At 68.1% G+C, this 54,580-nt stretch carries 56 protein-coding genes (1 of these 56 running past the window's edge); 20 read left to right on the forward strand and 36 right to left on the reverse strand.

From position 1 onward, the window contains the following. Window positions 1–14: 14 nt before the first annotated feature. The 9 genes from AC1DSC_RS21570 to AC1DSC_RS21610 form a co-directional block, all read right to left on the reverse strand. The gene (locus AC1DSC_RS21570) at window positions 15–779 is read right to left on the reverse strand and encodes an alpha/beta fold hydrolase (RefSeq protein WP_012748419.1); all 765 of its coding nucleotides are present in this window, start codon (window positions 777–779) and stop codon (window positions 15–17) included. Next, a complete protein-coding gene (locus AC1DSC_RS21575; protein WP_012748420.1) occupies window positions 776–1,996 on the reverse strand; it encodes a multidrug effflux MFS transporter in 1,221 nt (406 codons plus the stop codon). The genes AC1DSC_RS21570 and AC1DSC_RS21575 overlap by 4 nt, the downstream gene beginning before the upstream one ends. Next, window positions 1,993–2,421, reverse strand: coding sequence for a carboxymuconolactone decarboxylase family protein (locus AC1DSC_RS21580; protein WP_012748421.1), 429 nt, complete (start codon window positions 2,419–2,421; stop codon window positions 1,993–1,995). Before AC1DSC_RS21580 ends, AC1DSC_RS21575 begins: the two co-directional genes overlap by 4 nt. Further along, complete coding sequence (gene pcaB, locus AC1DSC_RS21585; RefSeq protein WP_012748422.1) at window positions 2,421–3,629, reverse strand: 3-carboxy-cis,cis-muconate cycloisomerase; 1,209 nt, start codon at window positions 3,627–3,629, stop codon at window positions 2,421–2,423. Before pcaB ends, AC1DSC_RS21580 begins: the two co-directional genes overlap by 1 nt. A gap of 99 nt (window positions 3,630–3,728) precedes the next feature. Next, a complete protein-coding gene (locus AC1DSC_RS21590) occupies window positions 3,729–4,562 on the reverse strand; it encodes a shikimate dehydrogenase family protein (protein WP_012748423.1) in 834 nt (277 codons plus the stop codon). Window positions 4,563–4,578: 16 nt separating this feature from the next. Further along, window positions 4,579–5,589, reverse strand: a complete 1,011-nt coding sequence (locus AC1DSC_RS21595) for a TRAP transporter substrate-binding protein (protein ID WP_012748424.1) — start codon at window positions 5,587–5,589, stop codon at window positions 4,579–4,581. A 50-nt stretch (window positions 5,590–5,639) separates the two neighbouring features. Further along, window positions 5,640–6,920 carry a TRAP transporter large permease subunit gene (locus tag AC1DSC_RS21600; protein ID WP_012748425.1) on the reverse strand — a complete coding sequence of 427 codons (1,281 nt, stop codon included), beginning with the start codon at window positions 6,918–6,920 and terminating at the stop codon, window positions 5,640–5,642. Between the two features lie 15 nt (window positions 6,921–6,935). After that, window positions 6,936–7,487, reverse strand: a complete 552-nt coding sequence (locus AC1DSC_RS21605) for a TRAP transporter small permease (protein ID WP_012748426.1) — start codon at window positions 7,485–7,487, stop codon at window positions 6,936–6,938. A gap of 32 nt (window positions 7,488–7,519) precedes the next feature. Next, on the reverse strand, window positions 7,520–8,443 hold the full coding sequence (locus tag AC1DSC_RS21610) for a shikimate dehydrogenase family protein (protein WP_012748427.1): 924 nt from the start codon (window positions 8,441–8,443) through the stop codon (window positions 7,520–7,522). Between the two features lie 200 nt (window positions 8,444–8,643). Between AC1DSC_RS21610 and AC1DSC_RS21615 the strand changes: the two genes are divergently transcribed. The 6 genes from AC1DSC_RS21615 to AC1DSC_RS21640 all read left to right on the forward strand — a co-directional run bounded on the left by AC1DSC_RS21615 (window position 8,644) and on the right by AC1DSC_RS21640 (window position 14,325). After that, window positions 8,644–9,438, forward strand: a complete 795-nt coding sequence (locus tag AC1DSC_RS21615) for an IclR family transcriptional regulator domain-containing protein (protein WP_012748428.1) — start codon at window positions 8,644–8,646, stop codon at window positions 9,436–9,438. 73 nt (window positions 9,439–9,511) lie between these two features. Continuing rightward, window positions 9,512–10,522, forward strand: a complete 1,011-nt coding sequence (locus AC1DSC_RS21620; RefSeq protein ID WP_012748429.1) for a Bug family tripartite tricarboxylate transporter substrate binding protein — start codon at window positions 9,512–9,514, stop codon at window positions 10,520–10,522. A 24-nt stretch (window positions 10,523–10,546) separates the two neighbouring features. Then, window positions 10,547–11,212, forward strand: a complete 666-nt coding sequence (locus AC1DSC_RS21625; protein ID WP_012748430.1) for a response regulator — start codon at window positions 10,547–10,549, stop codon at window positions 11,210–11,212. After that, window positions 11,209–12,615 carry a sensor histidine kinase gene (locus tag AC1DSC_RS21630; RefSeq protein ID WP_012748431.1) on the forward strand — a complete coding sequence of 469 codons (1,407 nt, stop codon included), beginning with the start codon at window positions 11,209–11,211 and terminating at the stop codon, window positions 12,613–12,615. The genes AC1DSC_RS21625 and AC1DSC_RS21630 overlap by 4 nt, the downstream gene beginning before the upstream one ends. Window positions 12,616–12,632: 17 nt before the next feature. Then, the gene (locus tag AC1DSC_RS21635) at window positions 12,633–13,652 is read left to right on the forward strand and encodes a tripartite tricarboxylate transporter substrate-binding protein (protein WP_012748432.1); all 1,020 of its coding nucleotides are present in this window, start codon (window positions 12,633–12,635) and stop codon (window positions 13,650–13,652) included. Between the two features lie 196 nt (window positions 13,653–13,848). Beyond that, window positions 13,849–14,325, forward strand: coding sequence for a hypothetical protein (locus AC1DSC_RS21640; protein ID WP_012748433.1), 477 nt, complete (start codon window positions 13,849–13,851; stop codon window positions 14,323–14,325). A 6-nt stretch (window positions 14,326–14,331) separates the two neighbouring features. On the opposite strand, the gene AC1DSC_RS21645 is transcribed toward AC1DSC_RS21640, so the two are convergent. Genes AC1DSC_RS21645 through AC1DSC_RS21655 form a run of 3 tightly spaced genes read right to left on the reverse strand, consistent with a single transcriptional unit; the run spans window position 14,332 to window position 16,378 of the window. After that, window positions 14,332–14,670: a putative antibiotic biosynthesis monooxygenase gene (locus AC1DSC_RS21645; RefSeq protein WP_012748434.1), complete on the reverse strand. Its 339-nt coding sequence runs from the start codon at window positions 14,668–14,670 to the stop codon at window positions 14,332–14,334. 50 nt (window positions 14,671–14,720) lie between these two features. Beyond that, the gene (locus AC1DSC_RS21650; protein WP_012748435.1) at window positions 14,721–15,614 is read right to left on the reverse strand and encodes an NAD(P)-dependent oxidoreductase; all 894 of its coding nucleotides are present in this window, start codon (window positions 15,612–15,614) and stop codon (window positions 14,721–14,723) included. 2 nt (window positions 15,615–15,616) lie between these two features. After that, the gene (locus tag AC1DSC_RS21655; RefSeq protein WP_012748436.1) at window positions 15,617–16,378 is read right to left on the reverse strand and encodes a glucose 1-dehydrogenase; all 762 of its coding nucleotides are present in this window, start codon (window positions 16,376–16,378) and stop codon (window positions 15,617–15,619) included. Between the two features lie 166 nt (window positions 16,379–16,544). On the opposite strand from AC1DSC_RS21655, the gene AC1DSC_RS21660 reads away from it, so the two are divergent. Further along, window positions 16,545–17,498, forward strand: coding sequence for a 2-hydroxyacid dehydrogenase (locus tag AC1DSC_RS21660; protein WP_012748437.1), 954 nt, complete (start codon window positions 16,545–16,547; stop codon window positions 17,496–17,498). A gap of 12 nt (window positions 17,499–17,510) precedes the next feature. Beyond that, complete coding sequence (locus AC1DSC_RS21665) at window positions 17,511–18,581, forward strand: L-idonate 5-dehydrogenase (protein ID WP_012748438.1); 1,071 nt, start codon at window positions 17,511–17,513, stop codon at window positions 18,579–18,581. Between the two features lie 18 nt (window positions 18,582–18,599). On the opposite strand, the gene AC1DSC_RS21670 is transcribed toward AC1DSC_RS21665, so the two are convergent. Then, on the reverse strand, window positions 18,600–19,610 hold the full coding sequence (locus AC1DSC_RS21670; protein WP_012748439.1) for a LacI family DNA-binding transcriptional regulator: 1,011 nt from the start codon (window positions 19,608–19,610) through the stop codon (window positions 18,600–18,602). A gap of 231 nt (window positions 19,611–19,841) precedes the next feature. On the opposite strand from AC1DSC_RS21670, the gene AC1DSC_RS21675 reads away from it, so the two are divergent. From AC1DSC_RS21675 to AC1DSC_RS21715, 9 genes are all read left to right on the forward strand, one after another. Further along, entirely contained in the window at window positions 19,842–20,774 is a 933-nt protein-coding gene (locus tag AC1DSC_RS21675) for an SMP-30/gluconolactonase/LRE family protein (protein ID WP_012748440.1), read from the forward strand. Then, window positions 20,771–22,288, forward strand: a complete 1,518-nt coding sequence (locus AC1DSC_RS21680; RefSeq protein ID WP_012748441.1) for a sugar ABC transporter ATP-binding protein — start codon at window positions 20,771–20,773, stop codon at window positions 22,286–22,288. The genes AC1DSC_RS21675 and AC1DSC_RS21680 overlap by 4 nt, the downstream gene beginning before the upstream one ends. Then, a complete protein-coding gene (locus tag AC1DSC_RS21685; RefSeq protein WP_012748442.1) occupies window positions 22,285–23,376 on the forward strand; it encodes an ABC transporter permease in 1,092 nt (363 codons plus the stop codon). The genes AC1DSC_RS21680 and AC1DSC_RS21685 overlap by 4 nt, the downstream gene beginning before the upstream one ends. 28 nt (window positions 23,377–23,404) lie before the next feature. Further along, window positions 23,405–24,526, forward strand: a complete 1,122-nt coding sequence (locus tag AC1DSC_RS21690; protein ID WP_012748443.1) for an ABC transporter substrate-binding protein — start codon at window positions 23,405–23,407, stop codon at window positions 24,524–24,526. 111 nt (window positions 24,527–24,637) lie between these two features. Continuing rightward, window positions 24,638–25,240 (forward strand): cytochrome b561 domain-containing protein, encoded by a 603-nt coding sequence (locus AC1DSC_RS21695; RefSeq protein WP_436287860.1) that lies wholly within the window; start codon window positions 24,638–24,640, stop codon window positions 25,238–25,240. 26 nt (window positions 25,241–25,266) lie between these two features. After that, window positions 25,267–26,298, forward strand: a complete 1,032-nt coding sequence (locus AC1DSC_RS21700; protein ID WP_012748445.1) for an ABC transporter ATP-binding protein — start codon at window positions 25,267–25,269, stop codon at window positions 26,296–26,298. A gap of 94 nt (window positions 26,299–26,392) precedes the next feature. Then, window positions 26,393–27,724: an extracellular solute-binding protein gene (locus tag AC1DSC_RS21705; RefSeq protein ID WP_012748446.1), complete on the forward strand. Its 1,332-nt coding sequence runs from the start codon at window positions 26,393–26,395 to the stop codon at window positions 27,722–27,724. A 19-nt stretch (window positions 27,725–27,743) separates the two neighbouring features. After that, on the forward strand, window positions 27,744–28,619 hold the full coding sequence (locus AC1DSC_RS21710) for a carbohydrate ABC transporter permease (RefSeq protein ID WP_012748447.1): 876 nt from the start codon (window positions 27,744–27,746) through the stop codon (window positions 28,617–28,619). Then, window positions 28,616–29,440 carry a carbohydrate ABC transporter permease gene (locus tag AC1DSC_RS21715; protein WP_478131922.1) on the forward strand — a complete coding sequence of 275 codons (825 nt, stop codon included), beginning with the start codon at window positions 28,616–28,618 and terminating at the stop codon, window positions 29,438–29,440. Before AC1DSC_RS21710 ends, AC1DSC_RS21715 begins: the two co-directional genes overlap by 4 nt. A 71-nt stretch (window positions 29,441–29,511) precedes the next feature. Here AC1DSC_RS21715 and AC1DSC_RS21720 read toward each other — a convergent pair whose 3' ends face one another. The 6 genes from AC1DSC_RS21720 to AC1DSC_RS21745 all read right to left on the reverse strand — a co-directional run bounded on the left by AC1DSC_RS21720 (window position 29,512) and on the right by AC1DSC_RS21745 (window position 34,342). Further along, window positions 29,512–30,735, reverse strand: coding sequence for an ROK family transcriptional regulator (locus tag AC1DSC_RS21720; protein ID WP_012748449.1), 1,224 nt, complete (start codon window positions 30,733–30,735; stop codon window positions 29,512–29,514). Next, the gene (locus AC1DSC_RS21725) at window positions 30,728–31,525 is read right to left on the reverse strand and encodes an ATP-binding cassette domain-containing protein (protein ID WP_012748450.1); all 798 of its coding nucleotides are present in this window, start codon (window positions 31,523–31,525) and stop codon (window positions 30,728–30,730) included. Before AC1DSC_RS21725 ends, AC1DSC_RS21720 begins: the two co-directional genes overlap by 8 nt. Beyond that, on the reverse strand, window positions 31,525–32,484 hold the full coding sequence (locus AC1DSC_RS21730; RefSeq protein WP_012748451.1) for an ABC transporter permease: 960 nt from the start codon (window positions 32,482–32,484) through the stop codon (window positions 31,525–31,527). The genes AC1DSC_RS21725 and AC1DSC_RS21730 overlap by 1 nt, the downstream gene beginning before the upstream one ends. Window positions 32,485–32,500: 16 nt before the next feature. Beyond that, the gene (locus AC1DSC_RS21735; protein WP_012748452.1) at window positions 32,501–33,505 is read right to left on the reverse strand and encodes a sugar ABC transporter substrate-binding protein; all 1,005 of its coding nucleotides are present in this window, start codon (window positions 33,503–33,505) and stop codon (window positions 32,501–32,503) included. Between the two features lie 195 nt (window positions 33,506–33,700). Continuing rightward, the gene (locus tag AC1DSC_RS21740; protein ID WP_369663093.1) at window positions 33,701–34,204 is read right to left on the reverse strand and encodes a pentapeptide repeat-containing protein; all 504 of its coding nucleotides are present in this window, start codon (window positions 34,202–34,204) and stop codon (window positions 33,701–33,703) included. A 6-nt stretch (window positions 34,205–34,210) separates the two neighbouring features. After that, entirely contained in the window at window positions 34,211–34,342 is a 132-nt protein-coding gene (locus AC1DSC_RS21745) for a hypothetical protein (protein ID WP_369663094.1), read from the reverse strand. Window positions 34,343–34,586: 244 nt separating this feature from the next. On the opposite strand from AC1DSC_RS21745, the gene AC1DSC_RS21750 reads away from it, so the two are divergent. Then, window positions 34,587–35,945: a hypothetical protein gene (locus AC1DSC_RS21750; RefSeq protein ID WP_012748454.1), complete on the forward strand. Its 1,359-nt coding sequence runs from the start codon at window positions 34,587–34,589 to the stop codon at window positions 35,943–35,945. 95 nt (window positions 35,946–36,040) lie between these two features. Here the strand turns inward: AC1DSC_RS21750 and AC1DSC_RS21755 are convergent, their stop codons facing one another. The 5 genes from AC1DSC_RS21755 to AC1DSC_RS21775 all read right to left on the reverse strand — a co-directional run bounded on the left by AC1DSC_RS21755 (window position 36,041) and on the right by AC1DSC_RS21775 (window position 39,446). Continuing rightward, window positions 36,041–37,231: an MFS transporter gene (locus tag AC1DSC_RS21755; protein ID WP_012748455.1), complete on the reverse strand. Its 1,191-nt coding sequence runs from the start codon at window positions 37,229–37,231 to the stop codon at window positions 36,041–36,043. Further along, a complete protein-coding gene (aroC, locus tag AC1DSC_RS21760; protein ID WP_012748456.1) occupies window positions 37,231–38,343 on the reverse strand; it encodes a chorismate synthase in 1,113 nt (370 codons plus the stop codon). Before aroC ends, AC1DSC_RS21755 begins: the two co-directional genes overlap by 1 nt. Window positions 38,344–38,375: 32 nt before the next feature. Further along, on the reverse strand, window positions 38,376–38,561 hold the full coding sequence (locus AC1DSC_RS21765) for a hypothetical protein (protein ID WP_012748457.1): 186 nt from the start codon (window positions 38,559–38,561) through the stop codon (window positions 38,376–38,378). A gap of 79 nt (window positions 38,562–38,640) precedes the next feature. Continuing rightward, complete coding sequence (locus tag AC1DSC_RS21770) at window positions 38,641–39,111, reverse strand: SRPBCC family protein (RefSeq protein WP_012748458.1); 471 nt, start codon at window positions 39,109–39,111, stop codon at window positions 38,641–38,643. Further along, window positions 39,000–39,446 carry an ArsR/SmtB family transcription factor gene (locus tag AC1DSC_RS21775; protein WP_018905554.1) on the reverse strand — a complete coding sequence of 149 codons (447 nt, stop codon included), beginning with the start codon at window positions 39,444–39,446 and terminating at the stop codon, window positions 39,000–39,002. The genes AC1DSC_RS21770 and AC1DSC_RS21775 overlap by 112 nt, the downstream gene beginning before the upstream one ends. Before the next feature lie 128 nt (window positions 39,447–39,574). Here AC1DSC_RS21775 and AC1DSC_RS21780 point away from each other — a divergent pair, with 128 nt between their 5' ends. Together AC1DSC_RS21780 and AC1DSC_RS21785 are read left to right on the forward strand one after the other, a co-directional pair. Beyond that, a complete protein-coding gene (locus tag AC1DSC_RS21780) occupies window positions 39,575–39,997 on the forward strand; it encodes a cupin domain-containing protein (RefSeq protein WP_012748460.1) in 423 nt (140 codons plus the stop codon). A gap of 178 nt (window positions 39,998–40,175) precedes the next feature. Next, the gene (locus AC1DSC_RS21785; RefSeq protein ID WP_012748461.1) at window positions 40,176–40,757 is read left to right on the forward strand and encodes a GbsR/MarR family transcriptional regulator; all 582 of its coding nucleotides are present in this window, start codon (window positions 40,176–40,178) and stop codon (window positions 40,755–40,757) included. Window positions 40,758–40,768: 11 nt separating this feature from the next. Here AC1DSC_RS21785 and cydX read toward each other — a convergent pair whose 3' ends face one another. The 12 genes from cydX to AC1DSC_RS21845 all read right to left on the reverse strand — a co-directional run. Then, on the reverse strand, window positions 40,769–40,918 hold the full coding sequence (gene cydX / locus AC1DSC_RS21790) for a cytochrome bd-I oxidase subunit CydX (RefSeq protein ID WP_012748462.1): 150 nt from the start codon (window positions 40,916–40,918) through the stop codon (window positions 40,769–40,771). A 14-nt stretch (window positions 40,919–40,932) separates the two neighbouring features. Then, the gene (gene cydB / locus AC1DSC_RS21795; protein ID WP_012748463.1) at window positions 40,933–42,087 is read right to left on the reverse strand and encodes a cytochrome d ubiquinol oxidase subunit II; all 1,155 of its coding nucleotides are present in this window, start codon (window positions 42,085–42,087) and stop codon (window positions 40,933–40,935) included. Continuing rightward, window positions 42,084–43,688 carry a cytochrome ubiquinol oxidase subunit I gene (locus AC1DSC_RS21800; RefSeq protein ID WP_012748464.1) on the reverse strand — a complete coding sequence of 535 codons (1,605 nt, stop codon included), beginning with the start codon at window positions 43,686–43,688 and terminating at the stop codon, window positions 42,084–42,086. Before AC1DSC_RS21800 ends, cydB begins: the two co-directional genes overlap by 4 nt. A gap of 50 nt (window positions 43,689–43,738) precedes the next feature. Beyond that, window positions 43,739–45,445, reverse strand: a complete 1,707-nt coding sequence (locus tag AC1DSC_RS21805) for an amino acid ABC transporter ATP-binding/permease protein (protein WP_012748465.1) — start codon at window positions 45,443–45,445, stop codon at window positions 43,739–43,741. Further along, the gene (gene cydD / locus AC1DSC_RS21810; RefSeq protein ID WP_369663095.1) at window positions 45,442–47,148 is read right to left on the reverse strand and encodes a thiol reductant ABC exporter subunit CydD; all 1,707 of its coding nucleotides are present in this window, start codon (window positions 47,146–47,148) and stop codon (window positions 45,442–45,444) included. The genes AC1DSC_RS21805 and cydD overlap by 4 nt, the downstream gene beginning before the upstream one ends. A 161-nt stretch (window positions 47,149–47,309) precedes the next feature. Next, window positions 47,310–48,422: an acyltransferase family protein gene (locus AC1DSC_RS21815; protein WP_436287861.1), complete on the reverse strand. Its 1,113-nt coding sequence runs from the start codon at window positions 48,420–48,422 to the stop codon at window positions 47,310–47,312. A 50-nt stretch (window positions 48,423–48,472) separates the two neighbouring features. Then, window positions 48,473–49,435 carry an NAD(P)H-dependent flavin oxidoreductase gene (locus AC1DSC_RS21820; RefSeq protein ID WP_012748468.1) on the reverse strand — a complete coding sequence of 321 codons (963 nt, stop codon included), beginning with the start codon at window positions 49,433–49,435 and terminating at the stop codon, window positions 48,473–48,475. An 81-nt stretch (window positions 49,436–49,516) separates the two neighbouring features. Next, on the reverse strand, window positions 49,517–51,307 hold the full coding sequence (locus AC1DSC_RS21825) for an acyl-CoA dehydrogenase (protein WP_012748469.1): 1,791 nt from the start codon (window positions 51,305–51,307) through the stop codon (window positions 49,517–49,519). Between the two features lie 74 nt (window positions 51,308–51,381). After that, window positions 51,382–52,314, reverse strand: coding sequence for an electron transfer flavoprotein subunit alpha/FixB family protein (locus AC1DSC_RS21830; protein ID WP_012748470.1), 933 nt, complete (start codon window positions 52,312–52,314; stop codon window positions 51,382–51,384). Between the two features lie 13 nt (window positions 52,315–52,327). Beyond that, window positions 52,328–53,077 carry an electron transfer flavoprotein subunit beta/FixA family protein gene (locus tag AC1DSC_RS21835; protein WP_062361769.1) on the reverse strand — a complete coding sequence of 250 codons (750 nt, stop codon included), beginning with the start codon at window positions 53,075–53,077 and terminating at the stop codon, window positions 52,328–52,330. Window positions 53,078–53,216: 139 nt separating this feature from the next. Further along, the gene (locus tag AC1DSC_RS21840) at window positions 53,217–54,497 is read right to left on the reverse strand and encodes a mechanosensitive ion channel family protein (RefSeq protein ID WP_012748472.1); all 1,281 of its coding nucleotides are present in this window, start codon (window positions 54,495–54,497) and stop codon (window positions 53,217–53,219) included. 39 nt (window positions 54,498–54,536) lie between these two features. Next, window positions 54,537–54,580 carry the 3' portion of a histone deacetylase family protein gene (locus AC1DSC_RS21845; RefSeq protein WP_012748473.1) on the reverse strand. It continues 910 nt past the right edge of the window, so 44 of the gene's 954 nt are visible here — the last part of the coding sequence; the start codon falls outside the window, past its right edge — the gene reads right to left on this strand; the stop codon is at window positions 54,537–54,539.

A 54,580-nucleotide genomic window follows, 5' to 3' on the forward strand; every position in this document is an offset into this window, starting at 1 on the left:
GGAGCCCGCACTTCTCAAAGGCTGCGCCAGTAATCGATCAGCAGCTGCGTGAACTCGACCGGCCGCTCCACCGCGCTCAGGTGCGCCGCGTCGATGGTGGCCAGGCGCGCGCCGGGAATGGCGGCCGCAATGGCTTCGGACATCGCCAGCGGCGTGGCCTCGTCCTGCAGGCCCGCGATCACCAGCGTGGGCACGGCGATACGGCGGTTGCTGTCGCGGAAATCGATGGCGGCCACCGCGTTGCAGCTTTCGATGTAGCCCTGTGCATCGGTGCGCACCAGCACGTCGTGCAGCGCCTCGGCCGCGGCCTTGCCCTCCTGCGTGGTGACGTAGCCGTGCGTGAGCCAGCGCGCCACCGCGCCCGGCGCAATGGCGGCCACGCCCTTGGCGGCGACCGTCTCGGCGCGCGCGCGCCAGGGCGACTGGTCGGGGTAGTGGGCCGACGAATTCGCGATCACCACGCTGCGCAGCAGCTCGGGATGGCGCACCGCCAGCGCCTGCGCGGTCATGCCGCCCATCGACAGGCCGACGAAGTGCACCGGCTCCCCGCCGGCCTCGCGCTGGATGAGCTCGGCCGCGTCCTGCGCCAGCGTCTCCACGCGCAGCGCACCCGGCACCACCTGCGAGCCGCCATGGTTGCGGTGGTCGTAGCGGATCACGGTGTGGGCGCGCGCAAGCTGCTCGGCCACGCCGTCCCACATGTGCAGGTCGCAGCCCAGCGCATGGCTCAGCACGACAAAAGGACCGCTGCCTTCGCGGACGACGTTCAAACGGGTCATGTTGATTCCTTTTCTTTGATCGGATGTTGAAGACGGGGCAGCCAGAGGAACGCGATGGCCAGCAACCCGCAGCCCGCGAGCAGCATCGGAACGACCATCGGCCAGGCGCCGTTCGAAAAATTGGTGTCGACGAACTGCGCGGCCACCTGCCCGACGCTGAACGCCACCATCATCATGCCGAAACCCGACCACGACACGGCCCGCCCCGCAAGGTGCGGCAGGTCGCCCACGGCGCCGGCCTGGCCGCAGGGCTGGTGGATGCCGTGGCCCAGGCAATAGACCGCGTGGCCCGCGAGCAGCGGCAGCGCGCTGTGCGGCGCCAGCCAGCAGCCCAGCGCCTGGATCGCCGCGCCCGTGATGCTCAGCGTGGCGCCCAGCTGCACGGTGCCCACCGGCCCGTACCGGCGCAGCAGCCGCCGGCACATCGTGGTGCTGAAGATGTAGACCAGCGAGCCGCCGGCGGGAATCCAGCCGTACATCGCGGGCGACCAGCCCAGGTAGCCGATGTAGACCATCGGCGACAGCAGCAGGAAGCAGAAAAGGCCGCCGTAGGTGGTTGCGGCCACCGAGGCCCAGGCCCGGAAGCTGCGGCTCGCGAACACGGCGCGGGTGCTGCCGCGCGGCGCCGAAGGCTCGCCCGCCAGCGGCCGCCGCGTTTCCGCGAACGAGCGCCAGCAGAGGGCAAGCAGCACCAGCGCGTAGAGCGCCATCGACGCCATCACCCAGCGCCAGCCGGCGCCCTGCACCAGCCATGCGCCCAGGAGCGGCGCCAGCAGCCCCACCACGCCCAGGCCCGTGAGCCCGCGCGCCATCACGTGCGGACCTTCGTGCGCGGGATAGAGGTCGCGCACCGCGGCGCGCGCGCACACCAGGATGGCCGCCATCGAAAAGCCCTGCAGCGTGCGCCAGCCCGCGAGCACCGCCACGCTGCCGGCGAAGGCGCCGCCCAGCGCCGCGATCGCGTAGCAGCCGAGCCCCGCCAGCAGCACCGGCCGGCGGCCGAAGCGGTCGGCCAGCGGGCCGCACAGCAACTGTGCAAAACCGAAGGCCAGCACAAAGAGCGTGAGGCTGGTGCTGGCCGAGCCCAGCTCCTTGGCGATGGCGGGCAGCGCGGGCAGGTAGCTGTCGGTGGCCACGGGCTGCGCTGCGAGCAGCAGCGGCAGCAGCAGGCCGAAGCCGATCTCGAACCGGTCCTTGCGGATGCGCGGCCCGGTCACTGGGCGGCCGCGGCCAGCAAGCCCTTCTCGCGCAAGATGCCGGCCGCAATGCCGAAGGCGTGGTTCGCCACCGGCACGCCGCAGTAGATGGCCGCCATCATGATGACTTCCTTGATGTCCTCGGGCGTGAGGCGCGATTCGGGCGGGCCGTCGAGCGCGGCGCGCACGTGCATCGCGAATTCTTCATAGGCGTGGATGCCCAGCATCATCGACAGCACCATGTAGCGGCGCGTCTTGTCGCCGAGCGCGGGCCGGCCCCAGATGTCGTTCCAGGCATGGCGGGTGATGAGCTCCTGGAATTCGGCGTTGAACGCGTTGCGGTTGGCGAGCGACTTGTCGACCCAGGCGTCGCCGAGCACGCGGCGGCGGTTGACGAGGCCGGCTTCGTAGTCGTTGGAAGGTGGGGTGCTTGCTTCGTCGGTCATCAGGGGGTGTCTTTCGCAATCAGTTGGGCGCGCAGTGCCGCGACTTGCCGCAGCGCGGTTTCGCCGGCCGGGCCGGCCAGCGCGGGGTCGAACCATTCGTCCGCCGCCTCGCGCGGCAGCTCCGCGCGCAGGGTGTCGATGTTGGCGCGCATGCGCGCCGCGTCGATCTGCAGGCCGGGCAGCGCACTGGCCAACGCACGCGCGCTGCCGTGCGCCGACATCAGCAGCTGCGGCCATTCGGCCAGTTCGGCCTGCCAGCCGCCGAGCGCACGCTCGTGTTCCTGCGGCATCGCGGCCAACAGTGCGGCCACCCGCTGCGGCGCGCGCTGGGCCGCGGCCAGTGCCACCATCGCCGCCACCGGGTTGCGCTTGTGCGGCATTGCGGAGGAGCCGCCGCGGCCCGGCTCGGTGGGCTCTGCCACCTCGCCGACCTCGTACTGGCCCATGAGCGCGATGTCGCGCGCGATCTTGCCGAGGCTGCCCGTGAGCAGCCCCAGCTCGCAGCCGAGCGCGACCCATTCGTCGCGCTGCGTGTGCCAGGTGGCGCCGGCATTGCCGAGGCCGAGCTCGTCCGCCACGCGCTGCACGACGGCCGCGCCCTGCCCCTTCATCTGCGAGAGCGTGCCGACGGCGCCGCCGAGCTGCACGCTCAGCGCATGGCGCGCGGCGCCCCGCAGGCGGGCCCGGCTGCGCACCAGCGGCGCGGCCCAGCCGGCGCACTTGAGGCCGAAGCTCGTGACCGACGCAGGCTGCATCAGCGTGCGCGCAAGGATCGGCGTGGCCGCATGCTGCGTGGCGTGCTGCAGCAGCGCCTCGATGGCGCGGTCGACATCGGCCTCGATCAGCGCGATGCCTTCGCGCGTGACCAGCGCCATTGCGGTGTCGATCACGTCCTGGCTGGTGCTGCCGAAATGCACGAAGGGCACGGCGGCGGGATTGAACAGGCCCACGGCCTCCTTCAAGGCCTTGACCAGCGGAATCGCGACGCTGCCGGCGCGGCCGCTGTCGCGCACGATCTTGGCCACGTCGAACAGCTCGACCTTGCAGCTGCCGACGATCGAATGCGCGGCCGTCTCCGGCACCAGCCCGAGCGCGGCCTGCGCGCGGGTCAATGCGGCCTCGAAGCGCAGCATCGCGCCGACGAAGTTGTGGTCGCTGAAGGCGGAAAGCGTCTCGGACGTGGAAAGGAAGCCTTCGAAAATGCTCATGGTGAATGTGTTCTTGCGTCAAAAAAATCGAGCGAGCGCAACCGCATTACACCGCGTCTTCCCTCGCGCCGCACGGCAGCGGGCAGGCGTTGCACTCGCTCAGTAGCTGATCTTCGCCTCGGCGCGCAGCGCATCGGCCGTGGCGGTGCCGAAGCCGAAGAACTCGAGGTACGCGGGAATCATCTCGAACAGCATGTCGGTGCCCACCTGCACGGCGCAGCCCTTGTCGCGGACGGCACGCAGCAGCGGCGTGTATTCGGACTTCATGACCACTTCGCCGACGAAGGTCGAGGCCGCGATGCGGTCCACGTCGAAGGGCAGCGGATCGCCCTCCTTCATGCCCAGCGGCGTGGCATTGACGACGAGGTCGAAGCCGGCCGGATCGTTCGAGCCGGTGGACACGGCCAGCGCCGGGTAGTGCGTGCGCAGCCGCCCGGCCAGCGCTTCGGCCGAAGCCGCGTAGGCATCGAAGAGCGCGATTTCCGCCACGCCGGCCGCGGCCAGCGAAGCGGCAATTGCCGAGCCCACGCCGCCGCTGCCGGAGACCAGCACGCGCGCGCCCTCGAGCACGCAGCCCTTGCGCAGCACGCCGCGCACGAAGCCGGCGCCATCGAACTGGTCGCCCACCAGCGTGCCGTCGGCGCGCTTGAGCACCGCGTTGCAGGCGCCGGCGATCTTTGCCGTTGGCGTGACTTCGTCGACCAGGCCCATGGTCGTGATCTTGTGCGGCATGGTCACCAGCGCACCGCGGATGTTGGTGAGCCGGAACAGCGCGGCGAAGGTTGCCGGATAGTCCTCGGGCTTCACGCCCATCGGCACCACGACGGCGTCGATGCCCTGCTTCTCGAACCAGGGGTTGTAGATCATCGGCGCCTTGAAGCTTTCGGTGGGAAAGCCCAGGTGCGCGACGAGGGTGGTCTTGCCGGAAATCATGGAAATCGGCCCGCCCTTATTTGCGGACCTTGGCGATTTCGGCGTACAGCTCCTTGACCACGGCCTCGCCCACCAGGGCGCTGTGCTTGTCCACCACCGGCTTGACCTTGTCGCGCAGGCGCTGCATTTCGGCGGGGCTGAATTCGGTCACCTGCATGCCGGCCTTCTTCAGGTCCTCCAGCGCGGCTTGCGCCTGCCCGCGCGACGTTTCGCGCTCGAACCTGGTGGCTTCTGCGGCCGCCTCGGTCATGATTTTCTTCTCGGTATCGCTGAGGGAATCCCAGAGCTTCTTGCCGACGATCAGCGCCTGCGGGTTGTAGACGTGCTGCGTGAGCGCGAGGTGCTTCTGCACTTCGGCGAACTTCGACGTGCGGATGACCGTGTTCGGGTTCTCCTGGCCGTCGACCGCCTTCTGCTCGAGCGCCGGATAGAGCTCAGGAAAGGGCATCGGCGTGGCATTGGCGCCCAGCGCATTGAAGAGATCGATGTAGATCGGCGACTGGATCACGCGGATCTTCAGGCCCGCCAGGTCTTCCACCTTGTTGATCGGGCGCTTGCTGTTGGTCACGTTGCGGAAACCCAGGTCCCAGTAGCCCAGGCCGATGAGGTTCTTGGCCGCGAGTTCCGAGAACAGCTTCTTGCCGAAAGGCCCGTCGGTCACCGCATCGGCTTCCTGCGGATTGGCGAACAGGAACGGGAAGTCGAAGACCGCGAAGGCCTTGACCTGGTTGGAGAGGATGCCGGCGTTGAGCACGGTCATCTCGATGGTGCCGCCCTGGAGGGCCGACACGGTCTGCACGTCGCCGCCGAGCGTGCCGCCCGGGAACAGCTTGACCTGCATCTTGTTGCCCGACTTCTGCGCGACGAGTTCGCCGAACTTCTTCGCGCCCAGGGCCTGCGGATGGTCGCCCTGGTTCTGGAACGCGAACTTGATCGAACGCTCCTTGATGTCCTGCGCAACGGCGGCGGCCACGGGCAGCAGCAGTGCGATGCCGAGGCAAAGGGCCCGGGTGAGGGTCTTCTTCATGGATGGTCTCCTTGGGGATTGAGTCAAAAAAAGAAACGTGAAACGTGGGGTCAGCCGGCGAACCAGCGCATGGGCACCATCACCAGCGAGGGGAAAAATACGAGCAGGAACATCACGATGAACTGCGCCGTCATGAACGGCAGCACGCCGCGCGTCACCTCGTCCATCTTCATCTTGCCGACGCCCGCCACCACGTTGAGCACCGTGCCCACCGGCGGCGTGATCAGCCCGATGGCGTTGTTGATGATGAACAGCACGCCGAAGTACACCGGGTCGATGCCCGCGGCCTTGACCACCGGCATCAGGACAGGCGTGAGGATCAGGATGGTCGGCGTCATGTCCATGGCCGTGCCGACCGCCATCACGAGCACCATGATCGCGATCAGCAACAGGGTCTGGTTGCCCATGAAGGGCTCCAGCAGGCTGATGAGCTTGCTCGGCAGGTCGGCCACCGTGATGAGCCAGGCCGAAACCATGGCCGCCGCCACCAGGAACATGATCACGGCCGTGGTCTTGGCCGCGCTCACGAAGACCCGGTAGAGCTGCGCGAAGTTCATCTCGCGGTAGACCACCATCGCAACGAACAGCGCGTAGACCGCCGCGACCACGGCCGCCTCGGTGGGCGTGAACACGCCCATCTTGAGGCCGACCAGCACGATCACCGGCAGGAACAGCGCCCAGAGCGACTCCTTGAAGGCCTTCGCGCGCTCGGCGCCGGTGGCCTTGGGCGCAGGCTGGACGTTCTCGCGCTTGGCAACCCACCACCACGCGATGGCGATGCCCGCCCCCAGCATGATGCCGGGCACGATGCCGGCCAGGAACAGCTTGCTGATCGACACGTTGGCGGCCACGCCGAAGATCACGAAGCCGATCGAGGGCGGGATGACCGGCGCGATGATGCCGGCCGAAGCGATGAGCCCCCCGGCGCGCGCCTTGTCATGGCCCGCGCGCACCATCATCGGCAGCAGCAGCGCCGCGAGCGCGGCTGTGTCCGCCACCGCCGAGCCCGACAGCGCGGCCAGCAGGCAGGCCGCCAGGATGGCGACGAAGCCGAGCCCGCCGCGGCGATGGCCGACGAGCGTCAGCGCCAGGTGGACGATGCGCTTGGAAAGGCCGCCGACGTTCATGATCTCGCCGGCCAGCATGAAGAACGGCACGGCAAGCAGCGGAAAGCTGTCGGCGCCGTTCACCACGTTCTGCGCGAGGATCTGCGCATCGAACAGGTCGAGGTGGACCATCAGTGCCACGCCCGAAAGCAGCAGCGAATAGGCAATTGGAATGCCCAGCGCCATGGCGGCGAGCAGCGAGCCGAGGAAGATGAATACGGTCATTGGGGGCTCCGGCTCTCAGCGCTTGCCATGGGGGTTGCCGTCGTCGCGCCCGAGCTGCGCAAGGTCCTCCGACTCCTGCACCATCACGAGCTCCTCTTCGCCCAGCCGGCCGGTGAGCGCGCGCACCAGGTCGCTCAGCAGGAACACCGCCGCCGACACCGCGAACACGATGCCCGAGGCGTAGAAGATCGCCACCGATGCGCCGGTCACCGGCGCCTCCACGTCCCAATTGATTTTTGCCTGCGCCAGGCTGCCGCTGAACAGCAGCCAGGTCGCATACAGCATGAGCAGATGGCCCACCACCAGGCAGATCTTCTTGCCCAGCACCGGCAGGCGGGCCACCAGGAAGTCGGTGCCCAGGTGCCCGCGCTCCTTGACCGCGACCGCCGCCCCCAGGAACGTGACCCACACGAACAGCCAGCGCGACACTTCCTCCGACACGGTGATGCCCGAGTTGAAGGCATAGCGAAGCACCACGTTGCCGAACACCAGCACCACCATGATGGCAAGCGCCAGCGCGATCAGCATGTCGAGCAGCTTGCAGTAGCCGTCGAAAATCCTTGTCATTGCGTCTCCTCCTTGTAAATTGGTTTCCTCTGTCAGGCCACGCTCGGGGATTGGTAGCGCAGGGGCTGCCTGATCTCTGCGGCCATGGCCGGCGGATAGATCAGCTCGCGCAGGAAATCCGCATCCTTGCGCAGCGCTTCGGCCGCATCCTTGTGGCCGAAGTACCCGAAGTAGTGCGGCATCTGCTGGATCAGCATCTCGAAGCCGGCCTGCGCATTGAGGCCGCGCGCGCGCGCCGCGCGCACCAGCGGCGTCGGCTGGTTGCGCAGCAGGATGTCGAACAGCGCGGCATGGCCGTCCATGCGCGCGACGTCCACGGGCAGCGCGTCGGCTTCGTCCAGGCCCAGCGGCGTGGCGTTGATGACGAGGTCGTAGCCTTCGGGCGCATTGCTGTCGACCGCCACCACGTTGGCGTCGAAGAAGGCGTCGAGCTTGGCCGCCACGCCGGCCGCCCTGCCGGCCGAGGTGTCGTAGAAGGCGATGTGCTCGGCGCCGTCGACCGTGCCGCCTTCGGCCAGCGCCACGCCGATGGCCGCGGCGCTCACGCCGGCGCCCAGGATCAGCACCCGCTTGCCGCGGAACGGAATGTTGAAGTGGTCCAGCGCGCCCAAGAGGCCTTCGCCGTCGAACAGGTCGCCCTCCAGCTCGCTGTTCTCGATGCGGCGCACCACGTTGACCGAGCCCGCCACGCGGCCGAACAGGCCGCAGCCGTCGAGCAGGTCGACCGCCAGCGGCTTGTGCGGCGGCGCAATCACCATGCCGCGCACGTTGCGCGCGAGGAAGGCCGACTTGAAGAACACCGCGAAATCGCGCAGCGGCACCTGCACGGGCACCAGCACCGCGTCGATGCCGAAGCGCTCGAAGGCGGCGTTGAACATCCGCGGCAGGCGTACGTTGCGCACGGGGTCGCCGGGAATCAGGTAAGCCAGGGTGCTGCCGCTGATGGAGGTGGTCATGTCTTGCCTCTTTTTTGTACGGCAATCGCTCCAGGACCATTGCCAAGGCGAACTTTAGCCACCTCTCCGTGGATTTCGCTCGGGAATCAAGCCCCAATCGATCGACAATCATCCTTGTTCGTTCGATGATCGTACATAAACAGGGTTTGTCCTGATCCGGCCGAGCCGCCGCGCAGCCCGCCGCACGGCACACTTCGGCCATGAGTACCGATGCCACCGATCTTTCCCCCGCGCCCGCCGGCCTCGACAAGCGCGACTGGATCGCCGGGCTGGAACGCGGCGTGAGCATCATCGAAGCCTTCGACGACGCCCATCCGCGCCTCACCGCCAGCCAGGCCGGCGAACGCACCGGCATGACGCGCACGGCCGCGCGGCGCTACCTGCTGACCCTGCAGCACATGGGCTACGTGGCGAGCGACGGCAAATTGTTCTGGCTCACGCCGCGCGTGCTGCGGCTTGGGCAGTCGTACCTCGACTCGGCCCGGCTGCCGCGCATCGTCCAGCCCTTCCTGCAGCGCGTGGCCGCCGGCACCAGCGAGATCGCCTACCTCAGCGTGATGGACGGCGACGAGGTGGTCTACATCGCGCGCAACGGACCCAACCGCAGCATGAGCACCGGCTACGTGCTGGGCGCGCGGGTGCCGGCGCAGGTCACGGCCGCGGGCATGCTGATGCTCGCGCTGCGCAGCGACGCCGAGCTGGCCGGCTGGCTCGCCACGCGGCAGCTGCAGGTGTTCACCTCGCACACCATCGCGAGCATGGAGCGCATGAAGCTGGAGCTCGCGCGCATCCGGGCACAGGGCTGGGCGCTGTCGGAGCAGCAGCTGGACCTCAATTCGCGCGGCATCGCGGTGCCGCTGCGCGACCGCCACGGCACGCTGGTGGGCGCGCTCAACATCACCATGCCGATGGGCCACGAAAGCTCCGAGGACGCGGTGGCGCGCGTGCTGCCGGTCCTGCGTGAAACCGCGCAGGCCATGCGCAACCTGATCTGACCGACAGCTTTCCGACAGCATCCGTGGGGCAGGATGCGGGCTTTCTTTCACACAAGCGATGGAGACAAGCACCATGTTCGACGACTTCTTCCTGAACGATCCGCAGCCCACGCGCCGCCAATGGCTGCAAGGCGGCAGCGCCCTGGCCCTGGGCGGCCTGCTGCCTTCGCTGGCCTCGGCCCAGGCCGGCTGGCCGAGCAAGTCGGTGCGCTTCGTCGTGCCCTTTGCGCCGGGCGGCAGCTCGGAGATCGTGGCGCGCTCCACCGCCGCCGAGCTCTCGCGCACGCTGGGCCAGAGCGTGTTCGTCGACAACAAGCCGGGCGCGGCCGGCAACATCGCAATGAGCGAGGTGGCGCGCAGCACCGACCAGCACACGATCATCCTCGGCCACATCGGCACGCTGGCGGTCAATCCGTTCATCTTCGCCAAGCTGCCCTACGACCCCAACAAGGACTTCAAGCCCGTGAGCCTGCTGGCCAAGGTGCCCAGCCTCTACGTGGTGCACCCCGACGTGCCCGCGAAGAACCTCAAGGAATTCATCGCCTACGCCAAGTCGAAGCCGGGCAAGCTGAGCTACGGCTCCGCGGGCAACGGCAGCGCGGGCCACCTGGCCTTCGAATACCTGAAGATGACCGCGGACGTGTTCATGCTGCACGTGCCCTACCGCGGCACCGGGCCGATGGTGACCGACCTGCTCTCGGGCCGGCTCGACGCCTCGGCCATCGGCGCCGCGGCCATCATTCCGTTCATCAAGGCCGGCAAGGTGCGCTGCATCGCCACCGGCTCGGCCAAGCGCCTGGCGCAGCTGCCCGACGTGGCCACGGTGGCCGAGCAGGGCTTCCCCGGCTTCGAGATGACGCAGTGGTACGGCATGCTCGCGCCGGCCAACATGGAGCCCGCGAACCTGGCCCGGCTCTCGGCCGAGACGATGAAGGCCGTGAAGTCGCCCGATTCGATGCAGCGGCTCACGGCCGATGCCGCCGAAGCCGTCGGCGGCACGCCCGAGCAGTTCGCGCAGTTCATCGCGGCCGAGCAGGCGCGCTGGAAGAAGGTCATTGCAAGGGCAAACATCAAGCCCGACTGACGGCGCAGCCCCTAGCATCGCGCCATGCGCATCCTGCTGGCCGAAGACGAACACACCCTGGGCACCTGGCTCTGCAAGGCGCTGGAGCATGCGGGCATCCAGGTCGAATGGGTGGACGATGGCCGGCTGGCAGACCGCGCCTTGCAGCAGCGCGACCACGACGCGCTGGTGCTCGACCTCGGCCTGCCGGGCATGGACGGCCACACGGTGCTGCAGCGGCTGCGCGAGCGCGACCAGCGGCTGCCCGCGCTGATCCTCACCGCGCGCGATTCGCTGAACGAGCGCGTGGCCTCGCTCAACGCGGGCGCCGACGACTTCCTCGCCAAGCCCTTTGCGCTGGCCGAGCTCGAGGCGCGGCTGCATGCGCTGGTGCGCCGCGCGCGCGGCGTGGAGCATCCGCGCCTGGCCTGCGGCCCGCTCGCGTACGACGGCGCGCGCCGCCAGTTCGTGCTGGGCGGCGAGGCGCTGGCGCTGTCGCCGCGCGAACAGGCGGTGCTGCGCGCGCTGGTGCAGCGCAGCGGCGAGCCGCTGTCCAAGCAGCAGATCCTCGACCGCGTGTTCTCCGACGACGACGAGGTGCATCTGGAAGCTGTCGAGGTGCTGGTCTACCGGCTGCGCAAGCGGCTCGACGGCAGCGGCGTGCGCATCGTGACGCTGCGCGGCCTGGGCTACGTGCTGGAGACCGAGTGAGCATTGCGGCTCGCCTGCGGCGCGCTAGCCTGTGGCAGCGGCTCGCGCTGCTGCTGTTCCCTGCCCTGCTGCTGGTGACCGGCATCGAGCTGTGGATGACGCGGCACGACGCGCTGGCCGCCGCCAATGCGGCCTACGACCGTTCGCTGCTCGGCGCGCTCAAGTCGATCGACGCCAACATCTCCACGGCCTCGGGCGGCCTCTCGGTCGAGCTGCCCTACACGATGTTCGAGTTCTTCGAGCTCACGGCCAGCGGCCAGGTGTTCTTTCGCGTGGCGACCTCCGACGGGCTGGTCGAACTCGGCAGCGCCGACCTGCCCGCGCCGCCCGCCACGCTGGCCATGGGCGTGCCGGCCTTTTACGACGCAACCTACTTCGGCGAGTCCGTGCGGCTGGCGGCCTACCGGCGCGACCTCGACCGCGCGCCGGCCGGCAGCACCGGACGCAGCGTGCTGATCCAGGTGGGCGAAAGCACGCGCTCGCGGCAGGAGTTCACCGCACGTTTTGTCCGCAGCGCCGCGCTGCGCGACGGGCTGGTGCTGGCGATGCTGCTGTGCGGCACCGCGCTTGCGCTTGCGGCGGCGCTGCGGCCGCTGTCGAGGCTGGCGCGCGAGGTGCAGGCCCGCACGCCGGACGACCTGACGCGCATCGCGGAGGCCGACCTGCCGGCCGAGGTACGCCCGCTCGTCGCAGCGGTCAACCAGCAGATGTCGCGCACGCAGGAACTGGTGGCGCAGCAGCGCCAGTTTCTCGACGATGCGTCCCACCAGCTGCGCACCCACCTCACCACGCTGCAGATGCAGGCCGACTACGCGAAGCGCGAGCAGGACCCGGCGCAGGTGCAGGCCACGCTCGATGCGCTCGGCACCGAGATCGGCCGAGCGACGCGCAGCGCGCAGCAGCTGCTTGCGCTGGGCCGCAGCGACACGGTGGCGGTGGAACCCGCCGAATTCGACCTTGCGGCGCTGCTGCGCGAAGTGGCCGTCGACCTGCTGCCGCTCGCGCGCGCCAAGCGCATCGACCTGGGCATCCATGCGCCCGCGCCGGAGTTCTTCGCGGTGGCGGACCGCGGGCTGCTGCGCGAGGCGTTGAGCAACCTTGTGGCAAACGCCGTCGCCTACACGCCGGCCGAAGGCACGATCACGCTCTTCGCGGCGGGCGATGCGGCGGGCTGGAGCCTCAACGTCGAAGACGACGGTCCGGGCCTGAGCGGCGAAGAGCGCGCCGCGCTGGGCCAGCGCTTTCGCCGCGGCGCCCGCGCGGGCAAGGGCGGCTTCGGCCTCGGCCTGGCCATTGCACGCTCCATCGCGCAGCGGCACCGGGGAGAGCTGCGGCTCGAGGCACGCGAGGCAGGCACGGGCCTGCATGCGATCATCTGGTGGCCTCGGCCGGCCGCCAGCTAGCCGGGCGCACACAGCCCATGCCGATCCCCTCTGCTACCCGCCGCCATGCGCTTCGCGCACTGTCGGCATTGCTGCTGCCCGGAAGTCTTCGCGCCACTGCGGCCTCGGCCAACGATCCGTCCGAGGCCGCGGCGGACTGCATCATTCCCGCCAAGGCCGGCGGCGGCTTCGACCTCACCTGCGCCCTCGCGCGCGACGCGCTGCAGGCGGTGCGCCCGAGGCGTCCGCCATTGGGCCAGCGCTACCTGCCGGGCGGCATCGGTGCGGTGGCCTTCGACCGCATTGCCACCGGCCGGCTCGGCGGACCGGGCACGCTGGTGGCGTTCTCGAGCGGCTCGCTGCTCAATCTTGCGCAAGGCCGCTTCGGGCCGCACCCGCCTACGGCGGTGCGCTGGATCGCCACGCTCGGCACCGACTACGGCGTGATCGCCGTTCACCGCGACTCCCCCTACAAGCGCCTGCCGGACCTGATCGCCGCCCTGCGGCAGGAGCCCTCGCGCGTGGCCTTCGGCGCGGGCGGCACGGTCGGCAGCCAGGACTGGGTGAAGGCCGCACTGCTGGTGCGCGCCGCGGGCCGCGACCACCGGGCCATGCGCTTCGTGTCCTTCGAAGGCGGTGGCGATGCGCTGGGCGCGCTGCAGGGAAGGCACGTCGATGTGTTCCCGGGCGATGCAGCCGAAGCGCTGCAGGCCATTGCGGGCGGCGCGGCGGTGCGCCTGCTGGCCGTGCTCTCGCAGGCGCGGCTGGGCGGTGCGCTCGCCGGCGTGCCGACCGCGCGCGAGCAAGGCGTGGACATCGTCTGGCCGACCGTGCGCGGCCTGTACCTGAGCGCGAACGTGCCCGATGCCGCCATGCGCGCCTGGACCGCGGCCTTCGCCGAAGCCGCGGCCGCGCCCGGCTATGCGGCGCTGCGCGAACGGCACGGCCTATATCCTTTCGCGCTCACCGGCGCCGCGCTCGACGACTACGTGCAGGCGCGCATCAAGACCTACCAGGCGCTCGCGGACGAACTCGGACTGCGCCGCTGGAAGCCCTGAGCACACGAAGCAGCACCGGCCGATGCCGCATCCCGTCAGCGGCCGGCCCCTGGGCGCGCTCACGCCAATGGGCGGGGCAGTGATCTTCTCCGTAGCGGTTTCGGGACGGATTCCGTCAAGACGCATGGCGCAGGCCTACAGATGCGCACGGTCCCTGCCGTTTACAACGGCTGGACACGAGCACGGAGCCTGGGCCATGAGCCTGCAACACAGGATCGACACCTTCAAGCCGCGCGAGGCCTCGCAGTCCCGCGGCGGCTCCGAACGGTACTGGGCCCCGTGCCTGGCGGTGGCGCTGGTGGCGGTGTCCCTCTTCTACGTGACGTTGAAAGACCTGGTGCACGAGAACGCGGCGCGCACGCCGGCTACGCCACCTGCGGTCATGCCAGCCTATGTCGAGGCCATCCAATCGGCCGGCCGCCTCGGGCTGCCGGATTCGGTGAAACGTTCATCGGTGGAGCCGGCCATGCCGGTGTTCCATCGCGCATCGCCGGCGAATGCGAACTTCGAAGCTCCCGTCGAGCCCGCCAGGGCGGCACCCGCCGTCACCGTGGTGAGCAAGTGCCTCATGCCCAATGGCAATCCGATCTATTCCGACGGCCCCTGCCCCGCGGGAGCCAGCGCGACCACGCTGCGGCTGCCGCGCGACCTGCACGCGTCGGCGAGCCAGTGAGCGCAGTCAGGCGGTGGGGAGCACGAATTCCTCGGCGCTGAAGACCGTATGGAAAACGGTCCCGTCGAACATGTCGAAGAGCGCCTTGGACGCTTCGCGGCTTTCGTAGCGAACGGGTGAATCGAGAGCGCGCGCGATGTCTTCGCGGGTCGCGTAGCGGATGGACAGCACCATCGCGAGCTCGGGATCGCCCACATCGCTTTCCAGCTGGCGCAGCACGCGCACTTCGAGCGCGCCGGGAAAGCGGGTCCACAGCGGCACAAGCGTCTCGTGCACATGGCGGTCGAAAGCCTGCTCCATGCCGGGCTTGACCCGCCCCTTGAAAAACGCGCAGCGGATGAACATGATTTTTCGTTTCCTTGATTGAGTTCGACGGGATGGGAATCGGCGCGTGTTCAGCCGCGGGCATAGCCGTCGAACTGCCGCATCATGGCCGCGGTGTCCTCGGGCCCGAGGCCGGCCGCCACGAAGGTGCGATGCAGCTCCGAGACGATGCCCGCAAGCGGCAACGGCAGCCGTTGGCCTTGCGCAAAACTCTGGACCGCCTCGAGATCCTTGAGCATGTTGTCGATGCGGCCTGTCGGCGTGTAGTCGCGCGCGGCCATCTTGGGCCCGAACTCGCGCAGGATCTGGCTGTCGGCGCGGCCGCCGGCGAGGGCCGCGGGCAGCTTCGAGGCATCGACGCCGCCGGCTTCGGCGATTCGCACCGCCTCGGCCACGGCCTGGAAGCCGATGGCACACAGCAGCTGGTTGACCAGCTTGGTGGTCTGCCCGGCGCCGCTCTCGCCCATGTGGGTGTAGTTGGCGCAGAGGCTGTCCATGACGGCGCGGGCGCGCGTCACGTCCTCCACGCTGCCGCCCGCCATCACCGTCAGTTGCCCGAGCAGCGCCTTGGGCGCGCCGCCCGAGAGCGGCGCATCCACGAAGCCCATGCCCGTGCGTTCGCGCAATGTCTGCGCGAGCCGGCGCGTGGACGGCGGATCGATGGAGGACATGTCGATCACCAGCCGCTGCGCGTCCGCCGGCGCATCGACCACGCCGTTTTCGCCGAACAGTGCGCGCTCGACCACGGCGGCCGCGTTGAGGCTCGTGATCACGAAGTCGCTCGCGGCCGCTGCGTCGGCCGCGGTGGGAGCGGCGTGGGCGCCCTGCGCCTGCAGCGCCTGGACCTTGGCCTTGTCGGGATCGAACACGCTCACTGCGTGCCCGCATTCGAGCAATCGGCGCGCAATCGCCGAGCCCATGATGCCCACGCCGATCACGGCGATGCGCTGGCGGTGGAATGTCATGGTCAGAGGCTGGCGGTGATGCCGCCGTCGACGTAGAGGATGTGGCCGTTGACGAAGCTCGAGGCATCCGAGGCCAGGAAGATGGCCGCGCCGCCCAGCTCCTGCACATCGCCCCATCGTCCGGCCGGCGTGCGGCCCGAGAGCCATGCGGTGAAGGCTTCGTCGTTCACCAGCGCCTCGGTGAGTTCGGTCTTGAAGTAGCCGGGGCCGAGGCCGTTGACCTGGATGCCGTGCTTGCCGAGATCGATCGCCATGCCCTTGGTGAGCATCTTCACCGCGCCCTTGGTGGCGGCGTAGGGCGCGATGTTGGGCCGCCCCAGTTCGCTCTGCACCGAGCACACGTTGATGATCTTGCCGCGCTTGCGCTCGATCATGCGCTGCGCCACGAAGCGGCCGACGAGGAACACGCTGTCGATGTTGGTGGTGGTGATCTTGTGCCAGGCATCGATCGGAAACTCCGCGAAGGGACCGCGATGCTGCATGCCGGCGTTGTTGACGAGGATCTCGATCGGGCCGATCTCCGCTTCGATGCGGGCCACGCCGGCTTCCACGGCAGCGGCGTCGGTGACGTCGAAGGACACGGCCTCGGCTGCCACGCCCTGGGTGCGCAGCGCATCGCGGGCCGCGGCGAGCGAAGCGGCATCGCGCGCATTGAGCACGACGCGAGCGCCGGCCGCACCGAGCGCCGCCGCCAGCGCGAAGCCGATGCCCTTGCTGGAGCCGGTAATGAGGGCGATACGCCCGGACAGGTCGAACAATTTCAAGAAAAGCTCCTTGGGGAGGAAAGCGGATGCGGATGGGTGTGTGACAGTCTCTTCAAGTTACCGGTATCTTTAATTATCGTCAATGGGTGAAACCTGTATTCCATCTCTCCTTCGCGGACTCTAGAGTTACCGATATCATATTTGCGATTCACCGCAGGAGAACCGTTTGACCGCTGCCACCCCATCCCCGCACGTGCTGATGCCCGGCACCTACCCCGAATGGGACATGGCACCCCTGCGGTCGCAGTACACGCTGCACCGCCTGTGGGAGGCACCCGACCGGCAGGCCTTCATCGCCGAACATGCGCCGAACATCCGCGCGGTCGCCACGCGCGGCGAACTGGGCGCGAACGCCGAGCTCATCGCCGCCCTGCCCGCTCTCGAACTGATCGCCTGCTACGGCGTGGGCACCGACGGCATCGACCTTGCGGCCTGCCGCGCCCGCGGCATCCGCGTGACCAACACGCCCGACGTGCTCAACGGCGACGTGGCCGACCTCGCTGTCGGGCTCACGCTGGCATTGCAGCGGCGCATTCCCGCGGGCGATGCCTTCGTGCGCAGCGGCGCCTGGGCCAACGGCGGCATGCCGCTGACCACGCGCGTCTTCGGCCAGCGCATCGGCATCGCCGGTTTCGGCCGCATCGGCAGCACCATCGCGCGGCGGCTTTCGGGCTTCGAGATGGAGCTGGGCTACTTCAGCCGCACGGCGCGCGAGGACAGCCCGCATCGCCACTTCGGCAGCCTCGCGGCCATGGCCGAATGGTGCGACGTGCTCATCGTCATCCTGCCCGGCGGCGAGGCCACGCGGGGCATCGTCAACGCGGAAGTGCTGCAGGCGCTGGGGCCCAATGGCTGGCTTGTGAACGTGTCGCGCGGCACCACGGTCGACGAGGGCGCGCTGCTGCAGGCGCTCGAGCAGCGCAGCATCGCAGGCGCGGCGCTCGACGTGTTCCAGAACGAGCCGCGCATCGACCCGCGCTTTGCGGCGCTCGACAATGTGGTGCTGCATCCGCACCATGGCAGCGGCACCGAGCAGACCCGCCGCGCCATGGGCGAGCTGGTGCGCCGCAACCTGCAGGCGCACTTCGGCGGCCTGCCTCTCATTACCCCCGTGGCCTGAAGGAGAAATTCCATGCGTATGCGTTGTATGTGCCTCGTGATCCATGCCCCCGACGACCTGCGGCTGGAGGAACAGGACGCGGGCGAGATCGGCCCGGGCCAGGTGCTGGTGAAGGTCGGCATGGGCGGCATCTGCGGCTCCGACCTGCACTACTTCCACAACGGCGGCTTCGGCACGGTGCGCATCAAGGAGCCGATGGTGCTGGGCCACGAGGTGGCCGGCACCGTGGTGGCCACGGCGCCCGGCGTCGACAGCGTGCGCATCGGCGACAAGGTCGCCATCAATCCGAGCCGCCCCTGCGGCGCCTGCAAGTTCTGTCTCGAAGGCCTGCCCAACCAGTGCCTGGAGATGCGCTTCTACGGCAGCGCCATGCGCATGCCGCACGTGCAGGGCGCATTCCGCAACATGCTGCTGTGCGAGGCCACGCAATGCGTGAAGGTGGCGGACCACGTGCCGCTGCGCCTCGCGGCGCTGGCCGAGCCGTTCTCGGTCGGGCTGCATGGCGTCTCGCGCGCAGGGCCGCTGCTGGGAAAGCGCGTGCTGGTGTCGGGCTGCGGGCCCATCGGCGTGCTGGCCATTGCGGCGGCGCGCGTGCACGGCGCGGCCGAGATCGTGGCGACCGACGTGGTCGACGAACCGCTCGCGATTGCACGCGCCATCGGCGCCGACCACGCCATCAACGTCGCGCAGGACAAGGCCTGGGTGTCGCGCTATTCGGCCGACAAGGGCACGTTCGACGTGATGCTCGAATGCTCGGGCAACGAACGCGCGCTGCGCGACGGGCTCGAGGTGATGCGCCCGCGCGGCGTGGTGGTGCAGCTGGGCCTGGGCGGCGACGTGAGCATTCCGCAGAACATGGTGGTGGCCAAGGAGCTCAGCATTTGCGGCTCGTTCCGCTTCCATGCGGAATTCGCGCTGGCGGTGCGGCTCATCAACGAAGGGCGGGTCGACCTGTCGCCGGTGGTGTCGCACACCTTTCCGATGCTGCAGGCGCGCGAGGCTTTCGAGCTGGCGAGCGACCGGAAGCAGGCGATGAAGGTGCTGATCGATTTTGCGGACGCCGGGGAAGCCGCAACCGCCTGAGCCTGCGCGGGAGCGGGCTCAGGAACTCTCGCGCTGGGTGATCTGGAACGGGATCAGCACCGTCTCCGGCGGTGGGCGATGGCCGTCGGCGGCACCGTCCATCACGCGCAGCAGCAGTTCGCCGGCCGCCTTGCCCAGGCCCACGCAATCCACCGCCACGGTCGTGATGCGCGGGTGCGAGGCGCGGGCCACCTCGAAGTCGCCGAAGCCCGCGATCGCGATGCGGCCCGGCACCTCCCAGCCGCGGCGCTGGCATTCCATCAAGGCGCCGAACGCCGACAGGTCGGACACGCAGAGCACCGCGTCCACGTCGGGCCACTGGCGGATCAATTGCGCCACCGCTTCGCCGCCCTGCGCCATCGAAATCGGCGGCTGGCCGAAGCTGATCACGCGGCCGTCGGGCAGGCCGAGTTCGCGGATCGCCTGCGCGTAGCCGCGCTGCCGGTCGGCCCCGCGCGTGTCGCGGTTCGAGGTGCCGCCGATGAAGGCGATGCGCCGGTAGCCCTGGCCGTGCAGGTGCCGCACCATCGCGCCGGCCGCCTCCGCATTGGAGAAGCCGACCGTGTGCTCGATGGGCGTGGCGGGCAGGTCCCAGGTCTCGACCACCGGCACGCCCGCCGCTTGCAGCATGGCGCGCGCGGCGGGGGTGTGCGAGCCGCCGGTGAGGATCACGCCTTCGGGCCGGCGCGCGAGCATGGCGCGCAGCAGGCGCTCCTCGTTCTCCACGCGGTAGTCGGTATAGCCCAGCAGCACCTGCAGGCCGCGCGCTTCGACGGCCGCGGTGATGCCCTGCGCGGTTTCGGAAAAATTGGAGTTGTTGAGCGACGGGATCAGCACCGCGATGAAGCCCGAGCGCTTGCTGGAGAAAGTGCGCGCGGTCTGGTCGATCACATAGCCCATCTCCTCGCAGGCCTGCAGGATGCGCTGGCGCAGCGCCTCGGAGGTCGCGCGGTCGCTGCCCGCGCTGCGGTTCAGCGCGCGCGACACCGTCATCTTCGAGACGCCGACGCGCGCGGCCACGTCGGCCATTGTTGCCGGGCGGGACGGGGGGGCGGGGGCTTTGGTCGGGGGCAAGTGCTCTCTCTGGAATGGGCTTGAGGATATGCGAGGGATTCGATGGATACCGATAACGAAAATTTCGCATCCGGATCGGATCTTCCGATGTCCGGCATGGTGGAAATTCTAGAGTGACGCCAGACCGCACTCCTGTTCGGGAAAAGCCTAGGTTACCGGTATCACACTCGATGCCAGACTTCGGCCATGACCATCGAAGTCTTCGACGCCCGTTTCGCATCCGTGGTCCATGGCGCCCCGCCGCTCGAACGCCTGTGCACCGGGGCGGCATGGAGCGAAGGCCCGGTGTGGATGCACGAAGACGGCGCGGTGCTCTGGAGCGACATTCCCAACAACCGCATGCTGCGCTGGCACGCCGACACCGGCATGAGCGTGTGGCGCGAAGGCGTGGAGTTCACCAACGGCCACACGCGCGAGGCCGATGGCGCCCTGCTCCATTGCTCGCACGGCCGGCGTGCCATCGTGCGCACCCGCTTCGGCCCGGGCTTCGTGCCGCTGGCCGACGAGGTCGTGGTCGACCGCTACCAGGGCCGGCGCCTCAACTCTCCGAACGACGTGGTCGTGAAGCGCGACGGCAGCATCTGGTTCACCGATCCGCCCTACGGCATCGTCTCGGACCATGAAGGCCACAAGGCCGAGAGCGAACTGGGCCGCAACCATGTCTTTCGCTTCGACCCCGCCACCGGTGCGCTGCGTGCGGTGAGCGACTTCATCGAAGAGCCGAACGGCCTGGCCTTCTCGCCCGACGAAAGCATCCTTTATGTGAGCGACACCTCGGCCGCGTTGCGCACCGACGGCTCGGGCCACCACCACATCGTCGCCTTCGACGTGATCGGCGGACAGGACCTCGCCAACCCGCGCGTGTTCGCCATGGTGAACCCGGGGCTTTCCGATGGCTTTCGCATCGACGTGAACGGGTTCCTCTACACGAGCAGCGCCGACAGCGTGCAGGTCTACCACCCCGACGGCACGCGCATGGCGCGCATCGCCGTGCCGGAAAAGGTGGGCAACCTCACCTTCGGCGGCAGCGGCGGCAGCGACGGCAACGCGCTCTACGTGTGCGCCTCCACTTCGCTCTATCGCATCCGCCTCCACACGCGCGGAGCGACCTGCCCATGAGCGCGCCCCTCCTGCAATTCCAGTCCCTCTGCAAACGCTTCGGCGGCACGCAGGCCGTGGACCACGTGACGCTCGATGTGCGCGCCGGCGAAATCCTCGCGCTGCTCGGCGAGAACGGCGCGGGCAAATCCACGCTCATCAAGCTGCTCGCGGGCATCTATCCCGCGGACCAGGGCGAGATTCTTTTCGACGGCCAGCCGCAAGCCGCCTGGCGGCGCACCGACCGACGCGAGCAACCCGTCGCCTTCATTCACCAGGACCTGGGCCTTGTCGAATGGATGACCGTGGCCGAGAACGTGTGCCTCGGCACCGGCTACCCGCGCCGCTTCGGCCTCATCGACTGGTCCGCCGCGAACGACACCGCACGCCGCGTGATGGCGCGCGTGGGCTGCGACATCGATCCCGGCCGCCGCGTGTTCTCGCTCACGCGGGCCGAGAAATCGTTGCTCGCCATCGGCCGTGCGCTCGAAGTCAAGGCGCGCCTGCTGGTGCTCGACGAGCCCTCGGCCAGCCTTCCGATGAGCGACGTGGAGCGCATGTTCGGCGTGCTGCGCGAACTGCGCCGGCAGGGCATGGCGATGCTCTACGTGTCGCACCGGCTCGACGAAGTGATGGCCATCTCCGACCGCGCAGCCGTGATGCGCGACGGCAAGCTGGTGGCGGTGAAGACCACGGCGCACACCAACGAAGGCGAGCTGGTCGGGCTGATCGTCGGCAAGGCGCTCTCGGCCTCGGTGCCCAAGGCGAGCGTTCCGGCAGCAAGCGTGCCGGTGCTGCAGCTGGACGGCGCGGCCAGCGGCAATGCCGGCCCGCTGAGCCTCTCTGTGCACCGCGGCGAAGTGCTGGGCCTCGTCGGCCTGCGCGGCGCGGGGCACGAGGCCATCAGCCGCGCGATCTTCGGGCGCGAGCCCTTGTCGGCCGGCCGCATGCGGCTGCTCGGCAAGGAATGCGATTTCACCTGCCCCGCCGATGCCATTCGCGCGGGCGTGGCCTATGTCGCCGGCGAACGCCTTGAAGAAAACCTCGCCGGCTCGATGACGGTGCTGGAGAACCTGTTCCCCAACGCCGCGCTGCATGGCGATCGCGGCCTGGCCTTCGATCGTCCGCGCCGCGAGAACGACAGCGCGCTCGCATTGATCCGCCGGTTCGACATCAACCCGCCCGCGCCGTCGGCCGAGGTGCAGCAGCTTTCGGGCGGCAACCAGCAGAAGGTGGTGCTGGCGCGCTGGTTCCACCTGGGCAAGCCGCTCGTGGTGCTCGAAGAGCCCACGGCCGGCGTCGATGTCGGCGCCAAGCGGCAGATCTACGGCGTGCTGCGCGAGCGCGCGGAGGCCGGCACCGCGCTGGTGGTGGTCTCCACCGACTTCGAGGAAATCGCGACCGTGTGCACCCGCGTGCTCGTCTTCCGCGACGGGCTGATCGCCGCCGAATTGACGGGCGATGCGATCACGGTGGAAAAACTTTTGGCATTGGCAGCAGGCGCCGCCGTGGCGCACGAGGAAATTTCCGCATGAGCAGTTCGATCAAATCCACCGCCCTGGAGCCCGACAAGTCGCTCGACGGCGAGGCCGTTTCCTTCGCGCAGCGCATCGGCCGCGCAATGCCGGTCTATGGCCTCGTGGCGCTGATGGCGGGCCTCGCCCTGCTGTTCTCGCTGCTGCTGCCCGACACCTTTCCAACGCTGTTCAACCTGCGCGCGATCCTGGCCGACAAGTCGGTGATCGCGCTGCTGGCGCTCGCCGCGACCATCCCGATGATCACCGGCAAGATCGACCTCACGGTGGGCTACGGCATCGTGCTGTGGCACATCCTCGCGATCAGCCTGCAGACGCAGTTCGGCTTGCCGTGGCCGGCCGCGGTGCTCATCGTGTTGCTGTGCGCGGCCTTGTTCGGCGTGCTCAACGGCCTCCTGGTCGAGCTTGCGCAGATCGACTCCTTCATTGCCACGCTGGGCACCGGCACCGTGATCTATGCGGTCGCGATGTGGCACAGCGGCGGACGCCAGGTGGTGGGCGACCTGCCCGATGGCTTCGTCGGCATCGCGGGCGGCAGCCTGCTGGGCCTGCCCGTCGGCGCCTTCTACGTGCTCGCGGTGAGCGTCACGCTCTGGGTCGTTACCGAGTTCACGCCGCTGGGCCGCGCGCTGTACGTGATCGGCGCCAACCCGAAGGCGGCGCAGCTCAACGGCATCGCGGTGCGCAAGCATGTGATGGGTGCCTTCGTCGCATCGGGCCTGCTCTCGGGCTTTGCGGGCGTGCTGCTCGCCTCGCGCCTGCAGATCGGCCAGGCCAGCGTGGGGCTGGAGTTTTTGCTGCCTGCGCTGGTCGGCGCCTTCCTCGGCTCCACCACCATCCGGCCGGGCCGCGTGAACGTGTGGGGCACGCTGGTGGGCGTGGCGATCCTGGCCATCGGCATCTCGGGCATCCAGCAGTTCGGCGGTGCCTTCTATGTCGAGCCGCTCTTCAACGGGCTCACGCTGCTGGTGTCCATCGGCATCGCGGGCTGGGCGCAGCAGCGGCGCAACCGCTCGATCAAGCGGCGCATCGCCGAGCGCCAGCTCGACCATGCGCAACAACCGGTTCCCTCAACGCCGTCGAAGTGACGGTTCACCGCAACGACTGGAGACAAGCATGAAGAAGAAGAGTGTGGTTCCCGCGCGCACCGTCGCCGCCGCCGTGCTGGCGCTGTGCGCCGCCGCGCTGGCGCCCAAGGCGATGGCCGACGACTTCCTGGATGCCGCGAAGAAGAAGGTCGAGATCGCCACCATGACCAAGGAGAAGTGGGACGGCCCCACCACCGGCCCCAAGGCCGCCGCGGGCAAGACCATCGTCTTCGTCGCGGGCGACATGAAGAACGGCGGCATCGTGGGCGTGAGCAAGGGCGTGGAGGAAGCGGCGCGCGCCATCGGCTGGACGGTGCGCGTCATCGACGGCCAGGGCACGGTCAGCGGGCGCACCGCGGCACTCAACCAGGCGCTGGCCGTGAAGCCCGCGGGCATCGTGGTCGGCGGCTTCGACACCACCGAGCAGAAGGCGGCGTTCTCGGGCGCGGCCAAGTCGGGCATTCCTCTGGTCGGCTGGCATTCGGGCGAGCAGCCGGGCCCGAACGACAAGGCGGGCCTCTTCGCCAACGTGACCACCGTGACAGACGACGTGGCCGACGTCGCCGCCTCGTGGGTGGTGGCCGATTCGGGCGGCAAGGCGGGCGTGGTGATCTTCACCGACTCGCAGTACGCGATTGCGCTCTACAAGGCGCGCGCGATGGAGGCCGTCATCAAGAAGTGCGGCGGCTGCACCGTGCTGAGCTTCGAGGACAGCCCGATCTCCGAAAGCTCGACCCGCATGCCGCAGCTCACCACCTCGCTGCTGCAGCGCTTTGGCGACAAGTGGACGCACTCGCTGGCCATCAACGACCTGTACTTCGACTTCATGGGCCCCTCGCTCACCGCGGCGGGCAAGAAGGGCGACGGATCGCCCAAGGCGGTGTCGGCCGGCGACGGCTCCGAGGCCGCCTACCAGCGCATCCGCACGCAGCGCTACCAGGCCGGCACGGTGCCCGAGCCGCTCAACATGCAGGGCTGGCAGATCGTCGACGAGCTCAACCGCGCCTTCGCCAAGGAGAAGTGGTCGGGCTACGTGCCCAAGGTGCACCTGGTGACGGCGGGCAACGTGGGCAAGGACGGCGGGCCGAAGAATGTGTTCGATCCGGACAACGGCTATCGGACGCAGTACAAGGCTCTGTGGGGCAAGTAGGCCGTGCCGCCGCTCGACTGGCTCATGGCACCGTTGAGTGGTGCGACAACCCACGAGATCGCATCCTGGGCCGCCTGGCACGCACGTCTCATGGTGCTGGGATGGGGCCTGTTGCTGCCTCTGGGGGCACTGGTGGCCCGCTTCTGCAAGGTCATGCCGTCGCAGGGATGGCCGCACCGGCTCGACAACCCCTTCTGGTGGCGTGCGCACCGCGTGCTGCAGTGGAGCGGCGTGTTGGCGATGACGGTAGGCGCGCTGCTCGCGTGGCGCGGTGCCCAGGGGGCTGGAGGTAGCGGGCTCGTGCGCCTCCATGCAGTGGCGGGTTGGGCGCTGTGCCTGGCCGGGTGGGCGCAGGTGGCCGGTGGTTTTCTGCGCGGCAGCAAGGGCGGCCCGACCGATCACCGGCTTCGCGGCGACCACTACGACATGACGCCGTGGCGGCTGGCCTTCGAGCGCATCCACAAAACAGTCGGCTGGCTCGCGGTGGCCGTGGCCGTCGGCGTCATCGCGCTCGGGCTGGTGGTGGCCGATGCGCCGCGCTGGATGCTCCTGGTACTGGGCTTCTGGTGGATAGCCCTGGGGGTTGCATTCTCGGCACTGCAACGGCGGGGGCGCTGCATCGACACCTACCAGGCGATCTGGGGCCCCGACCCCATGCACCCTGGCAATCGAATACCACCGGTCGGCTGGGGCGTGCGTCGGCCCTTTCATTGAATCGAAATAAAAAAGGGAGTGTGTTCATGGCAGGTCTGGAATTGAGCAACGTCGCCAAGCGGTTCGGCGATGTCACGGTCGTGCAGCAGCTCGACCTTGCGGTGCATGAAGGCGAGTTCGTCGTGCTGCTGGGCGAGTCGGGCTGCGGCAAGAGCACCACGCTGCGCATGGTGGCGGGCCTGGAGAGCGTGAGCGAAGGGCAGATTCGTATCGGTGGGCGAGACGTGACCGCACTGCCTCCGATGTCGCGCGACATCGCGATGGTGTTCCAGAACTATGCGCTGTACCCGCACATGGACGTGGCGCAGAACATGAGCTTTGCGCTCAGCCTCGCAGGCCGGCCCGCAGCGGAGATCCGCGCCAAGGTGGCGGTCGCGGCCAAGGTGTTGAACATCGAACACCTGCTCAACCGCCGGCCGAAGGAGCTGTCGGGTGGGCAGCGCCAGCGCGTGGCCATCGGCCGCGCCATCGTGCGCGAGCCCAAGGTGTTCCTGTTCGACGAGCCGTTGTCGAACCTCGATGCCAAGCTGCGCGGCCACATGCGCGCCGAGTTGGCACTGCTGCACGAGCGCCTGGCCAAGACCACCGTGTATGTCACGCACGACCAGGTGGAGGCGATGACGCTGGCCGACCGGATCGTCATCTTCGACAAGGGGCGCATCCAGCAGGTCGGCACGCCGGCGGAGGTTTTCAACCGGCCGGCGACGCTGTTCGTCGCGGCATTCATCGGCATGCCGGGCATGAACCTGCTGCCGGTGCGCTTCGCCGACCGGCCAGCGGGCCACGGCACGTTGTGCGGCGAAGGCTTCGAGCTGCCCGCGCCCGCCTGGCTGCGTGAAAGAGTGAGCTCGGCGGACCAGGCGCTCACGCTCGGCATCCGACCGCAGGCCCTGCACGTGGCCAACGGCGCACCGCTGAACGTCAAGGTCGACATCGTCGAGTACCTCGGCACCGAGAGCCAGGTCGTCGGTCACCTGGCATCGCCGGGTGGCGCGCGCATTACAGCCACGGTGCAGGGCGATGCGCATGGACTGCTGCACGGCCCCCGCTGGGGCTGAACGCCCACGTTGAAGACATGCACCTGTTCGACACGGCCAGCGGCCAATCGCTGCGGCCCTGACGGTTTTCGCTTTTTTCCCAAGGAGAGGTTCCATGCAACGCAGAGACATCATCAAGCGCACCGCGATCACCGTGTTCGGCGCCGGCCTGCCATTCAGTGGCGCGCTCGCGCAGAACCGCTATGCAAAATACGCGGGCCAGACAGTCACCCTCAACGTGCCTTCGCATCCGCACTACGACGCAATGGCGAAGATACTGCCCGAGTTCACGCGCGAGACCGGCATCAAGGTCGAGATCGACAAGCTCGCGATGGCGCGCCTCAAGGACAAGCAACTGCTCGAAATGGCCAAGCCCCAGGGCGACTACGACTTGGTGAGCTACGTCGTCATGTGGAAGGGCGAGTACGCAGCCAAGAACCTGGTACGCCCGCTGGAGCCTTACCTGTCGGACGCGGCGCTCGCCGATCCGGCCTACGACATCAAGGACATCATTCCGATCTACCTGGAGAACCTCGGCCTCGTCGGCGGCCCCAAGGGCTATCTGCCCGGCGCAGGCGCCAAGCTCTATGGCCTGCCGTACGGCGCCGAGACTTCGGTGCTGGCCTACCGCCGCGACATCTTCGCCAAGCACAACCTGCAGCCGCCCGAGAACTACGAGCAGTTCGGCAAGCTGCTGCGCCTGATCAAGGACAAGGAAGGCATGGGCGCGCTGGCCTCGCGCGGCCAGGCCGGCCACCAGTGCGTGCATGCCTGGCTGCTGCACCTGAACCCGATGGGCGGCGCGATCTTCGACGCCAGATGGGAGCCGCGCTTCAACGATTCGGTAGGCGTGGCCGCGCTGAAGTTCCTGCAGGAAGTGGTCGCCACCGGCCCGGCGGGCATCGCGGGCTATGGGCAGGGCGAGAGCAATACGGCCTTCCTGCAGGGGCAGGCCTCGATGTACCTCGACTCGACACTGCTGGCCGGCTTGGTCAACGACCCCGCCAAGAGCCGCGTCGCAGGCAAAGTGAGCTGGGCGCTGCATCCTGCGGGGACGCGGCGTTCGTCGCAATCGGGCGGGCTGGGCCTTGCGATTCCGAAGAACGCGAAGAACGCCGATGCCGGTTTCCTGCTGATGCAGTGGCTGACTTCGAAGGCGCAGGACAAGGCGGTCGCGCGCGCGGGCGGCGTGCCGATCCGCAATTCGACGATGGCCGATGCCGACCTGGTGCGCCAGTACCCCGAGTACATCGTCTTTCGCGAAGCGCTGAAGTATTCCAATCCCGACTGGCGCCCGATCATCGCGGCCTGGGACAAGATCAACGTGCAGGCGCTTGGCGTGGGCATTTCCGAAGCACTGATCGGCAAGAAGACAGCCGAGGCCGCGCTCAACGAGCTGGTGCCGACGGTGAAGAAGATCATGCGCGAATCCGGCTACGCGGTCTGACGCCACGGCACGATCCCCGATGCGCAGACCCGCCTGGCTTCCTGTCTTCTACGTCGGCCCCGCCGTGCTCGTCATGGCGGCCGCTTGCCTCTATCCGGTCGTCTCGGCCATCCAGCTCGGCTTCTTCGACTGGGGCCTGGGCACGCCCTGGTCTGGCGCGCGCTGGGCCGGCCTGGACAACTTCGTCTCGGCCTTCTCCAACCCACGCGTGTGGTCGTCGCTGTGGACCACGCTGATGTTCGCGGCCGTGTGCGTGAGCGCCGAGATGGTGCTGGGCATTGCGCTGGCCCTGGCGCTGGAGCACCCGGTGCGCGGGACAGCCTTGTTTCGCACGCTGTTCATCCTGCCGATGATGATCGCGCCCATTGCCGTGGGGCTCGCGTGGCGCTACATCTTCGATGCGCAGTTCGGCCTGCTCAACGCGTTGCTGGGCATATTCGGCGTGGCGCCGATGGGCTGGCTGGCCGACCCGACGCTGGCCTTCATTGCCATCGTCATTGCCGACGTCTGGCAGTGGACGCCCTTCGTCTTCATCATGATGGTGGCGGCACTGGCGAACGTCGACGGCGCGGTCATCGAGGCCTCGCGCATCGACGGCGCGCGCTGGTGGCAGATGACCTTCAAGGTCAAGCTGCCGATGGTGATGAACGTCATTGCCATCACGCTGGTGATGCGGCTCATCGACGCCTTCCGCGTGCTGGAGGTGATCTACGTGTTGACCTTCGGCGGGCCGGGCGACAGCACCGAGATACTGTCGCTGCACATCTACAAGACCGCGTTTGTGGGACAGCAGCTCGGCGTGGCGGCTGCGGTGTCGGTTCTGCTGCTGGTCGTGGTCGCGGCACTGTCGTGGGGCGCACTACGGTTGTCCAACCCGCTGAAGGAGTCGGCATGAAGCGGCCTTTGCTCCTGGTGGTGGCGCACTACGCGATGCTTGTTGCGCTGGGCCTGCTGTGCGTGGCGCCCATTGCGCTGATCTTCACGACCAGCCTGCGCCAACAGGTGCATATCTTCGCGGAGCCGCTGAATTTCATCTTCATGCCCACGCTGGAGAACTACCGCGCGGTGCTCACTGAAGACAACCTGGGGCGCTATCTGGGCAACAGTCTGTTCGTCGGCGTGATCGCCACAGCCATTACCCTGGTGCTGGGCTGCATGGCTGCCTATGGGCTGGCGCGCTTTCGCTTTCCGGGCCGTTCGGCAGTGGGCTACACCACTTTGCTGCTGCGTACCGTGCCTCTGGCCGTGCTCGCGATTCCGGTGTTCATGATCTGGAGCCAATGGCAACTGGTGAACAGCCTGTGGGGACTGATCCTTCTGTACGTCGCGGTGAATCTACCGTTCACCATCTGGCTGCTCTATGGCTTCGTACTGCAGGTGCCGGTCGAACTGGAGGAGGCCGCGGCGATCGACGGCTGTGGGCCGGTGCGGGTGTTCACCAAGGTGCTGCTGCCGCTGATGGGGCCGGGTCTCGCGGCGGCGTCCATCTTCACCTTCCGCATCGCGTGGAACGAATTCATCCTCGCGCTGGTGCTGACCGACCGGCAGACACGCACGCTCCCAGTGGCTGCGTCGCTGTTCATCACCGACATGGGCGTGGATTGGGCCAAGGTGATGGCGATGGGCAGCCTGATCGCCATCCCGCCTCTGATCTTCACCTTCGTAGCAGCGCGGCAGATCATCACGGGGATGACCGCGGGGGCGGTAAAAGGCTGAACCTTCACCCAAAGAAGGGGTCGGCCCGCCAAGGCGTGCATGAGGTACGTTGCGACGGCAGCAACGGCTTCTCAACCAGCCTTGAGGAACACGTCATGGTCGGGCGCGAAGTTGGCGTGCAGCGGCAGCATCGCCCCGCCGAGCGCACAGGCCTGCGCCCCCACCCTGCCCCCGTGCAACTGCGGCGGCCACAGGCCCTCCCAGTTGCATTGCGCGAGCGCGGCGCGCGTCTGTTCCAGAAGGGCCTGGAGCAATGCGCGCGACATGGAACCGTCCATCACCACGTCGGCCAGATCGAGCACTGCGGTGCCGCTGACGATGGCGTGCGCCAATGCCAGCGATGCGGAGCCGAGCCATGACTGCGTTGCGGCGGCAAACGGGGGCTGCAACGCGCGGTCGTCGTAGGCCGCGGCAGGATCGAGCCCTTCGCCTTGCAGGCGCTGCTCCAGCTCCCACAGCGAGGCCTCGGCCATCACCTGCGGCGGCAGCGCGCCATCGGCTCGCACCGACTGCATCGGCAACGAAGCCAACGCGCCCGCGTTGCTGTGCGCGCCCGTGTGCAGGTGCGAGTTGATGACCAGCCCGCCGCCCACGAAGGTGTCGACGAAGATGTAGAGAAAGCTCTTCAGGTCATGGCCGCGCCCGCCCACCAACTCGGCCACGCAGGCCGCCACGGTGTCGCGCGCAAAGCTCACGGGCACCTCGGTGCGCGCGCGCACCTCGGCCGCCAGGTCCATCTGGTTCCAGAGGTCGGCCTGTGCCTTCGACAAGCCCAGCGTGCGGTGCCAGCCGCCCAGCTGGAACGGCGCGGCCAGCCCCGCGCCCACGTTGCGCACGGCCAGCGGCCCGAGGCCCTCGCGCAGCCGGTGGATGTGCTGCGCGATGGCGGGCAGCAGCTCGTCCGCATCGGGAAAGTCGTAGCTGATCGCATGCCGCTCGCGCACCTTCGCGGTGAAGTCGATCAGCAGCCATTCGGCGCCGCGCCGGCCCACCTTGATGCCGATGGCAAAGGCCCCGTCGGGGTTGAGCGCGAGCGGCACCGAAGGCTGCCCGATGCGGCCGCGCACGCGCCCCTGCTTGACGATGAGCCCGTCTTCCTCGAGCCGCGCGGTGATGAGCCCGATGGTCTGCGCGCTCAGCCCGGTGAGCCGCGCGAGGTCGGCCTTGGGCAGGCTGGTGTGGACGCGCAGCGCCTGCAGCACCGTGCGCTCGTTGAACTGGCGCATGCCGACCTGGTTGGACCCGCGGGGCCGCAGCAGGTCGGGCGAGCGCGCAGGGGCTTCTGCATCAGGCATGCGCCTCCGCGGGCAGCTGGTCGGCGGTCATGGCGCCGGTCATCACGGCCACCGTGTCGCTCATGCTGATGTTCTTGGGGTTGAGCACCGCCGCTCGCCTGCCCAGGCGCGCCACGTGGATGCGGTCGGCCACCTCGAACACATGCGGCATGTTGTGGCTGATGAGCACCACCGGCAGGCCGCGGTCGCGCACGCGGCGGATCAGCTCGAGCACCATGTTGCCCTCCTTCACGCCAAGCGCGGCGGTGGGCTCGTCCATGATGACCACGTGCCGCGCGAAGGCCGCGCTGCGCGCCACCGCCACGCACTGGCGCTGGCCGCCCGAGAGCGTTTCCACCGCCTGCGTCATCGACTGGATGCCGACCTTCAGGTCCGCCATGCGGGCCGCGCTTTCGTGCAGCATCTTCTTCTTGTCGAGCATGCGCAGCATGTTGCCCAGGAAGCCCGGGCGACGCAGCTCGCGGCCGAGAAAGAGGTTCTCGTAGATGGTCATGGCGGGCGCCACGGCCAGGTCCTGGTAGACCGTCTCGATGCCCGCGCGCCGCGCATCGAGCGGGTTGCGGAAGTGCACCGGCGAGCCGTCGAGCAGGATCTCGCCCTCGTCGGGCACGATGGCGCCCGACAGCGCCTTGATCAGCGACGACTTGCCCGCGCCGTTGTCGCCGATCACCGCGAGGATTTCTCCTTCGCGCAGCTCGAAGTCGACACCGTCGAGCGCCGTGACCTGGCCATAGCGCTTCACCAGGCCCCGGGCCTGCATCACGATCTTGGGGTTTGCGACGGCATTCATCAGCGGGCTCCCCGGCGCGACAGCTGGTCTGCCGCCACCGCCAAAATCACGAGCACGCCCGTCACCAGCACCTGGTAGATCGAGGACACGCCCATCAGCGTGAGCCCGTTGCGGAACACGCCCACGATCAGCACGCCGATCAGCGAGCCCAGCACCACGCCGCGGCCGCCGAACAGGCTGGTGCCGCCGAGCACCACCGCCGTGATGGCGTCGAGGTTCTCGGTCTGCCCCGCGTTCGGGTCGCCCACGCCGGTGCGCGCCACCGACAGCAGCGAGGCAATGCCGTAGAGCGCGCCCGCCGCCACGTAAACGCCCAGCAGCACGCGCTGCGTGGGAATGCCCACCAGGCGCGTGGCTTCTGCGTTGTTTCCCACCGCGTAGATATGCCGCCCCGCGGCCGTCTCGCGCAACACGAACCACGCGAGCGCATAGAGCACCAGCATCAGCACCGCGCCCCAGGCCACCGCGGCGCCGCCGACGGCAAAGGTGGTGCCCAGGCCCGTGAGGCCGGCGGGCAGGTCGGTGACGGTCTGCGAGGACGAATACAGCTGCGTGATCGCGAAGGCGATGTTCAGCGTGCCCAAGGTCACGATGAAGGGCGGCAGCTTGATGCGCGTGACCAAGAGGCCGTTGACCAGGCCGAACAGCGTGGTCACGCCGATGCCGCAAAGAATGGCCACCGGCACCGGCAGCCCGAGCTCGGTCGCGAACTTGCTCATGATGATGCCGCCCAGCGCCATCACCATGCCGCACGACAGGTCGATGCCCGCCGTGAGGATGATCAGCGTCTGGCCGATGGCGATCACGCCGACCACCATCACCTGCTGCAGGATCAGCGAGAGGTTGTCCCCCGTGAGGAAACGGTCGGACTGGGTCGCAAAGAAGATGCATGCGCCAAGCAGAGCCAGCCACGGCCCCAGGGCGCCCCACGGGATGTGGTGCTTCGGAGATTTCGCCATCAAAACGCTCCGATGCTTACTTCTTGCCCCAGCACAGCTCGGCACCGGTCTTGGTGTCCTTGCTGTCGACGCCCGGCACGCTCTTGCCGGCGATCAGGGTCACGCCCGTGTCGACGTAGCCCGAGGCCTTCTTGCCCGTCTTGGCAAACTCCACGCCCGCCGCCACGCCCATGGCGGCCATCTTGAGCGGGTATTGCTGCGAGGTGGCGGCGATGATGCCGGCGCTGGTGTCCTTGATGCCCTGGCAGCCGCCGTCCACCGAGACGATCAGCACGCCCTTCTCCTTGCCCGCGCGCTTCAGCGCGTTGTAGGCACCGGCCGCGGCGGGTTCGTTGATGGTGTAGACCAGGTTCACCTCGGGCGCCTTCTGCAGGCAGTTTTCCATTGCGGTCTGCGCCTTGGCCTGGTCGCCGAAGCTGTCGGCCATGCAGACGATCTCGGGCGCCTTCGACAGCTCGTTCGACTTGGCGTCGTTGGCCGGCAGGCCGAAGCCCTTCATGAAGCCGTTGTGCCGCTGCGCGCCCACCGGGTGGCCCGGCAGCAGGTCGAGCGCGACGATCTTGGCGGGCTTGCCGGCCATCGCGGCCTTGGCGTATTCGCCGATCAGCACGCCGGCCGTGTAGTTGTTGGTGGCAAAGAGTGCATCGGTCGCATCTGGCGGATCGGCCGGGCTGTCGAGCGCGATCACCATCACGCCCTTGTCGCGCGCCTTCTTGATCGCCGGCACGATGGCCTTGGCATCGCTCGGCGTGATCAGGATGGTCTTGGCACCCGCGGCAATCATGTTTTCCATGGCGGTGATCTGGCCCGCGTTGTCGCCGTCGGCCTTGCCCGAGCCGGAGAGCAGCTTGGCGCCGAGCTTCTTGGCTTCTTCCTGCGCGCCCTCCTTCATCTTGACGAAGAAGGGATTGGTCTCGGTCTTGGTGACCAGGCCGATGACGGGCTGGTCGGCGGCAAAGGCGGCGGACGATGCAGCCAGGGACATGGCCGCCATGGCCAGGATGGAGCGGGAGCTGAACATGGTTTGTCTCCGTACGTTCGTTGGCGGGCGGCAGGCGCCCGCAGGGCTGGATAACCGGCCGCGTGCCCTCTGTGCAATGGAGCGGCGGCCGGACGCAGGGAGACTATCGATGAGGGGAGCGACTAAATCAAGTGGTTTTAGTTATCGAAAACCCGGGGTTGCGGGGCTCGGCCGCGTCCCCCGTTTCCGGCCCCTTCACCGGCTGTTGTTGAGCAAGGCGCCCTCGAATTCGAGCTGCTCGAAATAGCTGTTCGTGAAGTCGACCTGCTCGCCGCGCAGGTTCCTGGCGTGCACGTCCGTTCCCTTGCATTCCAGCACCTGCACGTTCCGCCAGTCGCTGCCGTCGAAGTTCATGCCGTTCCATGTGCACTGGACAAAGCGGCAGCCGCGAAGCGAGCTCTGGCTGAATTGCGCATGGTCGAAGGCGCAGCGCGTGAACACGCAATCCACCATGGCAATGTGCTCGAAATTGCAGCGCGTGAAGCTGCAGCCGTCGAACTGGCAGGCGATCCAGCCGGCGTGCCGGAAGACCGTGTCCGTGAAGCTGCTGCCCGCGAAGGACGACGAGGCGAATTGCGCCGTCTCCAGGTCGAGCCCCGCATAGGCATTGGCATCGCTTTGGCCGGCCAGCCCCGCGGGCGCGCCGCCGAGGCCTTTGCGCCATTTGTCGTGGTCGAGGATGATTTGTTGGGCGCTCATGGTTTTTTATTTGCCCGGATTCTTGTATTGAGCGGCGATCCTGCAATTTGCGCAAATGCGCGCCGACGGCTTGGCGCCTCGCGCTTCAACAGCCAGCAAATCAGGAAATAAGATTTTTGTTTTCAATTTGAGCTTCATGCCCGCCTCCTTGTGTGCAATTATTTTAAGTATCGATTTATGGCAAGCGGCAATACGAAGACCCATCCAATTGCCGGCAAAGTCGACACCGCCTGCGCACCTCGGAGACGCGGATGAGACATCGTTCGGGATATCCCGAATGCCTATAAATTCTTACATTTCTCTGTATTCATTTACGATCTGACAGTCGAGGGGCCTGTCTTCCGATGGGTGGCGACATCAATCAAAAAATGGAATAAATGTAATGAAATGGTTTTATTTTTCCGCCGCGGCCGCTTTGGTCGGGGCGTTGGGGGGATGTGGAGGAGGTGGTGGTGGCGGCGGGGGCGGCGGATTGCCGTTTCCGATCCTGCCCGCGGCCACCTTGGGCGTGACGGTTCAGGTCAATGGCAGTTCCGCGACGGCCAATGGGGACGGCAAGTACTCCATCAAGCCGGGTGACGTGATCACGGTGACCCCGAACCTTGGCTCGGACTGGACCAGCAGTTCCGACCCTGCCGGTTCCGTGAGCCTGCGCAATGCGGATATTTCCAGCACCAAGTGGTCTGCGCAGATTGCGAACAACACCAATGCGGCCAGCGTGTTTACCGTCAGCGCGAAGGCGACGGCCAATGCAGCCTTGACCAAGGACACGGTCTTCAATGTTGCCGCAGGCGACGCCCGGAACCTGTCTTACAAGGTGTACGCGACGAACGGCAGCCAGCAGACGCTCGCGCTCAATTTCGACACGATGTCGTACGTGATGACCGACGAGACCGGCCTTGCCGTGTCGGACTCGTTCAGCGCCGATGCTGCGCAGACCGGAACCTATGTCTTCAAGAGTTCGCGCAATACCGCGGCGACGAACAACAGCCGTTTCCGGCTGATCACCGACGCCGTGGTGGGCTCGTTCCCGTTCCAGGTTGCACAGGTCCCGGGCAGCTACGCTGTCCAGCCGTTCATCGGGTCCCGCGCCATCGTGACGACCCAGAGTGCGCTCGACGGGATCTACATCCGCTTCGGCATCAATATGCGGCCGGGCGTGATCGACTCGCAGATCCGCCAGGTTCAAGTGACGGGAGGCGGTACATCGCTGCTCATGTGCAATGAGGTTGGCATCACCTCCATTGCAGCCTGCCCACCTGCCTCGATCGCAACCTACGCCATTTCGGCGGGTTCGTCCGCCGGGTCGTGGAGCACCGTGAACGTGGCCAATGCGAGCGACAAGGGTGCTCTGGCGGTCATCATGGTGGACGGAAAGAAGGTCTACGTCGCGGCGGGCATCAACTCCGTTGCGCCGAACGACTCCATCTTCCGCATCGGCCTTGTCGATTCGTCGACGTGGCTCAACACCACGGCGCGCGGTGGAGACAACAATGGCACCTGGGGCACTCTCGGCTTCGATGCGACGACGTATACCGCAGCGCTGACCAAGCCTGATGGCACCGTCTCCAACGTCAGCTATGGCCTCAATGTGGCGAGCGCCTCGATTCCCGCGCTGAAGGGCATCAACTTTGCAGGCACCGACCGCTATTTCGCGATGCAGGACGGTACGCTGTCGGTCGTCGTGGGTGCGCGCACCAACCCGGTCACCGGCTACCTCCAGATCGGCCTGGTGCCCTGATTGCACGGCGCCGGCATAGGCCGGTGCCGTTCACATCACGCACGCCGCGTCGTGCCGCAATTGCGGTGCAACGCGGCTTTCTTTTTGCGTGAGTGCTAGGCGGCGCGCGTTGCCGCCCCCTCCAGCCTCACCACCCGCCAGGCACACAGGCTCCCCACCGCCGCCAGCACAGCCGCCAGCGCGAACATGGTCCGGTACCCCAGCTCCTGCGCCACCGCACCACCGAGCAGCACGCCCAGCACACCACCGAACCCGTAGCCGATCACGGTGAAGAGCGCCTGCCCCCGCCCGCGCAGCCGGCCTGGAAAGCGGCGCGACACCACGGCGATACACGTCGTGTGGTGCGCCGCAAAGCTCAGCGCATGCAGCCATTGCGCGACGACGAGCGCCGCGATCGAGCCGCCCAGCCCGGCCGTGAGGCCCAGCCGCGCCACGGCGGCAATGCCGCACACCAGCATCCAGCGCGGCATCGGCAAGAGGCCGATGAGCCGCCCCTGCAGGAAGAACCAGACGATCTCGGCCACCACCGACAGCGCCCACAGCAGGCCGATGACGCTCTTGCCGTAGCCCAGCGAATCGAGGTACAGCGAGAAGAAGGCATAGACCGAGAAGTGCGACATCACCTGGAAGAACAGCGATGCGAAGAACCACCGCACCGCCGGAATGCGCAGCACCGGGCCGATCGGCTCCCTGGCCGCGTCGTGCGCCGCCACCGGCTCGCGGATGTCGGGCAGCTTCATGGTCGCGATCAGCACGACAGCCAGCGTGCCCGCGGCCCAGGCCGGAAAGTGCTTCATGCCGAAGCGCTCGAACCATTCGCCCGCAAAGAACACGGTCACCAGGAAGCCGGCCGAGCCGCAGAGCCGGATGCGCCCGTAGCGCCCCCAGTCGCCCGCCACCAGCTGCGCCATGGCGGCTTCGGTGAGCGACATCATCGAGCTTGTGTGGGTGAACATCACCAGCAGCACCAGCGCCAGCCACCAGGCGCCGCCATGCCACCAGAGCCCGAAGGAGCTGGCGAGCGCCACCGCGGCGCTGAAGCGCAGCAGCTTCACGCGCTGCCCCGTGTGGTCGCTGAGCGCGCCCCAGGCATAGGGCGCGAACACGCGCGTGATCGACTGCACCGAGGCCAGCAGGCTGATCGTGAAGATCGGCAGCCCCAGGTCCTTGAGCCACAGCGGCAGGTACGGGTTGAAGAAACCGATGTGCGCGAAATAGCTGGCCGACAGACCAGCGAACGCCAGCAGGTGGCCGCGCCCGGCGGCCACAGGCGGCGCGGTAGACACTAGAGAAAGGACGCCTGCGGCGAGGCGGATTCCGGCTTCTCGGCTTGCGTTTGCACATCGCCGCACTGCGCGCGGTTGCGCAGCACGTGCTCCATGACCACCAGCGCAAGCATGGCCTCGGCGATGGGCGTCGCGCGAATGCCGACGCACGGATCGTGGCGGCCCTTGGTGACCACCTCGACCGGGTTGTTGTGGATGTCGATGGACTGGCGCGGGCTGATGATCGAGCTGGTGGGCTTGATCGCGATGCTCACTTCGAGGTCTTGCCCCGAGCTGATGCCGCCCAGGATGCCACCCGCGTTGTTGGTGACGAAGCCCGTGGGCGTGATCGAATCGCCGTGCGTGGTGCCGCGCTGCGTGATGCTCTCGAAGCCGGCGCCGATCTCCACCGCCTTCACGGCGTTGATGCCCATCATCGCGTAGGCGATCTCGGCGTCGAGCTTGTCGAACAGCGGTTCGCCCAAACCGATGGGCACGTTGCCGGCCGTGACGCGGATGCGCGCGCCGCAGGAGTCGCCGGCCTTGCGCAGGCGGTCCATGTAGGCCTCGAGCTCGCTCACGTCGGCCATCGGCGCGAAGAAGGGGTTGGCGGGCACGTGGTCCCAGCTCTCGAACGGAATGGCGATCTCGCCGATCTGTGTCATGCAGCCGCGAAACACCATGCCGTATTTTTCGGCCAGCCACTTCTTGGCGACCGCGCCCGCCGCCACCATGGGCGCCGTGAGCCGCGCCGAAGAGCGCCCGCCGCCGCGCGGATCGCGGATGCCGTATTTCTTCCAGTAGGTGAAGTCGGCGTGGCCGGGGCGGAACTGCTGGGCGATCTGGCCGTAGTCCTTGCTGCGCTGGTCGGTGTTCTGGATCAGCAGCGCAATCGGGGTGCCGGTGGTCTTGCCTTCGTAGACGCCGGAAAGGATCTGCACCGCGTCGGGCTCGTTGCGCTGGGTGACGTGGCGGCTGGTGCCGGGGCGGCGGCGGTCGAGGTCGCCCTGGATGTCGGCCTCGCTCAGTTCCATGCCCGGCGGGCAGCCGTCGATGACGCAGCCGATGGCCGGGCCGTGCGACTCGCCGAAATTGGTGACCGCGAAGAGAGTTCCGAAGGTGTTGCCGCTCATGGTGGGGATTATCCCTACAAAGCGGCGGCCACTCAGTCCGTCGTGTTTTCCGTGCGCCTGATGAGCGTGCCCAGCTGCAGTTCGATGGCAAAGAGCCGTTCGTTCAGCACGGCAGTCTGCAGCCGTATGGCCTCGACGATGGCCTTGGTCTGCGGGTCCGAGGTGTTGTCGGCCAGTTCCGCCAGGTCGTGCAGCTTCTTGCGAAGTTCGTTGCTCATGGGAGGCTCCGTTCGTCGTCTCGTCGTGGAGGCCCCAGTATGGGTCTTCGCCAGCGCGCCGGCAATGCGTGAAAGCCGCTCAGGCGCCCTGCTGCTGCCCTGCCAGCCACTTCCCGAGCTTGCCCATGGCGCCGGTCCAGCCATGGCTGTGCCCGTCGCGCGCGGCCTCGTCGAAGAACTGCTCGTGCAGCAGGACCAGTTCGCAGCCATTGCCGTCGGGCTCGATGCGCACCGTGACGCGCGACTCGCGCTCCGGCGTGCTGCGCCAGGCCCAGCTGAAGACCAGCTTGCGGTTGGGCACGAGCTCCAGGTAGGTGCCGCTCACGTCGTGCGTCTGGCCGTCGGCCGCGCGCATGGCCACCCGAAAGCGCCCGCCCACGCGCAGGTCGACTTCGGCCAGCGGCACGGCAACGATTTCCTCAGGGCCGAACCAGGCCTTCAGCGCTTGCGGGTCGGTCCACGCGCGCCAGACTTTTTCGGGGGCGACGGGGTAGTGCCTGCGGAGGGTGAGCGAGGGTCGCTCGGTGGCGGGGGCGGCAGCTTTTGCCATTCGGTCTCCTCTTGGTGGTAGAGAAAGCGCGCCAGTGCATCGAGGCGCCCGGTCCAGAATTTCTCATAGCGCGACAACCACACGGCAGCCTCCTGCATGGGGCGCGGCGAGAGCTCGCAGCGCACGATGCGGCCCTCTTTCGTGCGCGAGATGAGCCCGGCGTCCTCCAGCACCCGCAGGTGCTTCATGAAGCCGGTCAGCGACATGCCATGCGGCTCGGCCAGCTCGGTCACGCTGAGGCTGCGCTCGCCCAGGGTCTCCAGCACCGTGCGGCGCGTGGGGTCGGAGAGCGCGGCAAAGACGGCGTCGAGCGTGGCATTGTCTGAGTGAACCATGTGGTTGAGTATCCGGCCGCACCGCGGGGGCGTCAAGCGATGCCCGCATCAGCCCTTCGCAGCGGATGCCTTTGGGAACGCTTTATGCGTGCCGCACCATCACCACCACTGCCGCGAAGGAGCGCCCCATGCTGGACCGAACCGCCACCCAGTTCTCCCACGTCAAGCCCGGCGACACCGAGTACGTCTCGGGCGGCCTGCGCGATTTCTTCCTTTACCGCGACCTTGGCATTGCCGAGGCCACCAACGGCAAGGTCATCGCGCACCTCGTCAAGGCCAACATGGCACCGGAAACGGGCACCGGCTGGCACCGCCACGAGGCCGACTTCCAGATCGTGATCATGCTCAAGGGCTGGGCCCGCTTCATGTACGAGGACAAGGAAACGCGGGTCGAGGCCGGCGACGTGGTGCACCAGCGGCCGGGCATCCGGCACTTCCTGTTCGACTACTCGCCCGACATGGAATACCTGGAGATCGTCTCGCCGGCCGACTTCAAGAGCATCGACGTCGAGCCGGTGTGCGAGATTCCGCCGCCGACGCCGTGGGTCTAGGGGCGCTCATCTGGGAAAGGGGCGGTACAGCGCGCAGTCGGGGTTCAAGCGCACGCCGAAGTCGGACGCGGCAACTGATGGATCGGGAATTCACCTTGGCGGGACGAAACACATCCTTCTGTGCCGGAAAGATTCAGTCTTTCTTGAAGCTACAGCAATTCGCAACGAAAATCTGCGGATGCCCACCGCCACCCTTCCCCCGCTCAGCCGCCAGTTCGTCGCCCACTTCGGCGAGATGGGCAGCAAGTGGGGCATCAACCGCACCGTCGGCCAGATCTATGCGCTGATCTTCATTTCCGAACATGCGCTCAATGCCGACGAGATTGCCGAGCTGCTGGAGTTCTCGCGCTCCAACGTGAGCATGGGCCTGAAGGAACTGCAGGCGTGGCGGCTGGTGCATCTGCGCCATCAACCGGGCGACCGGCGCGAGTATTTCGAGGCGCCGGCGGATGTGTGGGAGATCTTTCGCGTGCTGGCCGAGGAGCGCCGCCGCCGCGAGATCGAGCCGACGCTTTCGATGCTGCGCAACGCGCTGCTCGAATCGCCCGCAAGCGATGCCGAGCGCCACGCGCAGGAGCGCATGCGCGAGATGCACGACCTGATCGACCGGCTCATGAAGTGGTTCGACGACGTCCAGCGGCTCGCGCCCGAAACCGCGATGCAGCTGATGGGCATGGGCGCCACCGTGACCAAGGTGCTGAGCCTCAAGGACCGCATCACCGGCAGCACGCCCAAGAAGAAAAAGCCGGCCGCCGGCTGAGCGGCCTTTTGTCAGAGCCGCTCCTGCCCCTGCGGCGCTTCGGGCAGCGCGAGCTTCTCCTTGCGAATGGCGTCGTCGTCCATCAGTTCGTACCACATCGCGTTGAGAACAGCGAAGGCGGCCGCCAGCGGCAGGCCGAGAATCCAGGCGAAGTACCACATATTTTTTGCTCCGTTCAGTACGCGTGTCCGCTCTCTTCGCGGATCGCCTTTTCGTCGACCTTGCCCCACAGCACGTGGTAGACCCAGGTGGTGTAGGCCACGATGATGGGAATGAAGATGCCCGTGACCACCAGCATGATGAAGAGCGTGAGGTGGCTCGATGATGCGTCCCACACCGTGAGGCTCGCGCGCGGGTCGATCGACGACGGCAGGATGAACGGGAACATCGATGCGCCCACGCTCAGGATGATGCCGGCAATGCCGAGCGCGGCCGCCAGCAGCGCGAGCACGGGCCGGCGCAGCAGCAGGCCCCCGAGCGCCCCCAGCAGGCCGGCAAAGCCCGCCGCCGGCGCGGCCATGGTCCAGGGATGGGCCGCATAGTTGGCAAGCCATGCACCTGCGTGCAGCTCGACGGTCTTCAGGAGCGGATTGGACGGCCCCACCATCTGGGCCGCGCTCGTGATGCGGTAGCCGCCGATGGCCGAGGCCATCCACATGCCCGCCAGCGCATACAGCGCGATGCCGGCCACCGCGGCAACGCTGCCATAGAGGCGCGCGCGCTCGGCCACCGGGCCCGCGGTCTTGAGCTGCAGCCACGCCGCGCCGTGCGCGACCATCATCGCCACCGACACCAGCCCGCACAGCAGCGCGAACGGATTGAGCAGCGCGAAGAAGCTGCCGTCGTAGTGGATGTGCATGTCCGCCGCGAAGCGGAACGGCACGCCCTGCAGCACGTTGCCCACAGCCACACCGAAGATCAGCGCGGGCACCAGGCCGCTGAAGAAAAGCACCGCGTCCCAGCGCGCGCGCCAGGCCGGCTCCTCGCGCTTGCTGCGGAACTTGAAGGCCACGGGCCGCAGGATGAGCGCCGTGAGAATCACGAACATCGCCAGGTAGAAGCCCGAGAACGACACCGCGTACAGCTGCGGCCAGGCCGCGAAGATCGAGCCGCCGCCAACGATCAGCCACACCTGGTTGCCCTCCCATACCGGGCCCACGCTGTTGATGACCAGGCGACGCTCGAGGTCGGTGCGCGCGGCAAACGGCAGCAGGATGCCGCTTCCCAGGTCGAAGCCGTCAGTCACGGCAAAGCCGACCAGCAGCACGCCGATCAGCGCCCACCAGATGATTCGAAGCGTGTCGTAGTCGATGAGTTGATGCAGGATCATGAGGAACTCCCTGGCGCCGCCATGGCGCGAACTGGCGGAACATGGGACCGGGCTTCGCCGACATCGGGTGCATGCTCGGCCTCCGGCCCCTTGCGTATCACCTTGAGCAGCAGCTTCATCTCGATGATGAAGAGCGTGGTGTAGATCGCGATGAAGCCGCCAAGCGTGATGAGCAGCGTCTTCACGCCCAGGTTCGACACCGCCACCGCCGTTGGCAGCACGCCTTCGATCACCCAGGGCTGGCGGCCGAACTCGGCCACCAGCCAGCCGGACTCGATGGCGATCCACGGCAGCGGGATGGCCAGCACCGCGGCCCTGAGCAGCCAGCGGTGGCGGTCGAGCCGGCGCCGCGCCGAAAGCACGAAGAAGGTGGCCGTCAGCACGATCAGCAGCATGCCGATGCCCACCATGATCCGGAACAGCCAGAACAGCGGCGCCACCTGCGGCACGGTGTCCCATGCGGCCTTGGCGATCTGCTCGGGCGTGGCGTTGCGCGGGTCGTCGACATAGCGCTTGAGCAGCAGCGCATAGCCCATGTCGGTGCCGCCGTTCTCGAAGGCATCGCGCACGCCCTGCGGCACGGCTTGCGTACTGCCGGCGGCGCGGATCTGCTGCAGCGCGTCGTAGGCCTTGATGCCTTCGCGGATGCGCACCTCGGCGCGCTTCACGAGCTCGTCGATGCCGGGGATCACGGTATTGAGCGAGCGCGTGCCGATCAGCCCCATCACCGCCGGAATATGGATGGCGTAGTGCGTCTCGCGCGCTTCCTGGTCGGGGAAGCCGAAGGCGGTGAACGCCGCAGGCGCGGGATGCGTCTCCCACATGGCCTCGATGGCGGCGAGCTTCATCTTCTGGTGTTCGGTCGACAGGTAGCCGCTCTCGTCGCCCAGCACCACCACCGACAGCGACGCCGCCAGGCCGAACGAGGCCGCGACCGTCATCGAGCGCTTGGCCAATTCGAGGTGGCGGCCCTTGAGCACGTACCAGGCCGACACGCCGAGCACGAACACCGCCGCGCACACATAGCCCGCCGACACGGTGTGCACGAACTTGGCCTGCGCCACGGGGTTGGTCAGCACCGCGAAGAAGTCCGTCACCTCCATGCGCATGGTCTGCGGATTGAAGGCCGCGCCCACGGGGTTCTGCATCCAGCCGTTGGCAATGAGGATCCACAGCGCCGAGAAGTTGGAGCCGATGGCCACGGCCCAGGTCGCGACCAGGTGGCCCACCTTGGAGAGCTTGTCCCAGCCGAAGAAGAACAGGCCCACGAAGGTGGCTTCCATGAAGAAGGCCATCAGCCCCTCGATGGCCAGCGGCGCGCCGAAGATGTCGCCGACGTAGTGGCTGTAGTAGCTCCAGTTCATGCCGAACTGGAACTCCATCACCACGCCGGTGGCCACGCCCATCGCAAAGTTGATGCCGAACAGCACGCCCCAGAACTTGGTCATGTCGCGCCAGATCACGCGGCCCGTCATCACGTAGACGGTTTCCATGACCGCGAGGATGATCGACAGCCCGAGCGTCAGCGGCACGAACAAAAAGTGGTAGAGCGCCGTGGCGGCGAACTGCAGGCGCGATAGCGCAACGATGTCGAGGTCCATGGGGGCTTCCTTTTTGTGTTCCCTGTTTTTGGTCTTTGGCTTCTGTCGGTTCAGTCGGGCCGCAGCGCGTCGAGCGCGGCGTCGAAGGCGGGGCTGCCGCGCCGCAGTTCGGCAACGATGCGGCCCTGGCGCATGCACACCAGGCGGTCGGCCAGCGCGGCCTCGCGCCGCAGGTGCGTGGCGATCAGCAGCGTGCGCGGGCCGGCCTCTGCGTACAGGCGCTGCAGCACGTCATGTGCGATGGCGGCATCCAGCGCCTCGGTGGGCTCGTCGAGCAGCCAGAGCGGCACCGGGCGCAGCAGCAACCGCGCGAGCGCGAGCCGGCGCGACTGCCCGCCCGAAAGGCCCAGGCCGCCTTCGCCCAGCGCGGTATCGAGTCCGGCGGGGAAGGAGTGCACGTCACTGGCGAGACCGGCCGATTGCAATGCGTTCCACAGGCGGACGTCGTCCGCGGCGGGATCGGCGAGCCGGAGGTTGTCTCGCAGGCTGTCCTGGAAAAGTTCGGTGCGCTGGGTCAGGAGGCAGGCCGGCTCAGCGTTGACGCTGCCGGCCAGCGGCGCTACTTCTCCGGCAATCACCGCGAGCAATGTCGACTTGCCCGCACCGCTCGCGCCGACGAGCGCCACGCGTTCGCCCGGCGCGATGGCCAGCGAGACATCGTTCAGCGCGGGAATGCCGCTGCCGAAGTGCGCCGCACTCAGGTGGGCCAGACTCACCGCCCAAGCCGCGCCGGGTTCAACGACGGCGACACCCGGTCGCGCTTCGTCAGGCGCCAGGCGCGGCGCGAGGCGCCCGACCGCGAGCCAGGTGCGGCCGGCATCGAGCGCGCCGCGCCGCAGGGCCGCGAACGGCTCCGTGGCCGTCAGCGCCACGAGCAGCCCGAGCGCCGCGGCAGGCGCGCCGATGGCGCCCTCGCCCACGAGCACACCCACCGCCAGCAGCACGCCCACCAGTGTCAGCGTGCCGGCCACGTTGTAGGCCGCGCCGGCCGAAGTCTCGAGCCTGTTCAGCGCGAGGTCGGCCTTGGCCAGGCGCGCATCGGCATTCATCAGTGCTTCGCGCTGCGCATCGGCACGCCCCGCCATCACCAGGTCGGTCTGGCCCGCGACGAGGTCGACGGTGCGCGCCCGCAGCGCCTCGATGCCATGCGCGCGGCGCACCGCCGGACGCCGGGCGCGCCGCGCGATGAACAGCGCCAGACCCCAGCCGGCGGCCACCAGCCACAGCAGCAGCGCGAGCCCCACGCCGGCGTGCATGAACCCGAGCACCACGCCCGCGAGCAGCGCCGCGCCCAGCGCCGCGGCGGCGGGCACGAGCAGCCGCAGGTAGAGCGACTCCAGCGCATCGATGTCGGAAGTCAGCCGGAACAGGAGCCGCGATGGCCGCATCGCCAGCTGGAGCGCCGCGCCGGGGCGCGCCCAGCCGCGGAACAGGCGCACGCGCAAGGCCGCGAGCACGCCGAAGCTTGCGTCGTGCGTGACCAGGCGCTCGCCGTAGCGCGATGCGGTGCGCCCGAGCGCCAACAGCCGGATGCCGGCCGAGGGCATGAACACGTCGAAGGTGAAGGCCGTGGCCGCATGCAGGCCCGCGAGTGCCGTCGCGGTGATGAACCAGCCCGACAGGCCGAGCAAGGCCATGCCCGCCAGCACGGTGGCCGCCGCCAGCACGCCGCCCCACAGCAGCGCGCGGGGCTGCGCCGCCAGGAACGGCCGCAGCACCAGCCGGAGGTCGCGCCAGCCACCCTGGGAACTGCTCATGCGGCGCGCTCCAAGGCGGCATCGGCCGGCTCGGCATCGAGACGGACCGAGCGGTTCATGCGCGCCGCCAGCACCGGGTCGTGCGTGGCGACGACCAGGGTCTTTCCGCGGGCCAGGGCCAGCAGCGCGTCGGCCACCTGGGTGGCGGTTTCGGTGTCGAGGTGGGCGGTGGGCTCGTCCACCAGCAGCAGGTCCGCATGGGGGTGGACCGCGATGCGCGCCAGCGCCAGGCGCACCGCCTCGCCGCCCGACAGGCCGATGCCGCCCTCGCCCAGCGCCACGCCCGGATGCGCCTGCGCCACCGTCTCGAGGGAGGCGAAGCGCATTGCCGCCGCAACCTGCGAGGCGCCCACGCCCGCGCGCCCGAGCGCGACGTTGGACTCGACCGAGCCCGCGAACACATGCGGCCTCTGCCCCATCCAGGCGATGCGCTGGCGCAGCGCACCCGCGGTGTGATCGGACAGCGTCACGCCGCCGATGGAGATGTCGCCGTGCGCGGCCGGCAGCAGCCCCGCCAGCAATGACAGCAGCGCGGTCTTGCCCGCGCCGCTCGCACCAGTGAGCGCCACGTGCTCGCCGGCCCCGATGCGCAGGTCCAGACCATCGAAGACCTTGCGCTCTTCGGCCGGCCACGCGAAATGCAGGTCGCGGATCACGATGGCGGGTGCGGAGCCCACGCGTGTCGCGCCTGTTGCGGCACGTGCAACCGGGGCCTGCGCTCCAGGCAGGGGCAATGCGCGCCTTTGCAACGCGTCGAGTGCCTGCAGTGCCGCCTCGCCGGCCGCGCGGTCATGCCAGACCGCCGAGAGTTCGCGCAGCGGTTCGAAGAACGCCGGCGCAAGCAGCAGGATGAACAGCCCTTCCCCCAGGCTCAACTGGCTTCCCCAGGCGCCAAAGCCCAGGGTGCCCAGCAGGTGGAAGCCGACGTAGGCCGCCACCATGGCCACACCCAGCGCCGAGAAAAGCTCCAGCACCGCCGACGAGAGAAAGGCGATGCGCAGCACCGCCATGGTCCGTTCCCGCAGCGCCTCTGCCGCCTGCGCGAGCCGCCCGGCGGCGGCATCCACCGCATCGAGCGCGCGCAGCGTGGCCAGCCCGCGCAGGCGGTCGAGCAGGAAGGCGTTCATGCCGCCCATCTCGACCATCTGCGCCTCGCTCGCGGCCTTGGCGCGCCAGCCGACGATGGCCATGAAAAGCGGAATCAGCGGAGCGGCAACCAGCAGCACGAGCGCCGCCACCCACGAAAGGCTGGCCACCGCCGCCAGGATGACGATGGGAACCACCGTGGCGCGCCAGCGCGCGGGCCGGTAGCGCACGAGATACGGCACCAGCGCTTCGGCCTGCTCGGCCAGCACGCTGGCCGCGCGCCCGGACTCGGCACGCTCGCGGTCCAGCGGCGAACCGGCCGCCAGCGCCCGGGCAGTCTGGGCACGCAGGGCCGAGAGTTGCGCCCGCGCGTGTCCGAAGATGCGTCGCGCGCCCCATGCCTCGCAAACGGCCCGCAGCACGCCCAGCAGCAGGATGCCGCAAGCCGGCCACTGCACCGCCGCAATCCCCTGCCCCGAGGCCAGCCCCTGCACGGCCATGGCCAGCAGCGCCGCCTGCGGAATCCACGTGAGCGCCGCCACGCCTTGTACGAGGCTTGCGGCGTCCGGCCGCGCAAAAAGCTGCAGCGGCGGCCGTGGCGGAGGATGCTTGATCATTCCTTGATATTTTGTATTTTCAGTATTTACTGAATTTTCGCAATCTTATCAAAGGCGGAGAAACCCTGAAGCAGCCGGGAGCGTGACCGCTCCGGCGCCCTCTTGCAACCATTTCAGTGAAAACGGCCGGCGCGCTGCGCTGCCGGCGCGGGCGGCTCAGGTCAGAACGAGACGAGCATCCCGCTGACCAGCAGGCCCGCGAACAATGCCGCGACCACGCGCCACGACGCGGGCCGCAGCTCGACCCTGCGGTGCAGCAATTGCGCGGCTGCCACCGACAGCCCGAAGGTGGCGGCCAGGCCCAGCGCATCGAACCAGGCGGGGTGCCGCCCCATCTGCGCCGCCGCCGCATTGGTGGCCAGCAGCACCGGAAAGTGGATCAGGAACAGCGAATACGACATGCGGCCCAGGCGCTGCAAGGGCATGGCCGCATCCGGCCGGCGACCGAGCGAAAGCCAGTCCCGGCGCTGCGCAACGGCAATCAGCAGCGCGCTCACCAGCGCGGTGGCGATGCGGCTGCGCCAGTCGACCGCGAGCGCGCCCGCGCCGGTCAGCGCGAGCAGCACGATGGCACTGCGCCAGGTGCTCGCGCGCGTCGCGCGTCCGATCCAGAAGGCCAGCATGCCGAGCCCGTAGGCACCGAAGAAATAGAACGCCGTGCCGTCGAGATCGGCATTGCGGTTGAAGAGCAGCAGCGAAGCGGTGGCCACCGCCAGCACCAGCGCCACGGGAATCCAGCGCTCGTACGAAGCCGCTGCAGCCGCCGCCGGCGCCCGCCGCAGCATCGCGGGAAGCCCCATGAGCGCCAGCGCCAGCACGAACAGCTGGAAGTCGATGGCCACGTACCAGACGCCCGTGGACAGTGCCTCGTAGCCCAGCAGGTCCTGCATCAGCAAGCCGTGCGCGAGCAACTGGCCGATGCTCGGCGCGGCCGGCACGTCGTCGCCCACCATCCAGGGGCGCACCAGGGCCGCCACCAGCACCGACACCGTGAGCGCCGCCAGGTAGGGCATGACCAGCCGGCCGTAGCGCTGCAGGATGCGCGCCATCGGCCGCTCCACGCGCAGCAAGCCGTCGGGCGCCAGGCTGGAAGCCGCAAGAAAGCCGGCAATCACCAGGAAGACCTGCACCGCGAGCCGGCCGTCACTGGCCAGCCAGCCCAGCAATCCGGGCGCCAGCAGGAAGGCGCCCACCGGCATCGCGCCGTAGCGCGACAGGTGGTGCCCGACGATCACCGCGCAGGCCAGGCCCTTGGCGATGTCGAGCAGGGGCATCCGCCCGCGCTGTGCGGGCAGCCCGGCAGGCGCCGGGTCGCACGCGCCGCTCAAAGGGCGAGCCGCTGCCTGGCTTGCTGGTACTCGCGCTTGAGCTTCTCGATGAAGGCCGCGGCGCTGGCCACTTCGGTGACGGCGCCGATGCCCTGGCCCGAGCCCCAGATGTCCTTCCAGGCCTTGGCCTTGCTGCCCTCGCCGCCGCCGAAGTTCATGGTCTTGACGTCGCCTTCGGGCAGGTTGGCCGGGTCCATGCCGGCCTTGACGATGCTCGGCGCAAGATAGTTGCCGTGCACGCCGGTGAAGAGGCTGGAGTAGACGATGTCGTCCGAGTTGCCGTCGACGATCGCCTGCTTGTATTCCTCGCTCGCGCGCGCCTCCTCGGTGGCGATGAAGGCGGTGCCGATGTAGGCGAAGTCGGCGCCCATGGCCTGCGCCGCGAGCACCGCGCCGCCGGTGGCGATGGAGCCCGACAGCGCGATGGGGCCGTCGAACCACTGGCGGATTTCCTGCACCAGCGCGAACGGGCTCTTCACGCCCGCATGGCCGCCAGCCCCGGCCGCCACGGCAATGATGCCGTCGGCGCCCTTCTCGATCGCCTTCTGCGCGAACTTGTTGTTGATGATGTCGTGCAGCGTGACGCCGCCGTAGCTGTGCACCGCATCGTTCACGTCGGTGCGCGCGCCCAGCGAGGTGATGACGATCGGCACCTTGTACTTCACGACCATCTCCATGTCGTGCTCGAGCCGGTCGTTGCTCTTGTGCACGATCTGGTTGATGGCAAAGGGCGCGGCGGGCTTGTCGGGGTTGGCCTTGTTGTAGGCCGCGAGCTCCTCGGTGATCTCGGCCAGCCAGTCTTCGAGCTGCGCCGCGGGGCGCGCGTTGAGCGCCGGCATCGAGCCGACCACGCCGGCCTTGCATTGCGCGATCACGAGCTTGGGGTTGCTGATGATGAACAGCGGCGAGCCGATGATCGGCAGCGGCAGGTTCGCGAGCACGGGGGGCAGCTTGGACATGTCTTCTCCGGGAATGGGGTTCGGTTTTATATAAGAGGAAGGCCCGCATCGCCCGTCAGCTGGGCGACACGGGGCCGTGGGTCAGAAGGCGTCGAGCGCCAGTGCCGTGACGCTCTCGGCGCCATCGACGATGCTGTCGCGCAGCCCGGGCACCCTGTTCAGGATGTGCTCGGCATAGAAGCGCGCGGTCGCGATCTTGGCCTGCATGAAGTCCACGTCGACACTGCGCGACGCCAGGTCCGCTGCAATGATCAGCGAGCGCGCCAGCTGCCAGCCGGCCACGAGGTTGCCCGCGAGCATCAGGTAGGGCACGCTGCCCGCGAACACCGCGTTGGGCGACGCCTTGGTCTGGCCCGCGACGAAGTCGACCACTTCGATGAAGGCTTCGCGCGCAGGCTTCAGGCGCTTGAGGACGGCGGCCGCGGCGGGGCTGCCGCTCTTGGACAGCTCGGCTTCGGTCTTCTCGATCTGCGCGGCAATGGCCTTGGCGGTCTGGCCGCCGTCGCGCGCGGTCTTGCGGCCCACGAGGTCGTTGGCCTGGATGGCGGTGGTGCCCTCGTAGATCGTGAGGATCTTGGCGTCGCGGTAGTACTGCGCCGCACCGGTCTCCTCGATGAAGCCCATGCCGCCATGCACCTGCACGCCGAGCGAGGTCACTTCCAGGCTCATCTCGGTGCTGTAGCCCTTCACGAGCGGCACCATGAATTCGTAGAAGGCCTGGTTCTGCTTGCGCGCCTCGGCATCGGGGTGGTGGTGCGCGGCGTCGTACGCGGCCGCGGCCACCGAGGCCATGGCGCGGCAGCCTTCGGTGTAGGCGCGCATCGTCATCAGCATGCGCTTGACGTCGGGGTGGTGGATGATGGGCGCGCTCGCGTTCATCGAACCATCGACCGGGCGGCTCTGCACGCGGTCCTTGGCGTAGGCCACGGCGTGCTGGTAGGCGCGCTCGGCAATCGCGATGCCCTGCATGCCCACGGCATAGCGGGCCGAGTTCATCATGATGAACATGTACTCGAGGCCGCGGTTCTCCTGGCCGACGAGATAACCCACGGCACCGCCATGGTCGCCGTACTGCAGCACGGCGGTGGGCGAGGCCTTGATGCCCATCTTGTGCTCGATGCTCACGCAGTGCACGTCGTTGCGCGCACCCAGCGACCCGTCCTTGCCGACGAGGAACTTGGGCACCACGAACAGGCTGATGCCCTTCACGCCTTCGGGCGCGCCGGTCACGCGTGCGAGCACCAGGTGCACGATGTTCTCGGCCATGTCGTGCTCGCCGTAGGTGATGAAGATCTTGGTGCCGAAGACCTTGTAGGTGCCGTCGGGCTGCGGTTCGGCGCGGCTGCGCACCAGCGCAAGGTCGCTGCCGGCCTGCGGCTCGGTGAGGTTCATGGTGCCGGTCCACTGGCCGCTCACGAGCTTTTCGAGGTACACCGCCTTGAGCTCGTCGGAGCCGGCCGTGAGCAGCGCCTCGATGGCGCCGTCGCTCAAGAGCGGGCACAGCGCGAAGCTCATGTTGGCCGAGTTGAGCATTTCGCCGCAGGCCGCGCCGATGGTCTTGGGCAGGCCCTGGCCGCCGAAGTCCGCCGGATGCTGCAGGCCCTGCCAGCCGCCCGACACGTACTGCGCGAAGGCTTCCTTGAAGCCCGGCGTGGTCGCGACCTGGCCGTCCTTGAAGGACGAGGGGTTGCGGTCGCCCTCGATGTTCAGCGGCGCGACCACGTCCTGGTTGAAGCGCGCGCATTCCTCGAGCACGGCCTGCGCGGTTTCGAGGCCGGCGTCCTCGAAGCCCGGCAGCCTGGCGATCTCGCCGATGTTGGCCAGGTGCTCGATGTCGAACAGCATGTCCTTGAGGGGGGCGGTGTAGCTCATGTCTTGTCTCCAGATACAGCGGATACGAAAAGGGCATCGCGAACGATGCCCTCCGGCTCAGTGCAGCGATGCGATCAGAGCGCCTTCACCAGTTCCGGCACCGCCGTGAACAGGTCGGCCACCAGCCCGTAGTCGGCCACCGAGAAGATCGGCGCCTCTTCGTCCTTGTTGATCGCCACGATCACCTTGGAGTCCTTCATGCCGGCCAGATGCTGGATCGCGCCCGAGATGCCCGCGGCGATGTACAGCTGCGGCGCGACGATCTTGCCGGTCTGGCCCACTTGCCAGTCGTTGGGGGCGTAGCCCGCGTCCACCGCGGCGCGGCTCGCGCCCAGGCCCGCGTTGAGCTTGTCGGCCAAGGGCGTCATCACTTCGGTGAACTTCTCGGCGCTGCCCAAGGCCCGGCCGCCCGAGACGATGATCTTGGCGGCGGTGAGTTCGGGGCGGTCGCTCTTGGTGACTTCGCGGCCCACGAAGCTGGACTTGCCCGAATCGGCCACGCCTTCGGCCGTTTCAACGCTCGCGCTGCCACCGGTGGCGGCTGCGGCGTCGAAGCCGGTGGTGCGCACGGTGATCACCTTGGTGGCGTCGCTGCTCTGCACGGTGGCGATGGCGTTGCCGGCGTAGATCGGGCGCTCGAAGGTGTCGGGGCTTTCGACCTTGGTGATGTCGGAGATCTGCGCCACGTCGAGCTTGGCGGCCACGCGCGGCGCGACGTTCTTGCCGTTGGCAGTCGAGGGGAACAGGATGTGGCTGTAGTTGGAAGCGATCGCCAGCACCTGGGCGGCGACGTTCTCGGCCAGGTTCTCGGCCAGGCTGGGGCTGTCGGCCACGATGACTTTGCTGACGCCCACGATCTGCGCAGCGGCCTTGCCGGCTTCGGCGGCATTGGCACCGGCGACGAGCACGTGCACGTCGCCGCCGCAGGCCAGGGCCGCGGTCACGGTGTTGAGGGTCGCGGGCTTGACGGTCGCGTGGTCGTGTTCGGCAATAACAAGTGCGGTCATGTCGTTGTCTTCCTCAGATCACTTTGGCTTCGTTCTTGAGCTTGTCCACCAGGGTCGCGACGTCAGGCACCTTGATGCCGGCGCCGCGCTTGGGCGGCTCGCTGACCTTGAGGGTCTTCAGGCGCGGCTTCACGTCCACGCCCAGGTCTTCGGGCTTGAAGGTGTCGAGTTGCTTCTTCTTGGCCTTCATGATGTTGGGCAGCGTCACATAGCGCGGCTCGTTCAGGCGCAGGTCGGTGGTGATGACGGCCGGCAGGCTGAGCGTGATGGTCTCCAGGCCGCCGTCGACTTCGCGCGTGACGGTGGCCTTGCCATCGGCCACTTCGACCTTGGAGGCGAAGGTGGCTTGCGGCAGGTCGGCCAGCGCGGCGAGCATCTGGCCGGTCTGGTTGGCGTCGTCGTCGATGGCCTGCTTGCCCAGGATGATCAGCTGGGGCTGTTCCTTGTCGACCAGGGCCTTCAGCAGCTTGGCCACGGCCAGGGGTTGCAGCTCTTCGGTGGTCTCGACCAGGATGCCGCGGTCGGCACCGATGGCCATGGCGGTGCGCAGGGTTTCCTGGCACTTGGCATCACCGCAGGAGACGGCGATGACTTCGGTGACCACGCCCTTTTCCTTCAGGCGCACGGCTTCTTCCACGGCGATCTCGTCGAAGGGGTTCATGCTCATCTTGACGTTGGCAATGTCCACTCCGGTGCCGTCGCTCTTCACGCGCACCTTGACGTTGTAATCGACGACCCGTTTGACAGGCACTAGAACCTTCATTGACTTGACTCCATTGGGATTGCAAAAAGGGGGCTTCGAGGGCAGCCGGTCATTTTAGGGTCCGGCCTTTGCCGCACCTGCGCCCATGGCGACTTGGCACCGCTGTGCAACAAAAAAGAACGACCGTGCTTTTTCGTGATTATACGGCAGCCTCGCGCGTGGCGGAAACGCCCGGCGGCAGCGACTCCACCCGCAGCACGCGCTGCGGATAGGGAATGTCCACGCCCGCGCTGCGCAGGCCCTCGAGAATGGCGATGTTGATGGCCGAGCGCACGTTGTCCTTGCCCTTGTCAGGGTCGGCCACCCAGAAGTTCAGCGTGAACTCCAGCCCGTCGGGCGCGAAGCTGGCGAGATAAGTCACGGGCTCGGGGTCGGTCATCACCCGGGCCTGGGCCTTGGCCGCCGCGCACAGGATGGCCTGCACCTGCGCCACGTCGCTGTCGTAGCCCACCACGATGCTGGTCGTGATGTTGAACTTGCGGTCCGCCATCGAGAGGTTCTCGACGCGGCTGGTAATGAGCGACTCGTTCGGCACGATGGCCTCGCGCCCGTTGCCCGCGCGGATGAGCGTGTAGCGGGTCTTGATGTCGGTGATGCGGCCCTCGAAGGTGTCGACCTTGACGTTGTCGCCGATGCGGATGGAGCGCTCCAGCAAGATCACGAAGCCGCTCACGTAGTTGGCCGCCAGCTTCTGCAGCCCGAAGCCCAGGCCTACGCCCAGCGCGCCGCCCAGCACCGAGAGCGCCGTCAGGTCGACCCCCACCGCCGACAGCGCGAACAGCAGGCCCACCAGCAGCAGGATGGCGCGCACCGCGTTCGAGGCCACCTTGCGCATCGACAGGTCGGTCACGGCCTCGCGCAGGATGCGCTTCTCGATGGTGGCGGCAATCCACAGCGCGATCACCAGCACCAGCCCGGCCGACAGCACGCCCTGGATGATGGTCTGCAGGCTGACGCTCGTCTTGCCGAAGGCCAGCGTGATGCCGTCGAGCTCGGCCAGCACCGGCGGCAGCAGCCCGACGATCCAGAGGATGGCGGCCATCCAGGCGAGCCACGAGATCGTGCGCTCCAGCAGCCGCACCAGGTTGGAGGCGGGAAAGACCGCCCGCATCACGCGCGCGAACAGCCGGATGACCGCCAGCGACAGGAACACCGACACCCCGATGCGCAGCACCAGTACGGGCTGGTAGCCGCTCACCAGGCGCCGGGCCAGCTCGGCGAAGACCAGCGCCAGCAGCGGGAACAAGAGCCCGTCGAAGGTGCGCTCGCCGAACCAGATGGAATCCTTCGGCTGGTCGCGCCCGAACCAGCGGGTGGCCACCCAGGCCAGGACCACGCAGGCGACCAGTGCCGCCAGCTCGATGCCCAGGCCGCGTGCGTCGACCTGGCCCAGGCGTTGTGTGAAATCGTTGAAATTCATCTCTTGGAAAAACAGGGCGCGGTGTGTGCGCCGGCGGCTCTACAGATCGGCAAGGACGCGGATATGGGCTTCGACGCTGCGCG

Source organism: Variovorax sp. 01N425, from assembly GCF_056399465.1.

What these genes read in the sequence shown, in the direction of transcription:
- AC1DSC_RS21570 (WP_012748419.1), bottom strand. Translation starts at nt 779, where the DNA reads ATGACCCGTTTGAACGTCGTCCGCGAAGGCAGCGGTCCTTTTGTCGTG.
- AC1DSC_RS21580 (WP_012748421.1), bottom strand. Translation starts at nt 2,421, where the DNA reads ATGACCGACGAAGCAAGCACCCCACCTTCCAACGACTACGAAGCCGGC.
- pcaB (WP_012748422.1), bottom strand. Translation starts at nt 3,629, where the DNA reads ATGAGCATTTTCGAAGGCTTCCTTTCCACGTCCGAGACGCTTTCCGCC.
- AC1DSC_RS21590 (WP_012748423.1), bottom strand. Translation starts at nt 4,562, where the DNA reads ATGATTTCCGGCAAGACCACCCTCGTCGCGCACCTGGGCTTTCCCACC.
- AC1DSC_RS21595 (WP_012748424.1), bottom strand. Translation starts at nt 5,589, where the DNA reads ATGAAGAAGACCCTCACCCGGGCCCTTTGCCTCGGCATCGCACTGCTG.
- AC1DSC_RS21600 (WP_012748425.1), bottom strand. Translation starts at nt 6,920, where the DNA reads ATGACCGTATTCATCTTCCTCGGCTCGCTGCTCGCCGCCATGGCGCTG.
- AC1DSC_RS21605 (WP_012748426.1), bottom strand. Translation starts at nt 7,487, where the DNA reads ATGACAAGGATTTTCGACGGCTACTGCAAGCTGCTCGACATGCTGATC.
- AC1DSC_RS21610 (WP_012748427.1), bottom strand. Translation starts at nt 8,443, where the DNA reads ATGACCACCTCCATCAGCGGCAGCACCCTGGCTTACCTGATTCCCGGC.
- AC1DSC_RS21615 (WP_012748428.1), top strand. Translation starts at nt 8,644, where the DNA reads ATGAGTACCGATGCCACCGATCTTTCCCCCGCGCCCGCCGGCCTCGAC.
- AC1DSC_RS21620 (WP_012748429.1), top strand. Translation starts at nt 9,512, where the DNA reads ATGTTCGACGACTTCTTCCTGAACGATCCGCAGCCCACGCGCCGCCAA.
- AC1DSC_RS21625 (WP_012748430.1), top strand. Translation starts at nt 10,547, where the DNA reads ATGCGCATCCTGCTGGCCGAAGACGAACACACCCTGGGCACCTGGCTC.
- AC1DSC_RS21635 (WP_012748432.1), top strand. Translation starts at nt 12,633, where the DNA reads ATGCCGATCCCCTCTGCTACCCGCCGCCATGCGCTTCGCGCACTGTCG.
- AC1DSC_RS21640 (WP_012748433.1), top strand. Translation starts at nt 13,849, where the DNA reads ATGAGCCTGCAACACAGGATCGACACCTTCAAGCCGCGCGAGGCCTCG.
- AC1DSC_RS21645 (WP_012748434.1), bottom strand. Translation starts at nt 14,670, where the DNA reads ATGTTCATCCGCTGCGCGTTTTTCAAGGGGCGGGTCAAGCCCGGCATG.
- AC1DSC_RS21650 (WP_012748435.1), bottom strand. Translation starts at nt 15,614, where the DNA reads ATGACATTCCACCGCCAGCGCATCGCCGTGATCGGCGTGGGCATCATG.
- AC1DSC_RS21665 (WP_012748438.1), top strand. Translation starts at nt 17,511, where the DNA reads ATGCGTATGCGTTGTATGTGCCTCGTGATCCATGCCCCCGACGACCTG.
- AC1DSC_RS21670 (WP_012748439.1), bottom strand. Translation starts at nt 19,610, where the DNA reads ATGGCCGACGTGGCCGCGCGCGTCGGCGTCTCGAAGATGACGGTGTCG.
- AC1DSC_RS21675 (WP_012748440.1), top strand. Translation starts at nt 19,842, where the DNA reads ATGACCATCGAAGTCTTCGACGCCCGTTTCGCATCCGTGGTCCATGGC.
- AC1DSC_RS21680 (WP_012748441.1), top strand. Translation starts at nt 20,771, where the DNA reads ATGAGCGCGCCCCTCCTGCAATTCCAGTCCCTCTGCAAACGCTTCGGC.
- AC1DSC_RS21685 (WP_012748442.1), top strand. Translation starts at nt 22,285, where the DNA reads ATGAGCAGTTCGATCAAATCCACCGCCCTGGAGCCCGACAAGTCGCTC.
- AC1DSC_RS21690 (WP_012748443.1), top strand. Translation starts at nt 23,405, where the DNA reads ATGAAGAAGAAGAGTGTGGTTCCCGCGCGCACCGTCGCCGCCGCCGTG.
- AC1DSC_RS21700 (WP_012748445.1), top strand. Translation starts at nt 25,267, where the DNA reads ATGGCAGGTCTGGAATTGAGCAACGTCGCCAAGCGGTTCGGCGATGTC.
- AC1DSC_RS21705 (WP_012748446.1), top strand. Translation starts at nt 26,393, where the DNA reads ATGCAACGCAGAGACATCATCAAGCGCACCGCGATCACCGTGTTCGGC.
- AC1DSC_RS21710 (WP_012748447.1), top strand. Translation starts at nt 27,744, where the DNA reads ATGCGCAGACCCGCCTGGCTTCCTGTCTTCTACGTCGGCCCCGCCGTG.
- AC1DSC_RS21715 (WP_478131922.1), top strand. Translation starts at nt 28,616, where the DNA reads ATGAAGCGGCCTTTGCTCCTGGTGGTGGCGCACTACGCGATGCTTGTT.
- AC1DSC_RS21720 (WP_012748449.1), bottom strand. Translation starts at nt 30,735, where the DNA reads ATGCCTGATGCAGAAGCCCCTGCGCGCTCGCCCGACCTGCTGCGGCCC.
- AC1DSC_RS21725 (WP_012748450.1), bottom strand. Translation starts at nt 31,525, where the DNA reads ATGAATGCCGTCGCAAACCCCAAGATCGTGATGCAGGCCCGGGGCCTG.
- AC1DSC_RS21730 (WP_012748451.1), bottom strand. Translation starts at nt 32,484, where the DNA reads ATGGCGAAATCTCCGAAGCACCACATCCCGTGGGGCGCCCTGGGGCCG.
- AC1DSC_RS21735 (WP_012748452.1), bottom strand. Translation starts at nt 33,505, where the DNA reads ATGTTCAGCTCCCGCTCCATCCTGGCCATGGCGGCCATGTCCCTGGCT.
- AC1DSC_RS21740 (WP_369663093.1), bottom strand. Translation starts at nt 34,204, where the DNA reads ATGAGCGCCCAACAAATCATCCTCGACCACGACAAATGGCGCAAAGGC.
- AC1DSC_RS21745 (WP_369663094.1), bottom strand. Translation starts at nt 34,342, where the DNA reads ATGAAGCTCAAATTGAAAACAAAAATCTTATTTCCTGATTTGCTGGCT.
- AC1DSC_RS21750 (WP_012748454.1), top strand. Translation starts at nt 34,587, where the DNA reads ATGAAATGGTTTTATTTTTCCGCCGCGGCCGCTTTGGTCGGGGCGTTG.
- aroC (WP_012748456.1), bottom strand. Translation starts at nt 38,343, where the DNA reads ATGAGCGGCAACACCTTCGGAACTCTCTTCGCGGTCACCAATTTCGGC.
- AC1DSC_RS21765 (WP_012748457.1), bottom strand. Translation starts at nt 38,561, where the DNA reads ATGAGCAACGAACTTCGCAAGAAGCTGCACGACCTGGCGGAACTGGCC.
- AC1DSC_RS21770 (WP_012748458.1), bottom strand. Translation starts at nt 39,111, where the DNA reads ATGGCAAAAGCTGCCGCCCCCGCCACCGAGCGACCCTCGCTCACCCTC.
- AC1DSC_RS21775 (WP_018905554.1), bottom strand. Translation starts at nt 39,446, where the DNA reads ATGGTTCACTCAGACAATGCCACGCTCGACGCCGTCTTTGCCGCGCTC.
- AC1DSC_RS21780 (WP_012748460.1), top strand. Translation starts at nt 39,575, where the DNA reads ATGCTGGACCGAACCGCCACCCAGTTCTCCCACGTCAAGCCCGGCGAC.
- AC1DSC_RS21785 (WP_012748461.1), top strand. Translation starts at nt 40,176, where the DNA reads ATGCCCACCGCCACCCTTCCCCCGCTCAGCCGCCAGTTCGTCGCCCAC.
- cydX (WP_012748462.1), bottom strand. Translation starts at nt 40,918, where the DNA reads ATGTGGTACTTCGCCTGGATTCTCGGCCTGCCGCTGGCGGCCGCCTTC.
- cydB (WP_012748463.1), bottom strand. Translation starts at nt 42,087, where the DNA reads ATGATCCTGCATCAACTCATCGACTACGACACGCTTCGAATCATCTGG.
- AC1DSC_RS21800 (WP_012748464.1), bottom strand. Translation starts at nt 43,688, where the DNA reads ATGGACCTCGACATCGTTGCGCTATCGCGCCTGCAGTTCGCCGCCACG.
- AC1DSC_RS21805 (WP_012748465.1), bottom strand. Translation starts at nt 45,445, where the DNA reads ATGAGCAGTTCCCAGGGTGGCTGGCGCGACCTCCGGCTGGTGCTGCGG.
- cydD (WP_369663095.1), bottom strand. Translation starts at nt 47,148, where the DNA reads ATGATCAAGCATCCTCCGCCACGGCCGCCGCTGCAGCTTTTTGCGCGG.
- AC1DSC_RS21815 (WP_436287861.1), bottom strand. Translation starts at nt 48,422, where the DNA reads ATGCCCCTGCTCGACATCGCCAAGGGCCTGGCCTGCGCGGTGATCGTC.
- AC1DSC_RS21820 (WP_012748468.1), bottom strand. Translation starts at nt 49,435, where the DNA reads ATGTCCAAGCTGCCCCCCGTGCTCGCGAACCTGCCGCTGCCGATCATC.
- AC1DSC_RS21825 (WP_012748469.1), bottom strand. Translation starts at nt 51,307, where the DNA reads ATGAGCTACACCGCCCCCCTCAAGGACATGCTGTTCGACATCGAGCAC.
- AC1DSC_RS21830 (WP_012748470.1), bottom strand. Translation starts at nt 52,314, where the DNA reads ATGACCGCACTTGTTATTGCCGAACACGACCACGCGACCGTCAAGCCC.
- AC1DSC_RS21835 (WP_062361769.1), bottom strand. Translation starts at nt 53,077, where the DNA reads ATGAAGGTTCTAGTGCCTGTCAAACGGGTCGTCGATTACAACGTCAAG.
- AC1DSC_RS21840 (WP_012748472.1), bottom strand. Translation starts at nt 54,497, where the DNA reads ATGAATTTCAACGATTTCACACAACGCCTGGGCCAGGTCGACGCACGC.